Source organism: Streptomyces sp. NPDC020884, assembly GCF_044333935.1.
Lineage (GTDB): Bacteria > Actinomycetota > Actinomycetes > Streptomycetales > Streptomycetaceae > Streptomyces.
This window is the reverse complement of sequence record NZ_JBIRRY010000003.1, coordinates 57672-114009: the sequence shown is the minus strand read 5'-3', so window position 1 is coordinate 114009 and position 56338 is coordinate 57672. Positions and strand designations below refer to the sequence as shown.

The 56338-nt window shown below is 72.2% G+C and carries 51 protein-coding genes and 1 pseudogene (2 of these 52 only partly in view); 27 read left to right on the top strand and 25 right to left on the bottom strand.

Annotated features, from left to right (window positions below; translation table 11 throughout):
* The 4 genes from ACH4UK_RS11385 to ACH4UK_RS11370 all read left to right on the top strand — a co-directional run.
* A protein-coding gene (locus ACH4UK_RS11385) for a polysialyltransferase family glycosyltransferase (RefSeq protein ID WP_398355814.1) crosses the window boundary here: on the top strand, positions 1 to 529 show its final stretch. Its footprint begins 818 nt before the window's first position; the window shows 529 of its 1347 coding nt (coding positions 819-1347); its start codon lies beyond the left edge, outside the window; the stop codon is at positions 527 to 529.
* A 57-nt stretch (positions 530 to 586) separates the two neighbouring features.
* Positions 587 to 1945: a hypothetical protein gene (locus tag ACH4UK_RS11380; protein ID WP_398355813.1), complete on the top strand. Its 1359-nt coding sequence runs from the start codon at positions 587 to 589 to the stop codon at positions 1943 to 1945.
* A complete protein-coding gene (locus tag ACH4UK_RS11375; protein ID WP_398355812.1) occupies positions 1942 to 4314 on the top strand; it encodes a polysaccharide pyruvyl transferase family protein in 2373 nt (790 codons plus the stop codon). Before ACH4UK_RS11380 ends, ACH4UK_RS11375 begins: the two co-directional genes overlap by 4 nt.
* 79 nt (positions 4315 to 4393) lie before the next feature.
* Positions 4394 to 5473 carry an acyltransferase gene (locus ACH4UK_RS11370; protein WP_398355811.1) on the top strand — a complete coding sequence of 360 codons (1080 nt, stop codon included), beginning with the start codon at positions 4394 to 4396 and terminating at the stop codon, positions 5471 to 5473.
* A 24-nt stretch (positions 5474 to 5497) separates the two neighbouring features.
* Here the strand turns inward: ACH4UK_RS11370 and ACH4UK_RS11365 are convergent, their stop codons facing one another.
* Positions 5498 to 6847, bottom strand: a complete 1350-nt coding sequence (locus tag ACH4UK_RS11365) for a polysialyltransferase family glycosyltransferase (protein ID WP_398355810.1) — start codon at positions 6845 to 6847, stop codon at positions 5498 to 5500.
* A complete protein-coding gene (locus ACH4UK_RS11360) occupies positions 6844 to 7827 on the bottom strand; it encodes a glycosyltransferase family 2 protein (protein ID WP_398355809.1) in 984 nt (327 codons plus the stop codon). Before ACH4UK_RS11360 ends, ACH4UK_RS11365 begins: the two co-directional genes overlap by 4 nt.
* Positions 7828 to 8035: 208 nt before the next feature.
* Here ACH4UK_RS11360 and ACH4UK_RS11355 point away from each other — a divergent pair, with 208 nt between their 5' ends.
* From ACH4UK_RS11355 to ACH4UK_RS11340, 4 genes are read left to right on the top strand one after another with little or no spacing between them, the layout of a single operon-like run.
* The gene (locus ACH4UK_RS11355) at positions 8036 to 9418 is read left to right on the top strand and encodes a DUF6716 putative glycosyltransferase (RefSeq protein ID WP_398355808.1); all 1383 of its coding nucleotides are present in this window, start codon (positions 8036 to 8038) and stop codon (positions 9416 to 9418) included.
* Positions 9419 to 9456: 38 nt separating this feature from the next.
* Positions 9457 to 10719 carry a cytidylyltransferase domain-containing protein gene (locus ACH4UK_RS11350; RefSeq protein ID WP_398356316.1) on the top strand — a complete coding sequence of 421 codons (1263 nt, stop codon included), beginning with the start codon at positions 9457 to 9459 and terminating at the stop codon, positions 10717 to 10719.
* Positions 10720 to 10731: 12 nt separating this feature from the next.
* Positions 10732 to 11664 carry an N-acetylneuraminate synthase family protein gene (locus ACH4UK_RS11345; RefSeq protein WP_329356084.1) on the top strand — a complete coding sequence of 311 codons (933 nt, stop codon included), beginning with the start codon at positions 10732 to 10734 and terminating at the stop codon, positions 11662 to 11664.
* Between the two features lie 10 nt (positions 11665 to 11674).
* Positions 11675 to 12709 carry a hypothetical protein gene (locus ACH4UK_RS11340; RefSeq protein WP_398355807.1) on the top strand — a complete coding sequence of 345 codons (1035 nt, stop codon included), beginning with the start codon at positions 11675 to 11677 and terminating at the stop codon, positions 12707 to 12709.
* A 48-nt stretch (positions 12710 to 12757) separates the two neighbouring features.
* On the opposite strand, the pseudogene ACH4UK_RS11335 reads toward ACH4UK_RS11340, so the two are convergent.
* Positions 12758 to 13374: pseudogene (locus ACH4UK_RS11335) on the bottom strand (N,N-dimethylformamidase beta subunit family domain-containing protein).
* 338 nt (positions 13375 to 13712) lie between these two features.
* Here ACH4UK_RS11335 and ACH4UK_RS11330 point away from each other — a divergent pair.
* Both ACH4UK_RS11330 and ACH4UK_RS11325 read left to right on the top strand, forming a co-directional pair.
* A complete protein-coding gene (locus ACH4UK_RS11330) occupies positions 13713 to 14072 on the top strand; it encodes a hypothetical protein (RefSeq protein WP_398355806.1) in 360 nt (119 codons plus the stop codon).
* Between the two features lie 179 nt (positions 14073 to 14251).
* Positions 14252 to 15481: an amidohydrolase gene (locus ACH4UK_RS11325; RefSeq protein WP_398356315.1), complete on the top strand. Its 1230-nt coding sequence runs from the start codon at positions 14252 to 14254 to the stop codon at positions 15479 to 15481.
* 174 nt (positions 15482 to 15655) lie between these two features.
* Here ACH4UK_RS11325 and ACH4UK_RS11320 read toward each other — a convergent pair whose 3' ends face one another.
* Positions 15656 to 15982: a hypothetical protein gene (locus tag ACH4UK_RS11320; protein ID WP_398355805.1), complete on the bottom strand. Its 327-nt coding sequence runs from the start codon at positions 15980 to 15982 to the stop codon at positions 15656 to 15658.
* A gap of 73 nt (positions 15983 to 16055) precedes the next feature.
* Positions 16056 to 16376 carry a hypothetical protein gene (locus tag ACH4UK_RS11315; RefSeq protein WP_398355804.1) on the bottom strand — a complete coding sequence of 107 codons (321 nt, stop codon included), beginning with the start codon at positions 16374 to 16376 and terminating at the stop codon, positions 16056 to 16058.
* Between the two features lie 599 nt (positions 16377 to 16975).
* Between ACH4UK_RS11315 and ACH4UK_RS11310 the strand changes: the two genes are divergently transcribed.
* The 6 genes from ACH4UK_RS11310 to ACH4UK_RS11285 all read left to right on the top strand — a co-directional run bounded on the left by ACH4UK_RS11310 (position 16976) and on the right by ACH4UK_RS11285 (position 24108).
* The gene (locus ACH4UK_RS11310) at positions 16976 to 18013 is read left to right on the top strand and encodes a BMP family ABC transporter substrate-binding protein (protein ID WP_164616851.1); all 1038 of its coding nucleotides are present in this window, start codon (positions 16976 to 16978) and stop codon (positions 18011 to 18013) included.
* 298 nt (positions 18014 to 18311) lie between these two features.
* Positions 18312 to 19907 (top strand): ABC transporter ATP-binding protein, encoded by a 1596-nt coding sequence (locus tag ACH4UK_RS11305; RefSeq protein ID WP_398356314.1) that lies wholly within the window; start codon positions 18312 to 18314, stop codon positions 19905 to 19907.
* Entirely contained in the window at positions 19904 to 21016 is a 1113-nt protein-coding gene (locus tag ACH4UK_RS11300) for an ABC transporter permease (protein WP_398355803.1), read from the top strand. Before ACH4UK_RS11305 ends, ACH4UK_RS11300 begins: the two co-directional genes overlap by 4 nt.
* The gene (locus tag ACH4UK_RS11295) at positions 21013 to 22302 is read left to right on the top strand and encodes an ABC transporter permease (protein WP_398355802.1); all 1290 of its coding nucleotides are present in this window, start codon (positions 21013 to 21015) and stop codon (positions 22300 to 22302) included. The genes ACH4UK_RS11300 and ACH4UK_RS11295 overlap by 4 nt, the downstream gene beginning before the upstream one ends.
* On the top strand, positions 22299 to 22712 hold the full coding sequence (locus tag ACH4UK_RS11290) for a cytidine deaminase (protein ID WP_398355801.1): 414 nt from the start codon (positions 22299 to 22301) through the stop codon (positions 22710 to 22712). Before ACH4UK_RS11295 ends, ACH4UK_RS11290 begins: the two co-directional genes overlap by 4 nt.
* 118 nt (positions 22713 to 22830) lie before the next feature.
* Complete coding sequence (locus ACH4UK_RS11285; protein ID WP_398355800.1) at positions 22831 to 24108, top strand: thymidine phosphorylase; 1278 nt, start codon at positions 22831 to 22833, stop codon at positions 24106 to 24108.
* Between the two features lie 93 nt (positions 24109 to 24201).
* Here ACH4UK_RS11285 and ACH4UK_RS11280 read toward each other — a convergent pair whose 3' ends face one another.
* The gene (locus ACH4UK_RS11280; RefSeq protein ID WP_398356313.1) at positions 24202 to 27483 is read right to left on the bottom strand and encodes a S8 family peptidase; all 3282 of its coding nucleotides are present in this window, start codon (positions 27481 to 27483) and stop codon (positions 24202 to 24204) included.
* Between the two features lie 259 nt (positions 27484 to 27742).
* Here ACH4UK_RS11280 and ACH4UK_RS11275 point away from each other — a divergent pair, with 259 nt between their 5' ends.
* Positions 27743 to 28117 (top strand): STAS domain-containing protein, encoded by a 375-nt coding sequence (locus ACH4UK_RS11275; RefSeq protein WP_398355799.1) that lies wholly within the window; start codon positions 27743 to 27745, stop codon positions 28115 to 28117.
* 70 nt (positions 28118 to 28187) lie between these two features.
* Here the strand turns inward: ACH4UK_RS11275 and ACH4UK_RS11270 are convergent, their stop codons facing one another.
* The 3 genes from ACH4UK_RS11270 to ACH4UK_RS11260 form a co-directional block, all read right to left on the bottom strand.
* Positions 28188 to 29216 (bottom strand): sigma-70 family RNA polymerase sigma factor, encoded by a 1029-nt coding sequence (locus tag ACH4UK_RS11270; protein ID WP_398355798.1) that lies wholly within the window; start codon positions 29214 to 29216, stop codon positions 28188 to 28190.
* Positions 29217 to 29383: 167 nt separating this feature from the next.
* A complete protein-coding gene (locus ACH4UK_RS11265) occupies positions 29384 to 30100 on the bottom strand; it encodes a L,D-transpeptidase family protein (protein WP_398355797.1) in 717 nt (238 codons plus the stop codon).
* Between the two features lie 99 nt (positions 30101 to 30199).
* Entirely contained in the window at positions 30200 to 31507 is a 1308-nt protein-coding gene (locus ACH4UK_RS11260; protein WP_398355796.1) for an MFS transporter, read from the bottom strand.
* A 62-nt stretch (positions 31508 to 31569) separates the two neighbouring features.
* Between ACH4UK_RS11260 and ACH4UK_RS11255 the strand changes: the two genes are divergently transcribed.
* On the top strand, positions 31570 to 32523 hold the full coding sequence (locus ACH4UK_RS11255; protein ID WP_030591374.1) for a LysR family transcriptional regulator: 954 nt from the start codon (positions 31570 to 31572) through the stop codon (positions 32521 to 32523).
* 24 nt (positions 32524 to 32547) lie between these two features.
* Here the strand turns inward: ACH4UK_RS11255 and ACH4UK_RS11250 are convergent, their stop codons facing one another.
* Positions 32548 to 33225, bottom strand: coding sequence for an alpha/beta hydrolase (locus tag ACH4UK_RS11250; protein ID WP_398356312.1), 678 nt, complete (start codon positions 33223 to 33225; stop codon positions 32548 to 32550).
* Between the two features lie 187 nt (positions 33226 to 33412).
* Here ACH4UK_RS11250 and ACH4UK_RS11245 point away from each other — a divergent pair, with 187 nt between their 5' ends.
* Positions 33413 to 34567: an adenosine deaminase gene (locus ACH4UK_RS11245; RefSeq protein WP_398355795.1), complete on the top strand. Its 1155-nt coding sequence runs from the start codon at positions 33413 to 33415 to the stop codon at positions 34565 to 34567.
* 135 nt (positions 34568 to 34702) lie between these two features.
* A complete protein-coding gene (locus ACH4UK_RS11240) occupies positions 34703 to 35005 on the top strand; it encodes a hypothetical protein (protein WP_398355794.1) in 303 nt (100 codons plus the stop codon).
* Between the two features lie 108 nt (positions 35006 to 35113).
* Here ACH4UK_RS11240 and ACH4UK_RS11235 read toward each other — a convergent pair whose 3' ends face one another.
* The 5 genes from ACH4UK_RS11235 to afsQ1 all read right to left on the bottom strand — a co-directional run bounded on the left by ACH4UK_RS11235 (position 35114) and on the right by afsQ1 (position 38919).
* A complete protein-coding gene (locus ACH4UK_RS11235) occupies positions 35114 to 35320 on the bottom strand; it encodes a PspC domain-containing protein (RefSeq protein WP_398355793.1) in 207 nt (68 codons plus the stop codon).
* A 94-nt stretch (positions 35321 to 35414) separates the two neighbouring features.
* Positions 35415 to 35987 carry a VanZ family protein gene (locus tag ACH4UK_RS11230; protein WP_398355792.1) on the bottom strand — a complete coding sequence of 191 codons (573 nt, stop codon included), beginning with the start codon at positions 35985 to 35987 and terminating at the stop codon, positions 35415 to 35417.
* A 96-nt stretch (positions 35988 to 36083) separates the two neighbouring features.
* Positions 36084 to 36719 (bottom strand): hypothetical protein, encoded by a 636-nt coding sequence (locus ACH4UK_RS11225; protein ID WP_398355791.1) that lies wholly within the window; start codon positions 36717 to 36719, stop codon positions 36084 to 36086.
* Positions 36716 to 38245, bottom strand: a complete 1530-nt coding sequence (locus tag ACH4UK_RS11220) for an ATP-binding protein (protein ID WP_398355790.1) — start codon at positions 38243 to 38245, stop codon at positions 36716 to 36718. The genes ACH4UK_RS11225 and ACH4UK_RS11220 overlap by 4 nt, the downstream gene beginning before the upstream one ends.
* Positions 38242 to 38919: a two-component system response regulator AfsQ1 gene (gene afsQ1, locus ACH4UK_RS11215; RefSeq protein ID WP_078533099.1), complete on the bottom strand. Its 678-nt coding sequence runs from the start codon at positions 38917 to 38919 to the stop codon at positions 38242 to 38244. Before afsQ1 ends, ACH4UK_RS11220 begins: the two co-directional genes overlap by 4 nt.
* Positions 38920 to 39100: 181 nt before the next feature.
* Here afsQ1 and ACH4UK_RS11210 point away from each other — a divergent pair, with 181 nt between their 5' ends.
* Both ACH4UK_RS11210 and ACH4UK_RS11205 read left to right on the top strand, forming a co-directional pair.
* On the top strand, positions 39101 to 39874 hold the full coding sequence (locus tag ACH4UK_RS11210; protein ID WP_398355789.1) for a SigE family RNA polymerase sigma factor: 774 nt from the start codon (positions 39101 to 39103) through the stop codon (positions 39872 to 39874).
* 283 nt (positions 39875 to 40157) lie between these two features.
* Entirely contained in the window at positions 40158 to 41222 is a 1065-nt protein-coding gene (locus tag ACH4UK_RS11205; RefSeq protein WP_398355788.1) for a hypothetical protein, read from the top strand.
* 5 nt (positions 41223 to 41227) lie between these two features.
* Here ACH4UK_RS11205 and ACH4UK_RS11200 read toward each other — a convergent pair whose 3' ends face one another.
* The gene (locus ACH4UK_RS11200) at positions 41228 to 41938 is read right to left on the bottom strand and encodes a uridine kinase (RefSeq protein WP_398355787.1); all 711 of its coding nucleotides are present in this window, start codon (positions 41936 to 41938) and stop codon (positions 41228 to 41230) included.
* Positions 41939 to 42000: 62 nt separating this feature from the next.
* On the opposite strand from ACH4UK_RS11200, the gene ACH4UK_RS11195 reads away from it, so the two are divergent.
* On the top strand, positions 42001 to 42420 hold the full coding sequence (locus tag ACH4UK_RS11195) for a hypothetical protein (protein WP_398355786.1): 420 nt from the start codon (positions 42001 to 42003) through the stop codon (positions 42418 to 42420).
* A 70-nt stretch (positions 42421 to 42490) separates the two neighbouring features.
* Here the strand turns inward: ACH4UK_RS11195 and ACH4UK_RS11190 are convergent, their stop codons facing one another.
* From ACH4UK_RS11190 to deoC, 3 genes are read right to left on the bottom strand one after another with little or no spacing between them, the layout of a single operon-like run.
* Positions 42491 to 43450: an aldehyde dehydrogenase family protein gene (locus ACH4UK_RS11190; protein ID WP_398355785.1), complete on the bottom strand. Its 960-nt coding sequence runs from the start codon at positions 43448 to 43450 to the stop codon at positions 42491 to 42493.
* On the bottom strand, positions 43443 to 44879 hold the full coding sequence (locus tag ACH4UK_RS11185; protein ID WP_398355784.1) for an aldehyde dehydrogenase family protein: 1437 nt from the start codon (positions 44877 to 44879) through the stop codon (positions 43443 to 43445). Before ACH4UK_RS11185 ends, ACH4UK_RS11190 begins: the two co-directional genes overlap by 8 nt.
* Before the next feature lie 5 nt (positions 44880 to 44884).
* On the bottom strand, positions 44885 to 45871 hold the full coding sequence (deoC, locus tag ACH4UK_RS11180; protein ID WP_398356311.1) for a deoxyribose-phosphate aldolase: 987 nt from the start codon (positions 45869 to 45871) through the stop codon (positions 44885 to 44887).
* A 181-nt stretch (positions 45872 to 46052) separates the two neighbouring features.
* Here deoC and ACH4UK_RS11175 point away from each other — a divergent pair, with 181 nt between their 5' ends.
* Positions 46053 to 46691: a PH domain-containing protein gene (locus ACH4UK_RS11175; protein ID WP_398355783.1), complete on the top strand. Its 639-nt coding sequence runs from the start codon at positions 46053 to 46055 to the stop codon at positions 46689 to 46691.
* Between the two features lie 72 nt (positions 46692 to 46763).
* On the opposite strand, the gene ACH4UK_RS11170 is transcribed toward ACH4UK_RS11175, so the two are convergent.
* From ACH4UK_RS11170 to ACH4UK_RS11160, 3 genes are all read right to left on the bottom strand, one after another.
* Positions 46764 to 48404, bottom strand: coding sequence for a phospho-sugar mutase (locus ACH4UK_RS11170; RefSeq protein WP_398355782.1), 1641 nt, complete (start codon positions 48402 to 48404; stop codon positions 46764 to 46766).
* Positions 48405 to 48704: 300 nt separating this feature from the next.
* Entirely contained in the window at positions 48705 to 49529 is an 825-nt protein-coding gene (locus tag ACH4UK_RS11165; protein ID WP_398355781.1) for a purine-nucleoside phosphorylase, read from the bottom strand.
* A 116-nt stretch (positions 49530 to 49645) separates the two neighbouring features.
* Positions 49646 to 50083: a gamma-glutamylcyclotransferase gene (locus tag ACH4UK_RS11160; protein WP_015610940.1), complete on the bottom strand. Its 438-nt coding sequence runs from the start codon at positions 50081 to 50083 to the stop codon at positions 49646 to 49648.
* A 268-nt stretch (positions 50084 to 50351) separates the two neighbouring features.
* Here ACH4UK_RS11160 and ACH4UK_RS11155 point away from each other — a divergent pair, with 268 nt between their 5' ends.
* Both ACH4UK_RS11155 and ACH4UK_RS11150 read left to right on the top strand, forming a co-directional pair.
* The gene (locus tag ACH4UK_RS11155) at positions 50352 to 51791 is read left to right on the top strand and encodes an NAD(P)H-quinone dehydrogenase (RefSeq protein WP_398355780.1); all 1440 of its coding nucleotides are present in this window, start codon (positions 50352 to 50354) and stop codon (positions 51789 to 51791) included.
* A gap of 134 nt (positions 51792 to 51925) precedes the next feature.
* A complete protein-coding gene (locus tag ACH4UK_RS11150; protein ID WP_398355779.1) occupies positions 51926 to 52885 on the top strand; it encodes a DeoR/GlpR family DNA-binding transcription regulator in 960 nt (319 codons plus the stop codon).
* Between the two features lie 97 nt (positions 52886 to 52982).
* Here ACH4UK_RS11150 and ACH4UK_RS11145 read toward each other — a convergent pair whose 3' ends face one another.
* Positions 52983 to 53579: a TetR/AcrR family transcriptional regulator gene (locus ACH4UK_RS11145; protein WP_398355778.1), complete on the bottom strand. Its 597-nt coding sequence runs from the start codon at positions 53577 to 53579 to the stop codon at positions 52983 to 52985.
* Positions 53580 to 53734: 155 nt separating this feature from the next.
* On the bottom strand, positions 53735 to 55489 hold the full coding sequence (locus tag ACH4UK_RS11140; RefSeq protein ID WP_398355777.1) for an acetyl/propionyl/methylcrotonyl-CoA carboxylase subunit alpha: 1755 nt from the start codon (positions 55487 to 55489) through the stop codon (positions 53735 to 53737).
* A gap of 354 nt (positions 55490 to 55843) precedes the next feature.
* Between ACH4UK_RS11140 and ACH4UK_RS11135 the strand changes: the two genes are divergently transcribed.
* A complete protein-coding gene (locus tag ACH4UK_RS11135; RefSeq protein WP_398355776.1) occupies positions 55844 to 56281 on the top strand; it encodes a hypothetical protein in 438 nt (145 codons plus the stop codon).
* Between the two features lie 20 nt (positions 56282 to 56301).
* Here ACH4UK_RS11135 and ACH4UK_RS11130 read toward each other — a convergent pair whose 3' ends face one another.
* Positions 56302 to 56338 carry the final stretch of a nucleoside triphosphate pyrophosphatase gene (locus ACH4UK_RS11130; protein WP_398355775.1) on the bottom strand. Its footprint extends 581 nt past the window's final position, so 37 of the gene's 618 nt are visible here — the last part of the coding sequence; its start codon lies beyond the right edge, outside the window; its stop codon occupies positions 56302 to 56304.

Genomic DNA, 56338 nt, shown 5'->3' with positions numbered 1-56338 from the left:
GGCCGCCGCCGAGGCCGGCGTACGGCTCACCACCCTGGACGGCCCGCTGCTCGCCGAGACGCTGTACGAGCGGTGCGCGCCCACCCTGGTCGTCGGCTGCTTCTCCACCGCGATGTTCACCGCCGCCGCCTACTACGGCATCCCCGTCGCCCGCGTCGGCACCCGGCTGGTCCTCGACCGCATCACCCCGTACGAGAACAGCAACCGCATCCCGCTGACGATCACCGACCACCTCGTGCCCGACCTGGACGCGCAGGGCCCCGGCGCCGTCCCCCGCCTGCCGCGCACCGCGCCCGACACCCTCGCCCCGCTGGTGCGGACCGTCGGCTACTGCATGCAGGCCAAACTCCACCCCGGGCTGCGCCCCGACGCCGAGGCATGGCTGCGGGAACGGCTCGACAGCACCACCCAGCACTACTTCAAGCGCCGCCGCCTGCAGAGCCTCACCCTGCCCGGCGGCGGCCCCCGGGGCGCGGCGGTCCGGCTGCGCCGCACCGTACGGCGCACCCGCAGCACCCTGGGCCTCTGACCCGGGGCCGGGGGCCAACCCCGGTCGGCGTCCGACTCACAGAACGGCGGAACGAGCATGGGCCAGACCCTCACCGGGCTGCTCACGTCAGTACGGGCGATAGCGGGAAGGCCGGGCCCGCCGGCCCCGGGACGCCCCGGCGGCGGACCGGACCCGGCGCTCCTGGCCGCCCTGCGGCTCTGCGGCGACCACCTCGCCGCCCTCGCCGCCTCCGGCCCCCTCACCGACGCCCGCCGCACCCGGCTCATCGCGTCGATCGGCGCCCTGACCACCGCGTGCTCCACCCCCGGCGCCGACGCGTTCGACGCGCTGCTGCGGACCGGACAACAGGCCCTGGACAGCGGGGGCGATCCCGAGGCCCGCCTGGCCCTGGCCCTCGCCGACGAGGCGACCGCCCTGCGCACCCGCTCCAAGGGAGCCTGGCGGCTGCGCGGCAACGCCCTGGACGCGCTCGGCCGGGGCGAGGAGGCGATCACCGCGTACGAACGCCACCTCGCGCTCCAGCAGAACACCGCCGCCTCCCGTGACGTCGAGCGCCGGATCACCACCCTCCGCGCCGCCGGCGACCGCATCGACGAGGCGCTGGCGCTGTTCCGGGAAGGGGAGGAGGCGGGAGAGGGGAAGGCCTCGGCCGCGGGGGACGCCACCGCCGTCCGCCTCTCGCGCCGCTTGCCCGCCGCCGAGGCCCGCGCCGCCTTCACCGGTCTCGTCCGCCGCCGTACCGCCGAACTCGGGGCCGCGGACCCGGCCGTGCGCCGGCTCGCCGCGCTCTACACCGAGCACCGCCGGCTCTCCGAACGCGACCCGATGGCCGACCCGCTGCTCGGCGGGGCCGAGCCGATCGGCGTACCCGGTCTGCGCCGGCTCGTCGCGGGCCGGACGGTGTGCCTGGTAGCCGACGCCCCGCGCACCGCCGAGCAGGAGCAGCGGCCGGGCAGCCCGCTCGCCGCCCTGATCGAGGGCTACGACCTCGTCGTGCGCTGCGACTCCCCGCGCCACACCGCCCCCACGGCCCGTACCGATCTGCACGCCTGCACCCTGCGCGGCGACGCCCCGTGGAAGGGCCCCCGGTGGGACCGGCGGGCGGGCATCCGGCTGGTCTTCGGCGACCCCCTCCCGCACTGGCGGCTCGCCCTGCGCAGCCGGCTCGTCCCCGGCGCCCAGGACCGCATCGGCGACGCCTCGCTGCGCCGCCCGCTGCACGACCCGGCGCTGCTCGGCGAGGCGGCCGACGGCGAAGGACCGGCGAGCACCGCGTACACCGTGCTGCGCCTCCTCGACTTCCTGGGCACCCCCGCCCGGGTGGACCTCATCGGGTTCGAAGGACCGGCGGCCCTGTCCCCGCGCGAGCGGGAGTGGATCGGAACGCGGACCGGGAACACGGACGACGCCGCAGTGAGGATCACCCTGAGATGACGACGCCCGGCCCCACCTCCTCGACCGCCCCCGCCGCTCCCGCCGTCCGCTCCGACGCCGCCGACGACCGCCGTGCCGTCACCGGGAAACGCCGGATCGCCTTCGCCGTGCACCTCGCCGACGCGGACGAACTGCCCGGACTCCAGGCGCTCCTGCGCAGCCTCGCGCTGAGCAACCCGGCCCTCTGCGAGGACGTCGTCGTCCTGCACCCCGGCCTGCCGGACGCCGCCTTCGACGCCGCCCGCCGGCTGCACCCCCGGCTGATCCCGCGCACGGCCGCCGGACGCCACGAGGTGTTCCACCTCGACGGGTACGACACCGTGCTCGCCCTCGCCCCCTCCACGGTCGTCCTCGGCCGGCTCGACGCCCTGCTGGAACTCCGTACGGGCGTGGCCGCCGTGCTGCCCCCCGGCCCGGACGGCGCCCCGGACCGGCGCGGCGGCGCCCCCGCGGACGGGCTGCTGGTCATCCAGCGTCAGGACCTCGGCCCGGTGGACCGGCGGCAGGCCCCCGGCCCGGTCCCGGCGGCCGGGACGGACATTCCGGAGAGCCTCCTCGTACCCCTGGACTCCCGTTACGACTTCCCGGTGCGGCGGCTCCACGACGACCTGCCGGTCCCCGAGGGCGTCGCCGTCCTGAACTTCGCCGACGCCCCCAGGGGCCGTGCCGGACTCGCCCCCGCCCACGCCGCCCGGGAACGCCTCGACCTGGACGACGAGGCGTTCCGGGCCGCCTACCTCGCCCTCCCCGGCCCCACCCACCCCGACCTGCTGCTGCACCTCGCGCTCCCGTTCCCCGCCGGGACCCGGCCGCCGATCGACCTGGTCCGGCGGATCGCCGAGATCCACCGGGGGCACGGCCGGCACGACGAGGCCGTCGCCCTGCTGGGCGAGGCCGTCGCGGGCCGCCCCGACCTGCCGCGCTGCCACGAGACGCTCGGCGTCTGCCTGATGGCGCTGTCCCGGTACGAGGAGGCCGAGACGCACCTGCTGCTGGCGACCGCCTCGCCGGACTTCGCTCCCCGGGCCTTCGGTCAACTCGCCCGCCTGGCCTGGCTGCTGGGGCGGCGCGAGGACGCCCGCGGCTATGCGCTCGGGGGCCTGGACGCCGACCCGTCCGATGCCAACTGCCGCGCCTGGTACGCCCGTACGTCGGAGCCGGCTCTCCCGGACCGGCCCTCGGCAGGGCTCTCGTCCGGTGAACAGCTCGCCCATGTGGCCCTGTTCGCCGACGGCGAGGAGAACGCGGGCGACAAGGTGCTGCCCGAGGCGGTCCGCAGCTGCTTCACCACCGACACCGGCCCGGACCGCTGGCACCAGCAGCACGCGCACCTGCTGGTCGACGACGCCGCCCTCGAACGTCTCAACGCCCGGCGGGCGGTGATCGTGGGCGGCGGCGGACTCTTCCTCCCCGACACCGCGCCCAACGGCAACAGCGGCTGGCAGTGGAACATCCCCGACGACGTGCTCGCCCGGATCACCGCCCCGCTGGCGGTCTTCGCCGTCGGCTACAACGTCTTCGACGGCCAGCGCTACCGCCGCGAGCGGTTCGCGGCCTCGCTGCGGGCCCTGGTCGAGCGGTCCGCGTTCTTCGGCCTGCGCAACCACGGCTCCGTGGCCCGGGTCAGGGAGCTGCTGCCCGAGTCCCTGCGCGACAGGGTCCGTTACCAGCCCTGCCCCACCACGGTCGCCCGCCACCTCGACCCGCGCCTCGCCGGACCGGCGGTGCGCGAGGACACCGTGCTGATCAACTGCGCCTACGACCGGGCCGGGCTCCGCTTCGGCCACGACTACGGGCACTTCCTCGCCGAGATGGCCGCGGCGATCCGGGCCGTGTCCGCGTCGGCGGAGGTCCGCTACGCCGCGCACATGCCCGCCGACGAACGCTTCGTCGACGACCTGCGCCGGGAGCACGGCCTCACCCTTCCCGTGGAACCGCTCTACCGGCTGTCCAACGACGCCATCCGGGACCTCTACCGGCGCACCCGGCTGGTGATCGGCATGCGCGGGCACGCCGGGATGATCCCCTTCGGCTGCGGCACCCCCGTCATCAGCCTGGTCTCCCACCCCAAACTGGCCTACTTCCTGGCCGACATCGACCGGCCCGACTGGGGCGTCTCCGTCCACGAGCGGGCCCTCGGGGCCCGGCTCGCGGAGCGGGCCCGCGCGGTCCTGGAGGACCACGCGGCGGCGGTGGCCGACGTCCACGACCGGCAGCGGACGCTGTGGTCGGTGACCCGGGACAACCTCGTCGGGCTGCGTGAACTCACCGGCCTCCCCGACCCGTTCGGCGAGGCGGGCCCCGGTCTGCCGCTCCCCGCGCCCCGGGCCGCCGAGGGCGACGCCGCCCGACTCCAGGGCCGCACGTGACACCGGCCGCCGCCGCACCCCCGTTTCCCGCAGCCCGCTCCGTACCGTCCCGGAACCTCCCGCCCACCCCCTGAGGACCATGTCCACCACACCTCCCGCCGCCGCCCCGGCGCCGACGGTCCCCCAACCGCCCCGGCCGGTCCGCGAGCACCGCTACGACATCGACCTGATCCGGCTGCTCTGCTCGGTCGGCGTGATCGTCTGCCACACCGGCTCGGCGTTCGTGAACACCGTGGGCCGTACGGCGTCGCAGGGGCCCGGCACCTACTGGGCCGGGCTGGCCGCCGACTCCGCCGGGCGCTTCGCCGTGCCGCTCTTCTTCGCCATCGCCGGCTGGGTGGTCCTGGTCGGGGCCCCGCCGAAGGACGGCGCGCGGCTGCGGCAGCGCATCACGCGGATCGTGGTGCCGCTCGCCGTCTGGACGGCGCTCTACCTGGCCTGGGGCAGGCTGCGCGGAACCAACGACGCCCCGGTGGGCGAGCTGGCGCTGGACTCCGTGTTCGCCTCGGTCCGCCCCGCCTACCACCTCTGGTACCTCTACGCCTACCTCCCCGTGATCATGGTCCTGGGCCTGGTCGTGCTGGTCAGGTCGGGCAGGCGGCCGTGGGGTCTGGGCGCCGCCCTGCTGGTCCTGGCGGCCGCCCCGTCGCTCTTCGGCGACCTGGCCGAGGCCACCGGGCGCGAACTGCCGCGCTTCGGCTGGGCCTTCGGGCCGTACCAGCTGATCTACGCGGTGCTCGGCGCGCTGCTGCTCGCCGCCCCGGCGGGTGCCTTCGGCCGGCGGCGGTTGCCCTGGCTGCTGCTCGCGGCGGCCGGACTGGCCGGGGTGATCGCGTACCAGCACGAGGTGCACTACGCGATCCCGTACGCACACGTCCTGGTGGCCCTGTTCGCCTGCGGTGTCCTGATCTCCCTGCACGGCCTGCGCGTCCCGGAACGGATGCGCCCCACCCTGACCCGGCTGGCCGACGCCTCGTTCGGGGCCTACCTCGTGCACGTACTCGTCCTCGGCGTCCTGGACGACGCCTTCGTCCGGGCGGACCTGAGCGGCCCGGCCGCCGCGGCCCTCGTGATCGGGGTCACGGCGGCCACGACCGCCCTGTCGTTCGGCGCGGCCCTGCTGTGGGGCCGCGCGGGGGCGAGCAAGGTGCTGGGCTGAGCGCGAGGGCCCGCCCCCGCCGCCTCAGCTCCTGCCGCCCCGCAGCGCCTTGGCCCGCCGGGCCACCCGGCGCAGCGCCGGGTTACCGCGCAGGAACGCCAGCCGGGCCGGGATCACCCCGGGAAGCGCGAGCGAGGCCAGCCGGCGGCGCTTGAAGTAGCGCCAGGTGCGGCTGTCCAGGTGCGTGGACAGATAGCGCTCGGCGGCCGGGCGCAGATCGGGGCGGACCCTGGGCCGCATCGCGAAGGCGACGGCCGCCAGCAGACCGTCCAACTCCCCCTCGCCGCCCGGCTCCCTCCGGGTCACCGGGTCGCCGTCGGCCGACTCGGGCAGCAGGGCGTCGGCGATCGTCGCCGGTATCCGCTCGGGGTTCTCGTACGGGGTCAGGCGCTCCAGGAGCAGCCCCGTGCCCACGGTCGCCACCGGCAGGCCGTGGAAGCGGACCGCGCCGAACAGGGCGGTCGAGGTGCAGCCGACGACCAGCGCGGGCCGCAGCCGGTGCAGCAGCACATCGGCCATGACGGGCCGCGGGGTGTCCAGCACGGTCAGCTCGACACCCAGCCGGGCCGCCTCGGCGAGCAGCGCCGCCGGGCTCTCCCACGGCGCGTACGGATCCGGCGCGAACACCAGCCGGGTATGGCCGAGGGCCGCGGCCCCGCGCACCATCTCCCGCCGCAGCTCCGCCTCCTCGGCCGCCGGGAGCAGCCCGGCCCCGGCGAGATCCTGCCCGAGCAGCAGCGCGCAGGGCTCCCCGGCCGGCGGCTCGAGGGCCGCCGACTCGACGCACGCGTACGCCAGTTCACCGATGACCCTGGTGATCGCCTCGGCCGGCACGGTCTGCGGTTCCACCCCGTACTCGCCCAGCAGCAGGGGGCGCACCCCGGGGACCAGGTCCGGATGGAGCAGCCGCCGCACCCGGGTCCCGGTCTGCGGGGGGATCTTCTCCCCGGTCGGGCCGTAGCCGCCGGGCCCCTCGGCGTACACATCGAGCGGCACGCCGGCGAAGACCTGGGCGAGGGCGCGGGCGGGACCGGTGTGCGGGGAGTCCACGACGAGCTCCAGCGCCTCGTCGCCGAGACCCCAGGCGCGCCGGAAGTGGCGCTCCCACAGCGGGGCGTCGTCGGCCCGGGGATGCCAGCTCTCCGGGTGGTGGGGGAAGATCGTGTCGTTCCACGGGAGGACCTCGTCGAACCGGGCGCGCAGCCGCTCGAAGCCGGCGGCCTCCGAGACATCGGCAGCGGCCTCCGGGGCCGGTCCGGTTCGGGACAGCAGCAGGATCCGGCGGTCGGGCTCGGTGAAGCACCCCGCGTCGATCGCCGCGGCCAGCAGCACCGTCGCGGCGGGCGAGGAGGCGTGGAAGATCCGGGTGGTCATACGGCCGAGGCCCCCTTCGCGGCGGCCGGACGGCGGCGCAGCCTGCGCAGCCGGGTCGCCCGTGTCACGTCCATGGAGTCGAGGGCCTCGTTCAGCAGCGGCTGCGGCAGGCGTCCCAGGGCGGCGGCGCTCCGCGATCTCAGTTCACGGGCCACGGCCGGTTCGAATTTCTCGAGGGCGCCCAGATGGTGGGCGATGACCGCGCAGTAGGTCCGTACGGCTTTCGGCAGGAACACGTCCGCCTCGCGGTCGGCCGCCGTTTCGGCGATCACCTGGTCGAATGCGCGCAGGAAATCGAGCTGGCGTACGTCCCCGATCTGGGTCAGGGACGTGGCCACCCCCCGCCGGTAGAAATGGCTGAGCAGACCGAGGACGGCGAAGGATTGCGCCTCCCGGTGCAGCCGCCAGATCCACGGCCGGTCCTCGGCCGTGCGCAGCCCGTCGGTGAAGTGCAGCAGCCCCCGGTCCAGCAGCCTCCGGTGGTAGAGGCCCGCCCAGGCGAACGCGTAGTCCACCGACGTGGTGCGGTGGGCGGGCAGAATCGCGGCCCGGGGATCGCTCACGACGCCGTGCGGCCCGTGCGGAACCCGGCGTACGGTCCGCGAACTGCCGTGTGCCTGGACATGGTCGGTGCGCACGAAGTCGCAGCCCAGCGCCTCGGTCCTGGCCACCAGCCGCTCGTAGTGCCCGGGGGCCGCCCAGTCGTCGCCGTCCAGGAAGGCGAGGTACTCGCCGCGGGCGGCGTCCAGGCCGGTGTTGCGCGCGGTCGCCAGACCGCCGTTCACCTCGTGCCGCAGCAGCACGGCCCCGGGGATCCCCCCGGCGGCCCGGTCCAGCAGTTCCCGGGTCCCGTCGGTCGAACAGTCGTCGACGAGGAGGAACTCGAAGTCCTCGCGGGCGTTGGCCCGCAGACTTCTGAGGGTGTCGGGCGCGTAGGTCTGCACGTTGAAGAACGGCACGATGACGGAGAGCTTAACCACGCACATTACGTTAGGTGCGGCCCTGGCCCTTTCCTTATCCTCAATGCGCCCAGCAGGTGAACAAAGCCCGACGCCCAGGTGAATCACCTTTCCCGAACCGGGAATTGAGGGCGTATTCGGGGCGGCCCCCCAATCGTCGGCTCGCTGTTAACCATCTGTTGCCATCACGTTGGGCCGCGCATCGAAATGCCTTCCTAACTTCTAGGACGTGCCCCCACGTACCAGCAATGAGGCCGATCCGGCCGAAGCCCCCGCCGTGCCCCGACCGGCGCTGCGGGTCGCCGTCCTCGCCGACTCCGACACCCGGTGGAAATGGGGCGCGCTCACCGCGCGCCGCCTGACCGCCGAAGCGGACGGCCGGGAGACGCGGCCCGTGGAGGTCAGCGGGCTGCTGCTGCGCGGCCGGGCCACCCCGACGCCCCGCCAGCTCGCGGAGGTCGGCGAGGTCGGGATCGACGCCGAGCGGGTCCGCGAGGTCACCGCCGTCGAGTTCCTGCACACCGTGCGCGACGAGGGCTACGACCTCGTCGTCCTCGCCCTCGTCGGCGGCGGCGTCCAGGCCATGCTGCACGGCCTCGCCGCCCTGGACCTGCCGCGCCGGCCCGTCGTCGTCACCGGCTATGTGGGCGTCGTCTACGAGAAGCTCGCCGACGGGCTGCTGCTCCGCCACGGGGCGGACGTCGTCCTCGCCAACTCCCGGCACGACGCGGAGCGCTTCCGCGCGGTGTACGAGGGCGTGGGCGCGGACGCCTCGGCCGTCACGGAGGCCGCCCTGCCCTTCCTCGGCGGCGCCCCCTACCGCCCCGAAGAGGGCCGCGACACCGTGGTGTTCGCCGCGCAGCCCTCCGTACCGGCCTCGCGCGCCGACCGGACGTACCTGCTCCGCCGGCTCGTCGAGCACGCCCGGCTGCACCCGCGCCGCGAGGTGCTGCTGAAGCTGCGCTCCAAGCCCGGTGAGCACACCACGCACATCGAGGAGCTGCCCTACCAGAAGCTCGCCCAGAGGCTGCCCGGCGGGCTGCCGCCCAACTTCCGCCTGGTGTACGGGCACATGGGCGAGGTCCTGGACCGCACCGACCTCCTGGTCACGGTCTCCTCGACCGCCGCGCTGGAGTCCCTGCACCGGCGCATCCCGACCGCCGTCCTCACCGACCTGGGGGTCCGCGAGACGCTCGGCAACCACCACTTCGTCGGCTCCGGGCTCCTCACCTCCTGGGACCGGCTGGACGGCGGGATCCGGCCCCGGCCCGACGGCCCGTGGCTGGCCGGCCAGGGCGTCGCCGCCGACGGCTCGTACGGCACCGCCTACGACACCGCCCGCGCCCGGGTCACCGACCTCCTCGAAGAGGACCGACTCCCGCCGCTCGCCCCCTACTACACGCCCGCCACCGCCCCCGGCTACCTCCCCGGCATCCTCGGCCGCCACCACCTGGCACCCGACGGCACGCCCCTGCCCGGCGCGGCCGCACCGCAGGAGCCCGGCCGGGTCCGGGGCGCGGTGCGCGAAACCGTGCGCAACGCGGCCCGGGGCGCCTACCGCCAGGGCGTCCAGCGCGTCGCCCCCGTGATCCGCCGGATGGGCGAGCTGTGACCACCACGTCAGGAACCGCCATGACACCAGGAGCAGCGATGCAGCCGCCCCCGAGCCCGACCGTCCTCGCCGTGATCCCCGCCCGAGGCGGATCCAAGGGCGTCCCCGCCAAGAACCTCGCCGAGGTCGGCGGCGTCCCCCTGGTCGCCCGCGCGGTCCGCGCCGCGCTCGGCGCCCCCGAGGTCACCGCCGTCGTCGTCACCACCGACGACGGGGCGATCGCCGAGGCCGCCCGGAGCGCCGCCGCCCACCTCGGGGCCGCCCACCGGCTGCACTGCGTGGAGCGCCCCGCCGCCATCGCGGGCGACACCGCCACCAGCGAAGCGGCCGTGCTGCACGCCCTGGACGTCTACGAGGCCGAGCGCGCCCGGCGCGTCGACGTGGTCCTCCTCGTCCAGTGCACCAGCCCGTTCGTCTCCCGCGAGGACATCGACGGCGTCGCCAGGGCGGTGGCCCAGGAAGGCGCGGACACCGCCGTCACCGTCGCCCCGTTCCACGGCTTCGTCTGGCGCGACGGCCACGCGGTGGAGGAGGGAACGTACGGCGTCAACCACGACAAGTCCGTACGCCCCCGCCGGCAGGACCGCCCCCAGGACTACCTGGAGACCGGCGCGGCCTACGCGATGGACGCGGCGGGCTTCCGTACCCACCGCCACCGCTTCTTCGGCCACACCGCCCTGGTGCCCACCGACCCGGCCCGGGTGCTGGAGATCGACGACCCGCACGACCTGGCCCGCGCCCGTGCGCTCGCCCCGCTCCTGGACCCGGAGCCGCTGCCCTCCCTCGCGGACGTGGACGCGGTTGTCCTGGACTTCGACGGCACCCAGACCGACGACCGGGTCATGATCGACTCCGAGGGCCGCGAGACCGTCGCCGTCCACCGGGGCGACGGGCTCGGCATCGCCGCCCTGCGCAAGGCCGGTGTGCCCCTCCTGATCCTCTCCACCGAGCAGAACCCGGTCGTCGCCGCCCGCGCCCGCAAGCTCAAGATCCCCGTCCTGCACGGCATCGACCGCAAGGACGAGGCGCTCAAGCGGTGGTGCGACGAACAGTCCATCGCACCCGACCGGGTCCTCTACGTCGGCAACGACGTCAACGACCTCCCGTGCTTCTCGCTCGCCGGCTGGCCCGTCGCCGTCGCGAGCGCCCACGACTCGGTACGCGCCGCGGCGCGCGCCGTCACGACCACCCCCGGGGGCTACGGAGCCATCCGCGAGATCGCGGCCTGGCTGCTGGGCCCCACCCTCACCACCACCACGACCACCCCTGACCCCACCGTCCCCACCGTTCCCACCAAGTAAGGAAGCACCACCATGAGCACCTCCCGCCTGCGCACCTTCGGCACCCGTACCGCCGGCCCCGGCAACCCCGTCTACATCACGGGCGAGATCGGCATCAACCACAACGGCGACCTCGACAACGCCATCGCGCTGATCGACGCGGCGGCCGAAGCCGGCTGCGACGCCGTCAAGTTCCAGAAGCGCACCCCGGAGATCTGCACCCCGCGCGACCAGTGGGACATCGAGCGCGACACCCCCTGGGGCCGGATGACGTACATCGACTACCGCCACCGCGTCGAGTTCGGCGAGGCCGAGTACACCGCCATCGCCGAGCACTGCGCGAAGCGCGGCATCGACTGGTTCGCCTCCCCGTGGGACACCGAGGCCGTCGCCTTCCTGGAGAAGTTCGACGTCCCCGCCCACAAGGTGGCCTCCGCCTCGCTCACCGACGACGAGCTGCTGCGCGCCCTGCGCGCCACCGGCCGCACGGTCATCCTCTCCACCGGCATGTCGACCCCGAAGCAGATCCGCCACGCGGTCGAGGTCCTCGGGTCGGACAACATCCTTCTCTGCCACGCCACTTCCACCTACCCGGCGAAGGCCGAGGAGCTGAACCTGCGGGTCATCAACACCCTCCAGCAGGAGTTCCCGAACGTCCCGATCGGCTACTCCGGCCACGAGACCGGCCTGCAGACCACCCTCGCGGCCGTCGCGCTCGGCGCCACGTTCGTCGAGCGCCACATCACCCTGGACCGCGCCATGTGGGGCTCCGACCAGGCCGCCTCCGTCGAGCCGCAGGGCCTGACCCGCCTGGTCCGCGACATCCGCACCATCGAGCAGTCCCTCGGTGACGGCGTCAAGAAGGTGTACGAGTCCGAGCTCGGCCCGATGAAGAAGCTCCGCCGGGTCGCGGGCGTGGTCGCCGAGACCGAGAACGCGCCGGCCCCCGAGCCGGTCGCGGTCTGAGCGCCGACCGGTGAACCTCGCCTTCGTCGAGAGCCCGGTCCAGCTCCTGAACGTCCTGGAGTGGGTTCACACCCAGGGGGGAGACGATCCGACCGCCACCACGGTCGTCGTCCTCCCCCCGGTCGACCCGATGTCGCGCGGCCAGCTGCGCCGGATGGCGGAGCTGGCCCGCGACGAGGGCATCGCCGTCCGCTGGCAGGAGGCGCGCGGCGAGTCCGGCGCGCCCCTGAAGGCCCTGCGCGCCCTGGCGGGCCTGGTCCGGCGCGCGGACCACATCGTGATCGGCGACCCGTTCTCCCGCTATGTGCAGCTCCTGCTCACGCTGGTCCGCGCCGACCGCCTCACGGTCGTCGACGACGGCACGGCCACCATGGAGTTCGTCGCCCAGCTGGCCCGGGGCGAGCGGCTGACCCGCTGGCACCGCCGGGGCCGCACGGGACCGCGCGAACTGGTCCTGGCCCCGGTCACCGCCACCGCCCGCCGCCGCTTCACCCCGACGGCGAACCACACGGTCGAGGTGTTCACCGCGATGCCGGTCGAGGCTCCGCCCGGCATCGCGGTCACCCCGAACACCTTCGCCTGGACCCGCGCCCGCTTCGGCCCGCCGAGCATCGGCAAGGGCGCGGACCTGGTCGGCACCTCCCTGGTCGAGACGGGCGTCGTCGACCCCGTCCCGTACCAGGAGGCGGTCATGGCCCTGGCCCGCACCCACGGCGCCACCCGCTACTTCGCCCACCGCCGCGAGTCCGCCGAGAAGCTCCACGCCCTGGAAGCCGCCACCGGCCTGGAGATCGTCCGCCCGGACCTCCCCCTGGAACTCATCGCCCGCCGCGGCCCCATCGGCCGCACGATCGTCAGCTTCCCCTCCACTGTCGTCCACACCCTCCCGCTGGCCCTGGCCGGCACGGGCGTCCAGGTGGCGGTCTGCGACATCGCCCCGGAATGGCTCCGCGCCACGGCCTCACCCCGCGCCCAGGGCTTCCTGAGCGGGGTCACGGAGACGGCACGGGGGGTGCAGCGGCTGTCGTCGACGGCCCACGCGTAGGGCTCCCGCCGCGGCCGGGCCCTACGGGCGGGTGAGCACGCAGAGCGCCTACGGACGTGGCTCCAGCATCTTCTCCACCAGGTTCCGGGTGGCCCGCTGGACCAGCGGGTTGAGGTGGTCGGGTTCGTTCAGCGCGAGCGGCCAGTGGAACGTCCCTGCGACGAAGACCAACGTTCCCTCGGTGTCCTCGCACAGACTGGCGTTGTGCTCACGGCGGCCCCGACCCCAGCTGTCGGTGTACGGAGAAGCGGCCAGGAGCGTCTGCTTGCTGTCCGCGGGGCGGGGCATCGAGGGGTCGAAACCGTCGGCCTCCACCGCCACCAGATCCGGAATGCCGTCGCCGTCCCGCAGCCCTGTTCCCTTCCAGAACCAGTGGCCGCTCTCCCGGACCACGAGCGGTACGGGCTCCGCGAGGATGCCGTTGTACTGCACGCCCAGCAGCCCCTGCTCGGCCTTGCGCCGCTTCTTGGCCAGCTTGCGCCGGCGGACGGTGGGGCCCGCCGCACCCGGTTCGGGGTCCGGGGCTTCCTTGTAGGACGTCACCACCCGGCCGCCACCGCGTCCTCGACGCAGTCGCGCATCTCCTTGGACCAGTACCCGTCGTGTCCGGAGAAGATGACCGCGGTGTACGCGCCAGGGTCGATCCGCCCCTCGTGCAGGTCCACGCTGCTCGCGTACTGTCCGGTGGACCGAGAGCATTCGTATGCCCCGGCCCGCCGATTAGCACGGTAAGTGCATCGCGGTACACAACCGGGCGGCCGAGGTCACACTCTTGGCCGCCAGGCCGACGGTGTGAAAGAGGTTGTTCATGTCTGTCCGAGCCGGACGATTCCTGGCTCCTGTGTTGATTGCTTCGGTAGTGCTCGCGGGAACCGCGGCCTGTGCCGACAACCGGACCGCTCCGCTACCTCCTCCTGTCACGGCGAAGCCGGCCGATCTCCATGGAACCTGGAAGGGTTGGTCCGGCAGTTCGCTGACTCTGCGGGCAGGGGGTGTTGCCGAGGTGGTTGATCTCGACGGCCAAGAGTTCCGTTTCGATGACGGCTGGCGGATGACAGGTTCCGGAACCTGGTCACTCTCCGAGCCGGGAAGCCATCAGGGTGGGAACACGGTGGGTGATGGTTCCGTGGTGCATGTGGTGGTCAAGCCTTCTGTGGACGGCATCGGCAACGATGCGGAAGAGACCGAGTCCCCTTCGTCGGTGCCCTCGGATCCGGCGAGTGCGGCGACTCGTACGGCTCCGCCGCCGGAAGAGGCGGCCTGGGACCTCAGTGTCATCAAGAACAAGTCGGGCAAGCTTGAATTCTTCTTCCTGACATCTGACCCGGATGTACGGGATAAGTACTATCTGTCGCGTCGCTGAGGGTGCACGCGCCAGTAGTCAGCTCGCCTGCACGCGAGTCCGGAAGGGGAACCGGTATACCCGCAACCACCCAGCGTCACACGTCCTCACCCGAAATTTGTTCGCCTGAGCGGCTGAAGTTTTGTTGATCTGTGGCCAGTTGAGGGGTCAAGGGGCCTACGCTTCCTCAGGTGAACCAGTTGAAGTCCCGCGCCTCCCACCCCCACAACCCGGCCGGCCGGCCCGGGGCAGGTGCGCTGCCCGGCCGGCTCTCCGACGAGCTCCGTGCCGAGCTGATCGCCTTCCGCCGTGATCTGCACATGCACCCCGAGCTCGGCAACCAGGAGTTCCGCACCACCGCGGCCATCAAGGACCGGCTGGAGAAGGCCGGGCTGAAGCCGCAGGTCCTCGCGGTGGGGACCGGGCTCATGTGCGACGTGGGGGAGTGGGACGGGGTGACGCCCATGCTGGCGTTGCGGGCGGACATCGACGCGCTGCCGATCCCGGACACCAAGGCGGGCGTGCCCTACCGGTCCACCGTGCCCGACCGGGCACACGCCTGCGGGCACGACGTGCACACCACCACCGTGCTCGGCGCGGGGCTCGTGCTCGCCGGGCTCGACCGGCAGGGGCTGCTGCCCCACGCGGTGCGGCTGATCTTCCAGCCCGCCGAGGAGGTCCTGCCCGGCGGAGCGGTCGACGCGATCGAGTCCGGGGTGCTGGAGGGCGTCGGGCGGATCATCGGCGTGCACTGCGACCCCAAGGTGGATGTGGGGCGGATCGGGCTGCGGATCGGGGCCATCACCTCGGCCTGCGACCGGCTGGAGATCACCCTCGACGGGCCCGGCGGGCACACCGCCCGGCCGCACCTGACCACCGACCTGGTGACCGCCGCCGCCCGGGTCGCCGTCGACGTGCCCGCGCTCCTGGCCCGCCGGGTCGACGCCCGCTCCGGGCTCGCGCTGACCTGGGGGCGGCTGGAGACCGGGCACGCCCCCAACGTCATCCCGCAACACGCCGAGCTGTCCGGCACCGTCCGCTGCCTGGACCTGGACGCCTGGCGGGACGCCCCCGACCTGGTGCACGCCGCCGTGGACGAGGTGGCCGGAATGCACCGGGCCAAGACCGTCGTCAACTACGTGCGCGGTGTGCCGCCCGTGGTGAACGACGCCGAGTCCATCGGCCTGCTGGACGCCGCGATGACCGAGCGCCGCGGATCGTATGCGATCGAGGACACCGAGCAGAGCCTGGGGGGCGAGGACTTCTCCTGGTACCTGGAGCAGGTGCCCGGAGCGATGGCCCGGCTCGGCGTCCGGACCCCGGGCGACACGCGCGGGCTCGACCTGCACCGGGGCAACTTCGACGTGGACGAAGAGGCCATCACCGTAGGAGTCGAGCTGTTCACCGCCTCGGCGCTGCTGAACACCTGACGCGGCGGGCCCTGTGCCGTTCGGCTCGGGGGCAGGCGTCGGGGTGCGCGCTTTTCGTACACCGGGCGCACATTCCCGAGCGCCTTTCCCGCCGTGCGTGAACGGCGAACCCGAGCTGCCCCGTCAGTGTGGTGCGACGGCGCAGCTCGGGCCCGTAACGGCCTCACCGTTCTTTCACATACGGCTCCGCGTCAGGCCCACCTTGTAGATTCCGACGCTCGGATTGTCGGAGCACTTGGCGGTGGACGTCTTCCCGTTGCCCACACGGCTTCCGTTGACGTGCCACTGGCTTCCGCGGGCGTCGATACAGGTCACCCTCACCTGCACGCCTTCCAGCGGATACGGGAGCATTCCCGTGCACTTGGCGTAGCCCTTGTACGGTGCGGTGCTCGACTTCCACGTGTCGCAGTCGACGCTTGCCGCGCTCGCGGTGGGTGCGCTGACGGCGACAGAGCCGGCGGCGAGGAGCAGCCCCGCGGCCATGCTCATGATCTTCTTCATGGTTCTCCAGTGAGGTGGTGCGGTCGTGATGTCCGGGGCACGCGGTCGGTCAGTGCCCCGCGTTCGTCGCTGGTCAGGCGTTGAACGAAACGCCGGGGTTGAGGACGCCCACGTTGGGGTTATCGGAGCACTTCACGGTGGACGTCTGGGTGTTCTTCTTCCACGGCCCGTACGCGAACCACTTGCTGCCCCGCGGGTCGACGCAGGTGACCTTCACGCGGAACTTGTCGAAAGCCGCGACATTGCTGCAGTACGCCGAGCCGGTGTACGGGGCCTTGTTGGAGACCCATGTCTTGCAGTTGCCCACCGGGACGGCTGAAGCCGTCGGTGCGACGACGCCGACGCCCACGAACGCCAGAGCGGCGACAGAGAAGACGGAAAGCGCGCGCTTCATTGATTCCCCCATGTTTTGGGCAGCGGTCTGCTCAAAAGGGAAAGGTGTCGCGGCGAAAGGGCGCGGCAGAGCGCGCTACCCCGTGCGATGAAATGCTTGATTCCGCTGGTCGGCGGATTCCCCGTTTTGTGCAGTCGGCAGGACCGCTGCCGGTCAAATGCCTGATGGCTTTCTATCAGCCGCCAAGTCGGCATGGCAAGCATCGGACAGGCGGGGTGACCAGCGAAGGAAAGGCAATTTGACTGCTTGTGATGATTTCGGGTGTGGCTGCAACGGTTTGGCCGGAACGGCCGCCGCAGTCGACGCGCGCCCGCCGACCCGACCGACCCGAACCGACCGACCCGAGCCGACCCCGGCGGGTCCGTCCGACGCGCCCCGCGGATACTCGGCGGGGTGGGCCGGGCCGTCGTAGGCTGACGGCGTGCGCGATCGTGCACGCGTCGCCTCCCGAAGGCCCGCCGATGCCCCTGGGTCGATCCCGCGCTTCGATCTGGTAACGACTCATGAACTGGGGCTAAACAGATATCTACGCGCGTTACGATCGCCGCGAAACCAGCGCCGGAAGAGGCGCTTTCGGCCAGTCTGAAGGGACCCTCCTCGTGCGCCGGGTATCCAAGATCACCGCCGCGTGTGCTGTCGCCGCGGCCCTCGCGCTCACCGCCACGTCGTGCGGCGAGTCGTCCACCGAGTCCAGTGACTCCGAAGGCAAGCTCAAGGTCGGCATGGCCTACGACGTCGGCGGTCGGGGGGACAACTCCTTCAATGACTCCGCGGCCCGTGGCCTCGACAAGGCCAAGGCCGATCTCGGCGCCGAGACCAAGGAGCTCACCGCCAAGAGCGGCGAGACCCCGGCCGACCGCGAGCAGCGCCTCAGCTCGCTCGCCGAGGGCGGCTACAACCCGGTCATCGGGGTCGGCTTCGCCTACTCGGACGCGATCGCGAAGGTCGCCAAGTCGCACCCGGACACCACGTTCGGTCTGATCGACTCGGTCTCCGACGCCAAGAACGTGGCCTCCATCGTCTTCACCGAGGAGCAGGGTTCCTACCTCGCCGGCGTCGCGGCGGCGTTGAAGTCCAAGGACGGTCAGGTCGGCTTCATCGGCGGCGTCGACCTGCCGCTGATCAAGAAGTTCGCCGCCGGCTTCCAGCAGGGTGTCACGGACACGGACCCGAAGGCCAAGGTGCAGATCCAGTACCTGTCCACGGGCTCGGACCTGTCCGGCTTCGGCAGCCCCGACAAGGGCAAGGCCGCCGCCAAGGGCATGCTCGACAAGGGTGCCGACGTGATCTTCGCCGCCGCGGGCGGTTCCGGCGCCGGTGCGATCGAGGCCGTGGCCGGCAAGAAGGGCGCCTGGTCCATCGGTGTCGACTCCGACCAGGCCAAGGACCCGGCTCTGTCGAAGTACTCCGAGACGATCATGACCTCCGTCGTCAAGAACGTCGACAGCGGTGTCTTCGACCTCATCAAGTCGGTCGACGAGGGCAAGCCGCTGTCCGGCACCCAGTCGTACTCGCTGGCCGAGGACGGTGTCAGCCTGACCACCACGGGTGACCACCTCAGCGACATCCAGGCCAAGATCGACGAGGCGAAGAAGAAGATCGTCGACGGCACCATCAAGGTCAAGACCACGACCTGACCGGTTCGTTGGCATCGGGGTCCGGGAGCGCGGCTTCGGCAGCGTCTCCGGGCCCCGATTCACGTACACGCCTCCACCGGAGTGCCCGGTTTGCGGGTACGTGTCCGTGGTCCGCTCGCCGACCGGGCAGCCGATCAGTGGCGCTACGCGCGTAGCTTCCGTCGGGCGCGGTATTTTCGCCACCCCACCCGCCACGCTCACCCGCCACCGTCACGTTCCTGCCCGCCCCGTCCTCCGACCGCGGCAACGCCGCCCTCCTCGTCCCTCCGCCCTCCGCTCCTGTCAAGGAGAGTGCGTCATCAAAGCGTCCAGCAGTCCTCATGCCGTAGAGCTCCGCGGCATCACCAAACGATTCCCCGGGGTCGTGGCCAACCACGACATCGACATCACCGTGAGCCGCGGTACCGTGCACGCCCTCGTCGGGGAGAACGGCGCGGGGAAGTCCACTCTGATGAAGATCCTCTACGGCATGCAGAAGCCGGACGAGGGCACCATCACGATCGACGGCGAGCAGGCCTCGTTCAACAACCCCGGCGACGCCATCGACCGCGGGATCGGCATGGTGCACCAGCACTTCATGCTCGCCGACTACCTCACGGTCCTGGAAAACGTCGTCCTCGGATCCGAGAAGCTGTACGGGATCGGCGCCCGCGCCCGCGCCCGGATCAAGGAGATCTCGGAGGCGTACGGCCTCGGGGTCCGCCCGGACGCCATGGTCGAGGACCTCGGTGTCGCCGACCGGCAGCGGGTGGAGATCCTCAAGGTTCTCTACCGGGGCGCCCGCACCCTGATTCTCGACGAGCCGACCGCCGTGCTCGTGCCGCAGGAGGTCGACGCGCTCTTCGACAACCTGCGCGAGCTCAAGGCCGAAGGCCTCACCGTCATCTTCATCTCGCACAAGCTGGGCGAAGTGCTCTCCGTCGCGGACGAGATCACGGTGATCCGGCGCGGTACGACGGTGGGGACCGCGGACCCCGCCAACACCACGACCAAGCAGCTCGCGGAGCTGATGGTGGGCAGCGAGCTGCCCTCGCCGGAGACCCGCGAGTCGACCGTCACCGACATTCCGATGCTGACCGTCGAGGACCTCAGGCTCACCGTCACCGACCCGGACGGCGTCGTGCGCGGCGTGCTGGACGGCATCACCTTCACCATCCGCAAGGGCGAGGTGCTCGGTATCGCGGGGGTCGAGGGCAACGGGCAGTCCGAACTGGTCGACTCCATCATGGGCATGCGCCACCTCGACCGCGGCGTCCTCACTCTGGACGGCGCGGACATCTCGCGTACCGTCACCCGCAAGCGGCGTGAGGACGGCATGGCCGTCATCCCCGAGGACCGCCACCGTCACGGCCTGTTGCTGAACGCGCCCCTCTGGGAGAACCGCATCCTCGGGCACGTCACCGAGAAGCCCAACAGCCGCGGTTGGCTGCTGGACAACAGCGCGGCCCGCGCCGACACCGAGCGGATCGTGCGCGAGTACGACGTCCGCACCCCCGGCATCGAGGTCACCGCGGCGTCCCTCTCCGGCGGCAACCAGCAGAAGCTGATCGTCGGCCGGGAGATGAGCCACGCGCCCAAGCTCCTGATCGCCGCCCACCCCACCCGGGGTGTGGACGTCGGCGCGCAGGCGCAGATCTGGGACCAGATCCGCGAGGCCCGCCGCGAAGGACTGGCCGTCCTGCTGATCTCGGCCGACCTGGACGAGCTGATCGGCCTGTCCGACACCCTGCGCGTCATGTACCGCGGCCGCCTGGTCGCGGACGCCGACCCGGCGACGATCACCCCGGAAGAGCTCGGCTCGGCGATGACCGGCGCGGCCTCGGGGCATCTCGAAGCACCGGACACCGGCGGCGACGCCGCAACCGACCCCCGGGACGGGGGAGAGGACCGATGAAGAAGTTCGACAAGGAGCGGCTGCTCCTGGGCATCGCGGCCCCGGTACTCGCGATCGTGGTCGCGTTCCTCGTGACCGCCCTCGTGCTGGCGGCCACCGGCAAGGAACCGTTCAGCGCCTTCGGCATCATGTTCGAGTACGGCATGAAGTCGGACAGCCAGGTCTACATCCTCAACAAGGGGACGACCTACTACCTCGCGGGTCTCGCGGTGGCCGTCGGCTTCCGGATGAACCTGTTCAACATCGGCGTCGACGGCCAGTACCGCCTGGCGGCCTTCTTCGCCGCCGCCGTCGGCGGCGCGCTGACGCTGCCCGGCGTTCTCCAGATCCCGTTGATCATCCTCACGGCGATGATCGTCGGCGCCATGTGGGCCGGTATCGCCGGTGTCCTCAAGGTCACCAGGGGCGTCAGCGAGGTCGTCTCGACGATCATGCTGAACGCCATCGCGACGGCCATCATCGGCTACCTGCTCCAGGAGGGCCGCCTCGGCCACCTGGACCAGGCCGGAACGAAGATCTCCACCAAGCCGATCCCGGAGTCCTCGCACTTCTTCGAGATCCCGACCACGCCGACCCCGATCTGGGGCTTCATCGTGATCGCGGTCCTCGCGGGCATCGCCTACTGGTTCGTGCTCTCGCGCACCCGGTTCGGCTTCGATCTGCGCACGGTCGGCCAGTCCGGCTCCGCGGCGCAGGCCAGCGGCGTCGACGTCAAGAAGATGGTCGTCACCTCGATGCTCATCTCCGGCGGGATGGCCGGCCTGATCGGCATGCCGACGCTGCTCAACGACAGTTACGAGTACAGCGGCGACTTCCCGGTCGGCATCGGCTTCACCGGTATCGCCATCGCTCTCCTGGGCCGCAACCACCCCGTGGGCATCGCGCTCGGCGCGCTGCTGTGGGGCTTCCTGGAGCGCGGTACCGGAAAGCTGGAGTTCGAGGGGTACGACAAGGAGATCGTCGGCGTCATCCAGGGCGTCATCGTCCTGTGCGTCGTCATCGCCTACGAGGTCGTCCGCCGCTACGGCATCAAGCGTCAGCAGAGCAAGGTCGGCGAGGAGCTCGCCGCTCAGGCCCGTAACTCCGACCAGCAGGAGGTGTCGGCGTGACCGCCACGGCGACTTCCACTCCGCCGCCCGCGGCCCGCAAGGTCTCCGGCGGCAAGGGCGGCCGTTCTCGGTTCTCCCTCCCCGTCATCCTGCTGATCGTCGCGGGCGTGCTCCTCGCGCTCTCCGCGGTACGTGCCATCACCGGCGCGCAGGATGTCACCTCGGCGGGCCAGATCAGCGCCGCGCTGGCCATGGCCGTGCCGATCGGCCTTGCCGGTCTCGGTGGCCTCTGGTCCGAGCGGGCCGGTGTGGTCAACATCGGCCTCGAAGGAATGATGATCCTGGGCACCTTCTTCGGTGCCTGGGCGGGCTGGCAGACCAACCCCTGGATCGGTGTGCTCGCCGGCGTCATCGGCGGCATGCTCGGCGGACTGCTGCACGCCGTCGCCACCGTCACCTTCGGTGTCGACCACATCATCTCCGGTATCGCCATCAACATCCTGGCGCTCGGCTTCACCACCTACTTCGCCAAGCTCTGGTTCAACACCGGTGAGGCGGCGGCGAAGGGCGGAAGCCCCAAACAGTCACCACCCGCCGAGGACATCACCACCGTGACGCTCCCCGGAGTCTCGGACTGGCTGCACTCGGTGGAACAGCACCACTGGTTCTTCGTCTCCGACGTGGCCGGCGTCGTCGGTGGCCTGATCACCAACGTCTCCGTGCTGACGCTGGTGGCCCTGGGGCTCTTCGTGGCGACCTTCTTCATCCTGTGGAAGACCGCCTTCGGTCTGCGGCTGCGCTCGGCCGGCGAGAACCCGGTGGCCGCCGAGTCGCTGGGGGTGAACGTCTACCGCTACAAGTACATCGCGGTGATCGCCTCCGGCGGCCTCGCCGGACTCGGCGGAGCCTTCCTCTCCCTGGTCACCTCGCACATCTACAACGAGGGTCAGACCGGTGGCCGCGGCTACATCGGCCTCGCGGCGATGATCTTCGGTAACTGGCGGCCCGGCGGTCTCGCCATGGGCGCGGGCCTGTTCGGCTTCGCCGACGCGCTCCAGCTCCGTAACGGCGGTGACTCCGTCCACGCGCTGCTGCTGCTCCTCGTGGTGGTGCTGGCCGTACTCGCGGCCTGGAAGCTCTACCGCAAGAAGTTCGTGCCCGGCGCGATCAGCGGTGCCATCGCCGCTGTGGTCCTGGTCTGGTACCTCGCCACGGACACCGTGCCGACCGAGTTCGTCAGCGCCACGCCGTACATCGTCACGCTGCTCGTGCTCTCGCTCTCCGCGCAGCGGCTGCGCATGCCGAAGGCGGACGGTATGCGCTACCGCAAGGGCGAGGGCAAGTGACCCCGCCCGCCGCCACCGCCTTCGGCGAGGACGACTGGGAGGCCCTGCGGGAGGCCGCACGGGACGCCATGTCCCGTGCGTACGCCCCCTACTCGGGCTTCCCGGTCGGTGTCGCCGCCCGGGTGGACGACGGCCGCACGATCACCGGCTGCAACGTGGAGAACGCCAGCTACGGCCTCTCGCTCTGCGCCGAGTGCGGTCTGGTCTCCACGCTCCAGGCCACCGGCGGCGGCCGGCTGACCCACTTCACCTGTGTGGACGGCACCGGGGCGCCCCTGGTGCCGTGCGGCCGGTGCCGGCAGCTGCTGTACGAGTTCGGCGGCCCGGAACTCCTCCTGGAGACGCCCGACGGGCAGCGCAGGCTGGACGAGATGCTGCCCCAGTCGTTCGGCCCGCAGCACCTCGGCTGAACTCCGTATCTCCCGGCGGTGGCCCTTCCTTCCGTGGAAGGGCCACCGCTCTTCCCCCTCTCTATGCGCGTAGAGTCCGTTGGGACTCGCACGCACGCACCCGGCCGGAAGGATTCCCATGGACGCCATCGCCGTCATCCGCACCAAGCGGGACCGAGGCGAGCTGACCCCCGAGCAGATCGACTGGGTCATCGACGCGTACACCCGCGGCGAGGTCGCCGATGAGCAGATGTCCGCTCTGGCCATGGCGATCCTGCTCAACGGCATGAACCGCACCGAGATCGCCCGCTGGACCGCGGCGATGATCGCCTCCGGCGAGCGGATGAACTTCGACGGGCTCGCGCGGCCCACCACCGACAAGCACTCCACCGGCGGCGTCGGCGACAAGATCACCCTGCCGCTCGCCCCGCTGGTCGCCGCCTGCGGCGCGGCCGTGCCGCAGCTCAGCGGGCGCGGCCTCGGCCACACCGGCGGCACCCTGGACAAGCTGGAGTCCATCCCCGGCTGGCGGGCCCACCTCTCCAACGCGGAGATGCGACACGTCCTCGACTCCACCGGCGCGGTCATCTGCGCCGCCGGTGACGGCCTCGCCCCCGCCGACAAGAAGCTGTACGCGCTGCGCGACGTCACCGGCACCGTCGAGGCGATCCCGCTGATCGCCAGCTCGATCATGTCCAAGAAGATCGCCGAGGGCACCGGGGCGCTCGTCCTGGACGTCAAGGTCGGCTCCGGCGCCTTCATGAAGACCATCGAGGACGCCCGCGAACTGGCCTCCACCATGGTGGCGCTCGGCACCGACAGCGGTGTGCGGACGGTCGCGCTGCTCACCGACATGTCGACCCCGCTCGGCCTCACCGCGGGCAACGCGCTGGAGGTCCGCGAGTCGGTCGAGGTGCTGGCCGGCGGCGGCCCGCAGGACGTCATCGACCTCACGCTCGCCCTCGCCCGCGAGATGCTGGACGCGGCGGGCCTCAAGGACGCCGACCCCGAGAAGGCGCTCGCCGACGGCTCCGCGATGGACGTCTGGCGCCGCATGATCTCCGCCCAGGGCGGCGACCCGGACGCCACGCTCCCGGTGGCCCGCGAGCACCACGTGGTGACCGCGCGCTCCTCCGGCGTCCTGACCCGCCTGGACGCCTACGACGTCGGCGTCGCCGCCTGGCGCCTCGGCGCGGGCCGCGCCCGCAAGGAGGACCCGGTGCAGGCGGGCGCGGGCGTCGAGCTGCACGCCAAGCCCGGCGACACCGTCACCGAGGGCCAGCCGCTGATGACCCTGCACACGGACACTCCCGAGAAGTTCGACTACGCCCTCGAGGCGCTGCCCGAGGCGTACGACATCGCCCCGGCCGGCACCTCGTTCGCACCGCTGCCGGTGGTGCGGGAACGTATCGCGTAACCGCGAGGGGAACGCACGAGCGGCCCGCCGCACGGAGAGGATCCGTGCGGCGGGCCGCCGTCATGTGCGGGGTGAACTACCCGCGAGCGCCCGTCACTTGCCCAGGTACGCGCGGTAGATCCTCACCGACGAGGCGTTGCCCTTCTTGTCGGTGACCTTGGCGGCGAAGGAGATCGCCTTGCCCTTCGCCGGGTTCTTGACGGCGATCTTCCCCTTCTTGACGGTGACCTTCTTCCAGGTCTTGCCGTCGTTGTAACTGACGTACGCCTTCAGCGACTTCAGGTTCTTGCCCGCGGCCGCTCCCAGCACCTTCACCGGCACCGGGACGGTCTTGCCGGCCTTGGCCCGGCCGTCGACGCCCACGGCCGGGGTGAACCGGACGGTGGAGACGGGCAGCAGCGTGAACGCGGTCTTCTTGGAGCGGAACGTCCAGGCCGCGTCCACCCGGGTGGAGAGCGGGCTGACCTTCGCGCTGCGCTTGACCGTGGTCGTCAGCTTGTAGTCGGCCGCTCCCGCCGGGACCCGGAAGGACTCGCCGCCGGACACCGGATCGCCGTTCTGGCCGAGCTTCTTGCCGTTGCGGTAGAGGACGGTCTTGGCCGACGTGAACAGCGTCCCGCCCGGGTTGCCCCGGCCGTCCGCCAGCAGCGGGAGGGAGCCGGTGATCTCGTTGCCCTCACGGACGACGCCGTTGTCCTCGTCCACCAGCGGGCCGAAGACCGCGGTGTTCACGGTCTTGGCGTACGTCTTGCCCGCCTTGTACTTCGCCTCCCGGCCGACCCGGTAATCAGCCTCGTACGTCGGCCAGCCGTCCGCGTCGACCGGGCCCAGCTGGCTGAAGTCGAAGCTCCACGCCGCCTTGTCCGCGGTGGAGACGTACAGCGTGCGGGTACCGGGCAGCTTCTGCTCGATCGACGTGGCCCAGCTGCCGCCCTGCGTCGGCAGGAAGGGGAACGCGGTGATCGAGCCCTTCTTCTTCGGTGCGGCCGAGCCCATGGCGATCTTCACCTTGGCCAGCTGTCCGGTGGTGAACTTCCGGCTGTAGCCGGTCGCGAGCTGCCTGACCTTGCCGCCGACGGCGATGTCGTACTCGGTCGAGGAGCCCTTGCTCCAGGTGCCCGACCAGTGCTGGGCGAGCGAACCGTCGGTGATCGCCGGACCGGCGTGCAGCGTGCGCATGCCGGTCTGCGCCTCCATCAGCCAGCCGAAGGAGACCTGATCGTCCGTGGACTCCACCGAGAAGTCCGGCGAGAACAGCTCCGGCTTCGCCCGGGAGTCCGGCACCGCGATCTTCACCGGCTTCGCCTTGCGGGCGTCGAACGTCAGCGAGGTGTTCTTGGTGATCGAGATCTTGGGCTGGGCGATCCAGTCGGCGCCCTTGGTGACGTCGTCCGGGTCGCTGTACACCGTGGAGTTGACCACGTACGTGCCCTTGGGCACCCGGATCTTCGCCGTGCCGTCGACGACCTGCGGGTTCAGGAACGGGAAGCCCTCGGCGCCGAAGCGGTAGAGCGTGTTGTCCGCGTAGGCGGCCGGACGGCCGTCCCGCCCGAGGTGCTTGACGGTGAGGTCGTAGCTCTCCACCTCACGCTCGACCGCGGCCGCCGTGCGCACGGTCTGCCCGCCGCCGGTGGCCACCAGGTACGCCGAGTACGTGCCGTCGGCGGTGCCGCCGAGCCGGGTGTCGGCGGTCAGTGCCACCTGCGCCGTGCCGCCCGCCGGGACGGTCACCCGGTCCGCGCCGAGGGTGAAGAAGCCGGCCGGAGCGGGCTTGCCCTGCGGTCCGGTGCCCGTCGCCGTCAGATCGAGGGTGACGTCGCTCGTGCCGAGGTTGCGGTACGTGACCTTCTCGGTGGCCGGCTCGTCGTCGGTGTGCGGCCACTGCTGCACCCCGAAGCTCACCGAGACCGGCTCGGCGACGACGCTCTGGGCGATCGCCCGGTCCACCGCGATCCGGCCGGAGCCCTGCTGGAACGGGTTGTACGCGCCGGGCTTCGTGGACGCGGTCAGCGCGCCCTTCAGCTCGGTGTACGTCCAGTCCGGGTGCTGCTGCTTGAGCAGGGCGGCCGCGCCCGCGACATGCGGAGTGGCCATCGAGGTGCCCGAGATCGTCGCGTAGCCGGCGGGGTTCTCGCCCACATCCTGCGCGATCAGCGAACCGGGCGCGATGGCCGCCGTGGTGTCCACGCCGGGAGCCGTCACATCGGGCTTGATCGCCCCGTCCCCGATCCGCGGACCCCGGCTGGAGAAGTCCGCCAGCAGGTCCTTGTCATCGACCGCGCCCACGGTCAGCGCGGCGTCCGCACTGCCCGGAGAGCCGACGGTGCCCGCGCCGTCGCCCTCGTTGCCCGCGGCGATGGCGAACAGGACGCCCTTCTCGGCCGACAGCTTGTCGACCGCCGCCTCCAGCGGGTCCACCTCCGGGGTGTCGGTCCCGCCGAGGCTCAGGTTGACGATGTCGGCGCCCTGGGCGACCGCCCACTCCATTCCGGCCAGGATGCCGGAGTCCTCGCCGTAGCCCTCGTCGTCGAGCACCTTGCCCGCGAGCAGCTTGGCGTCCGGGGCCACGCCCCTGAACTTCCCGCCCGACTTCGCGCCGGTGCCCGCCGCGATCGAGGCGACGTGCGTGCCGTGGCCGACCCGGTCCTTGGTGTCCTTGGCGGAGCTGAAGTTCTTCTCCGCGAGGATCTGGCCCCGGAGATCGGGATGGGTGACGTCCGTCCCGGTGTCCAGGACCGCGATCTTGACGCCCTTGCCGGTGAACCCGGCCTTCCACGCCGCCGGGGCGCCGATCTGCGGGACGCTCTTGTCGAGGCTCGCCCGGCGCACTCCGTCCAGCCAGACCCGGTCGATGCCGGCCGCGGTCGTGACCCGCTCGCCTCCGGCCCGCCGGTCGGTGAGCGCCTTCCAGATGGCCGGTGCGTCGGCGGTCGGCGTGGTCACCGACTCGGCGTTCAGCGACGTCAGGCTCCGGCCGACCTCGGTGGCGCCCGCGTCGCGGACCTGCGCCTTCGCGGCGGCGGCCTGCTTGCCCCGGTAGCCGACGATCAGCTTCAGGCCGTCGCGCTGGGCCCGGAGGTTCTCCGGGCGGCTCAGCTCGGTGACGTCGAACAGCCGCCGGTCGAGCTTGCCGGAGACGATCAGCCGGTGGGCGTCGGCCGGGACGACGAGGGTGTGCCCCTGGGCGCTCATCCGCTGGACCGGGATCTGCTCCCGGCCCTTCGCGGGCCGGAAGGCGACCGGCCCGCCCTGGGCGTCGACGGTGACCCGGTCGCCGGTGACGAGGGTCAGATGACGCAACTCGCGGTCCGGGGACCGGTCCTGGGTGCCGGATGCCGCCCGCGGGTCCGGCTGGGCGACGGCCGACTGGGTCATGCCCGCGGCGAGTGCCACGGCCACGGCCGTGGCGACCGCCGGTATGCACGCGTTTCTCACGTGTCTGCGCAACTCTCCCCCTGGAGAACTCGATGGCTTCTCGACCCGCCGGTCCGCAGAGACGCTGAAGAGACGGCTGCGGCCGTCGGTTCATCGAACTAGAGGGAATCCCGGGGGGATTGGTTCACAGAATCGGCACCGGGAGCCCGCACTTGACGCAAAACGGCCCCTCCGCGGCGGGGTCGCGCCGAGGGGGCCGATGATTTTCGTCCGCCGGTCCGGTCTGCCTGGTGTGGATGCCGAATATCCGATCGCCCTGACCGTGACCGGCCGGGTCAGCCGTGCCGTCGTACCCGATCTCTGCGCCGAGCTGGAGCGCACGCTCGCCGGTCCCCGCGGAGCCGCGCTCGCCCCGGGCACGGCGGTGGACTGCGATGTGGGCGGGGTGATCCGGCCCGATCTGACCCTCGTCGAGGCGGTGGCCCGGCTGGGGCTCGTCGCCCGCCGGTCCGGGCGCACCCTGAGGCTGCGCCGCGTACCCCCCGAACTCCGGGCGCTGCTGGACCTGGTGGGGCTGGCCGACGTGGTGGGAGTGGAGGGGGGCCCGGAGGAACGGGTGCCGGACCCGCGCTGACGGTGTACGGACGCCGGCCGGGCCCGGCGCCCCGGGTGTGGCCGCGGAGCGCGGGCCCGGCCGGTGACTCCTACGCGTCCGCCGGCAGCCGGTCCGGCAGGCCGAACAGCGGGAACCAGCGCGGGACGTCCAGGAAGCAGTGCATCCCGGTGATCGCCCCGTCCTGGATGTCGATGACCTGGACCGCCCACGGCACGAACCCGGACCCGTCCTCGGCGGGCTTGTAGTGCGCGAAGGCGGGGGACCCGTTGGCCGAGACGGGCACCAGCTTGGAGCCCGCGCACGCCGCGCCGATGGAGGTCATGAAGCCCGTGATGTCCCCGGTGCCCCGGAGCCACAGGTCGAACGGCGGCATCGTCATCACCGCGTCCTCGTGGAGCAGCGCGGTCAGGGCGGCCATGTCATAGCCCTCGAACGCCTTCACATAGCGCTCCAGGAGCTTCTGCTGCTCCTCGTCGAGCGGGTCGGCCGGATCGCCGGCCCGGCCCTCCGTCTCGGTCAGCGTGGCGCGGGCCCGCTGCAGGGCGCTGTTGACCGAGGCGACGGAGGTCTCCAGCAGCTCGGCGACCTCCGCGGCCTTCCAGGCGAGGACCTCGCGCAGGATCAGCACGGCGCGCTGCTTGGGCGGCAGATGCTGGAGGGCGGCGACGAACGCCAGGCGCACCGACTCGCGCGCCACGGCCGCCTCCGCCGGGTCCTGCAGCGACGGCAGGATCCGGCCGTCGGGCATCGGCTCCAGCCAGACGTTCTCCGGGCGGGGGCTCAGCGCGGCCTGGGCGAGCGGGGTCGGGCCCGTCAGGTCGACCGGGCGGGCCCGCTTGTTGCCCGCGTTCAGCATGTCCAGGCAGACGTTGGTGGCGATCCGGTAGAGCCAGGAGCGCAGCGAGGAGCGGCCCTCGAACTTGTCGAAGTTGCGCCAGGCGCGGACCAGGGTGTCCTGCACCGCGTCCTCGGCCTCGAAGGCGGACCCGAGCATCCGGTAGCAGTAGCCGGTCAGCTCGATCCGGTGCCCTTCGAGGCGGCTGTCGATCCCGGCGGTATCGGCGCCCTCGGCGCCCGCCGCCGCTCCTGTGGCCGTCGTCGTGGTCAGATCGCTCATCGCTCCACCCCTGTCGCGCGCAGCCGCGCTGTGGCATCCGTCACCCGGTACGTCGGAAGCTACCGCAGGCCACTGACAGCCGGGGCGGAAAGCGGACAAGGGGTGCCGGACGCCGCGGCTCCGGCCACGGTGTCCGGCACCCCTCGGGGATGCTCCCAGCGCCTCGCTCAGGTCCCGGGCTTGCGCCCGTACACGTACACGTCGTCGCCGTTCTTCAGCAGTTTCCAGTATGCCTTCGCGTCGGCGGGCCGCATGTTGACGCAGCCGCCGGAGCCCGGCGGGTTGTACATGGACTTGGTGACCGAGTGGAACGCCTGGCCGCCGTCGAAGAACTGGGAGTGCGGCATCCAGACCTTGTAGATGGTCGACCAGTGCTTGATGTTGCGCCAGTAGATCTTCTTCGCGCCGGTCCGGGTCTCCACACCGTTGCGGCCGGTCCGCACCGGCACCGGCCCGTACTTCAGCTTCTTGCCGTCCTGGATCCAGCTCAGCTGCCGGGTCAGGTCGACGCAGGCGATGCGGCCCTTGTTGGTCGGGCACTTCTTGGCCTTGTTGGGGTTCTTCCCGGCCGCCTTCTGGGCGAGCATCGTGTTCATCGTGCGCCAGGTCAGCGGCCCGGCGTAGCCGATGGTGGGGGTGATCCCGTGCTTCTTCTGGAACTTCTGGGTCGCCTTGCAGTCGGCCGTCGACTGCTTGCCGTCCACGGGCCGCTTCAGGAACTTCTCGACCTGCTTCTGGTGCGGTCCCACCGACTTGGTGCAGGACGCCGCGTGGGCGGCGGTGCCGGTGCCCAGGACCAGGGCCGGAGCGGCCACCAGCCCGGCGACGGACAGCGCCACCCCACGCCGCAGTCGTCTTCCGGATATCTTCGCGGTGACTCCCATGCGCGCCAACTCCCCTTCGCCCACAGTGCGTTCTTGGTTACGCCTGGTAGACGTGCGAAGGGGGGCGGTGGTTGCGCGCCGGTATGTCTCGGTTGCGCTTCAGTGGGTGGCGGGGACCAGCGCCCGCCGCTCCGCACGCGCCACCCGGGTCCCGTACAGGGTGATCGAGACGACCCCGAGCACCGCGAGCAGGCCGAGCGCCACCGTCGCCGCCCAGCCTCCGGCGTGGAAGGCGACCGCGCCCAGCGTGCCGCCCGCGCTGGAGCCCAGGTAGTACGCCGACTGGTAGAGCGCCGAGGCCTGCGCCCGGCCCGTCGTCGCGGTCCGGCTCACCGAGGACGAGGCGACCGCGTGTCCGGCGAAGAAGCCGGCCGTGATCAGCACCAGCCCCAGCAGCACGGCGGCCAGCTGGTCGGCCAGCGAGAGCAGCAGCCCGGCGGCCGTGGTGGAGACCGCCAGGTAGAGCGAGCCCCGGCGGCCCAGCCGGGCCACCAGACGGCCGGCCGCGGCGGAGGAGACCGTACCGACCAGGTAGACGAGGAAGATCGAGCCGATGACGCCCTGCGGCAGGCTGAACGGCTCCTCGATCAGCCGGTAGCCGATCACCGTGTAGACCGCGCCGAACACCGTCATGAACAGCGCGCCGATCGCGTACAGCCGGACCAGCAGCGGGTCGGCCAGATGGCCGGCGACGGTCTTCGCCAGGGCCTTCGGGTTCAGCGAGCCGGGGTGGAAGTTGCGGGCCCTGGGGATCAGGAAGTGGAAGGCGACGGCGCACGCCAGCGCGAGCAGGCCGACCGCCCCGAGCGCGGCGCGCCAGCCCCAGGCCTGGGCGACCCAGCCGGTGAGGATGCGCCCGCTCATGCCGCCGATGCTGTTGCCCGCGACGAACAGTCCGATCGCGGCGATCAGCGCCTTGGGCCGCACCTCCTCCGCCAGATACGCCATCGCGGAGGCCGGAAGCCCGGCGAGCGCCGCGCCCTGGACGGCGCGCAGCGCGATCAGCGCGCCCATCGACGGGGCGAACGGCACCAGCAGTCCGACCAGCACCGCGATCGCCAGCGACGCCGTCATCATCTGCCGCCGCCCGAACCGCTCCGAGAGCGCGCTCAGCGGCAGGACGAACAGGGCCAGCGCCCCGGTCGCCGCCGAGACCGTCCAGCTCGCCTGCCCGGCGCTCGCGTCGAACGACGCGGACACGGCGGGCAGCAGGGCCTGGGTGGAGTAGAGGAGGGCGAAGGCCGCGACACCGGCGGCGAAGAGGGCGAAGCTCATCCGGCGGTAGCCGGGGCGGCCGGGCTCCAGGCGCTCATGGGCGACGGCGGGCGCGGCGGTGGTGGTGACGGGGGACGACGGGGCAGCGGCATCCACGGCGATGGTGGATGCCCCGGTACTGGCGGGAGGCATACATCGAAAGTAGAGCGAGACGTTTCATGCGTCCAATGCACGAAACTGCCATAATCAATCCCATGGTGCATGAACGCAGCTCAGGGCCTCGGCTGTCACCGAGTAGTTACGAAGAAGACATCCGGGCCGTGCTCGCACCCCGCCTCGCGTACTTCGAGGCGGTCGCCCGCCACGAGCATGTGACCCGCGCCGCACACGAGCTCGGCGTCCCGCAGTCCACGCTCTCGCGGGCCATGGTCCGGCTCGAAGCGGACCTGGGCGTCGCCCTGTTCGCCCGCAAGGGCCGCACCGTCTCGCTCACCCCGGCGGGCCGCACCTTCCTCGGCTCGGCGGAACGGGCCCTGGCCGAGGTGGAGAAGGCCGCCGACTCGGTCCGGGCGGACGCCGATCCGACGGCGGGCCGGGTCTCCTTCGGCTTCCTGCACACCATGGGCTCCGAGACCGTGCCCGCCCTGATCCGCGCCTTCCGGGTCGACCACCCCAAGGTCCGCTTCCAGCTCGTGCAGAACTACGGCGAGGCGATGATCGAGCGGCTGCGCGCGGGCGGCCTCGACCTCTGCCTCACCTCTCCCGTGCCCGACGCCCCCGACCTGGTCGCCCGCCGCCTCGACGAACAGCGGCTGCGGCTGGTGGTCCCCGACGACCACCGGCTGGCGTCCCGCCGCCGTATCCGCCTCGCGGAGGCCGCCGACGAGACGTTCGTGACCCTGGAGCCCGGCTACGGGCTGCGCCGGATCACCGACGACCTCTGTGCGGAGGCGGGCTTCACGCCCCGGGTCGCCTTCGAGGGCGAGGAGGCGGAGACCCTGCGCGGACTGGTCGCCGCCGGGCTCGGGGTGGCCCTGCTGCCGCCGCCCGCGGTCGCCCGCCCCGGGGTCGTCGAACTGACGGTCACCGCACCGCGCGCGGCCCGCGAGATCGGGGTCGCCTGGCTGGACGGACACCCCGACACTCCGCCGGTCGCCGCCTTCAAGCGGTTCCTGCTCTCGCGCCGGGGCAACCTGCTGCCGGACTGAGCGGCCCCGCCCCCGCGGGGGCCTTCAGTGCCGCAGCGACCGCCCGAACCCGGCGGCCAGCGGCATCCGCAGTCCCAGCGGCGGTGGTGCGGCGAGCGCGTCCGCGACCGGGCGGGCGTAGGACCGGGCGAAGAGCGAGCCGCGTACGAAGTCGGCGGCCAGCGCCACCACTTCGGAGCGGTGCTGACGCAACGCGTGCCCGTCGGAGTGCACCTCGAAGCGGCAGGTGTCCCGGTTGGACTTCTTCGCCCGTTCGGCCAGCCGGTACGACAGCTCCGGGTCGGTGCGCTCGTCGTTGGTGCCGTGCACGATCAGCACCCGCCGCCCCGCCAGCTGCTTCACCGGCTCCGGCCCGTCCGTGGCCCGCTCGGGCAGCCAGGGGGCCATCGCCAGGACGGAGTTGACCGCGCCGTGGCCGGCGGCCCGCAGCGCCGCCCGCCCGCCCATCCCGTGGCCGACCAGGCAGACCGGCACATCGCCGTACCGGCGCTGGACCTCGTCGGCCGCCCACGCGGCGTCCTCGGCGGGGTGCGCGTCGTCCGCGTTCCAGCCGCGGCAGCGGTAGCGCAGGACGTGCACCGCGAGCCCGTCACCCTCCCCGGCACGGGCGAGGGAGCGGGCGAACGGCAGTTGGGCCGCGTACGAAAGAGTGGAGGGGCGGCGCCGTGAATCGGCCTCGCCGTCCGGGAGCAGCAGAACCACGCCGCTGACCTCGTCGGTTGCTCCGGCCGTCTGAACGGCCCGTCCCAGCCTGGCTTCGGGCAGGGGGAGTGCGCGCTGTCCCATGACAGAACAGTCTCAGAAGAGCAGGTGTACTCCACCCGACTTTCCGGTCACTGTTACGCATCGGCAACCGGCGCTCTACGCGCGTAGGCGCTAGAGTGCCAAGATGACGAGCCAGACCCTGAATGTCCCCGATTCCGACCAGATCCGGCGCGCCCCCAAGGTGCTGCTCCACGACCACCTCGACGGCGGCCTGCGGCCGGGCACGATCGTCGAGCTGGCCCGCGCGCAGGGTTACGACTCCCTTCCCGAGACCGAGGCGGACAAGCTCGGCATCTGGTTCCGGGAGGCCGCCGACTCCGGTTCCCTGGAGCGCTACCTGGAGACGTTCGCCCACACCTGCGCCGTCATGCAGACCCGTGACGCGCTGTTCCGGGTGGCCGCCGAGTGCGCCGAGGACCTCGCCGAGGACGGCGTCGTCTACGCCGAGATCCGCTACGCCCCCGAGCAGCACCTGGAGGGCGGCCTGACCCTCGAAGAGGTCGTCGAGGCCGTCAACGAGGGCTTCCGCGCGGGCGAGCGCATCGCCCGCGCCAACGGTCACCGCATCCGCGTCGGAGCCCTGCTCACCGCGATGCGGCACGCCGCCCGCGCGCTGGAGATCGCCGAACTCGCCAACAGCTACCGCGACCAGGGCGTCGTCGGCTTCGACATCGCGGGCGCCGAGGCCGGGTTCCCGCCCACCCGCCACCTCGACGCGTTCGAGTACCTCAAGCGGGAGAACAACCACTTCACGATCCACGCGGGCGAGGCCTTCGGCCTGCCGTCGATCTGGCAGGCCCTCCAGTGGTGCGGCGCCGACCGGCTCGGCCACGGCGTGCGGATCATCGACGACATCGAGGTCGCCGAGGACGGCTCGGTCTCCCTCGGCCGCCTCGCCTCCTACGTACGGGACAAGCGCATCCCGCTGGAGATGTGCCCGACCTCCAACCTCCAGACCGGCGCGGCCACCTCGTACGCCGAGCACCCGATCGGGCTGCTGCGCAAGCTGCACTTCCGGATCACGGTGAACACGGACAACCGGCTGATGAGCGGGACGAGCATGACCGGCGAATTCGAGCGGCTGACCGAGGCTTTCGGATACACGCTCGACGACATGCAGTGGTTCACAGTCAATGCGATGAAATCAGCTTTCATTCCTTTCGATGAACGTCTCGCGATGATCAATGACGTCGTCAAGCCCGGATACGCGGAGCTGAAGTCGGAGTGGCTTTTCCGTCAGACCGCTGTGACCAGCGCTTCTGCGGTCTCCGGAGGCTGAGGGTCGCGACGGGTGAAAGGGTCGGGAAGCGGTTTCCCGGCCCTTTTTCCGCGTGTCGGGATGTTTGCGGAGGGGGCTGCGTAATGGCTAGCTTGCAGAGCCGCTCACATCCCCTTCCCCAAGGATGAAATCTCCATGAAGAAGTCTGCTGCCAAGACTCTCGGTGTCGCCGCTCTCGGCGCCGCTTTCGCCGCTGCCGCCGCCGGCAGCGCCTCCGCCGCCCCCTCGCTGCCGCTGGACACCGCGGCCGGGGCGCTCCCCGTCTCGACGATGGCGCTCGACACCGTCGCCAAGTCGGCCCAGAACGCACCGGTCCAGGAGACCGTCGGCAAGGTCCTCGGCGGCGACGCCACCGACGCGGCCGCCCCGGTCACCGGCCTGCTCGGCGGACTGCCCACCCAGGGCCTCTCCGCCAACGGGATCCCGCTCGGCGGCTGATCCCCACCGGCGCCGGGCTCCGGCGCCACCCGCACATGCCAGTGGGGCGCACACCCTGACCAGGGTGTGCGCCCCACTGCGCGTCATCGCTCCCCGTGACGCGGCGCGTCACCAGGCCGTCGCGGAGGAAGCGGACTTCTCCGAGGGCAGCAGCGCCCACAGCGCCAGGTAGAGCAGGAACTGCGGGCCGGGCAGCAGACAGGAGACGACGAAGATGACGCGCATCGTGCCGGCGGAGATGCCGAAGCGCCGGGCGAGGCCCGCGCACACTCCGCCGATCATGCGGCCTTCGCGGGGGCGGACAAGTGCGGCCATGGTGGGCTCCTTCGCGAACCGTTGCGGGGGGGAGCAGCTCGTCGTGCTCCCCGATGTATCCATGGTGCCGCCGCGAAGGGAACAAAACCTCGCTCTACGGTGCCAGGCCGACCCCGGTAATCGTCGGGGTCGACCCCCCAGGGGCCTCGTCCCTGAGACGGGTCTCCCGGCGGTAGTGGGGCAGGTCCCGCACCCCCGGCAGCCCCCGGCGGCGCAGCCGCGCCCGCCAGGCCGGCACGACCAGCAGATGGGCCAGCACCACCCCGGTGGTGTTCAGCAGCAGCGAGTCGATGTCGACGACCTGTCCCGGCACCCCGGTCTGGCCCAGCTCGATGGCCAGCGAGATCAGCGCCCCGGCGGTGACCGTGCGCAGCAGCGAGACCCAGGGGGAGACGAAGATCCGGCCCCCGGCCATCGGCAGCAGCACCCCGAGCGGGGCGAGCAGCGACAGCGCCCCGCCGATCCGGCGGGCCGCCTCGGCCGGTCCCCGTGCGAGGTCCGCCCTGATGCCGGCCAACGGATCGAAATTCGCCGCCGTGATCCAGGGGACGTCCAGCGGGCGCAGCGTCAGCCACCCGACGAACAGCAGATGCGCGACAAGGAGAGTGACCCCCACCGCGCGGAAGTGGATGACGGTCTGGCCGTCCGAACTGTGACGCACGTCCACCAAGACGCCACGACCGGCAGGATCGGTTCCGTGCCGTCGCGGCCCGCTGCGCGCGACCGGCTTTCCCGGGGCCCCACGGGCCGCGCCGGGGCCGCGTCAGTCCAGCCGGACCGCGTCCGGGACGGCCAGGTCCCCCGGCCGCGCCTTCGTCTGCGAGGTGCAGAGATAGCCGCGCGGCGGGTAGTCCCCGGGCCCGCCCAGGACCACCGAGCCACCCGTGACCAGCGTCTCGCTCTCCGCGTACGTGCACACCAGCTGGGCCAGCGCCTCCGATGACAGGTCCTCCGGCTGGCTGCTCAGACGCAGGGCGCCCGCCGGATCGCCGTCCCGGGGCGGGTCCACCCGCAGCCCCGCCGGCACCGCGGTGGTGAACCCGGCCCGCCGCTCGCTCTCGGGCGGCGCCTGCTGGACCTCCTTCAGTAGCGCGCGGGCGACCGCCACCCGGTCGGCACCGGCCGCGTCCTCCGCCACCGGACGGTCCACCGTGACCAGCTGCGAGGCGCACACCAGATACACCTCGGCGCTCACGCTGTCCGGTGACCGGGTGGTGACGTCGGAGGAGGACAGCCGGCACGGCACCCGGGAGGGTGCGGCCCCCGCTTCCACCGGCACCGTGGTCGTACGGATCCCGCACCCGGAGGCCAGCGCCGCGACCGCCAGAGCGGCCGTCAGCGAGAGGGCCGCACGCCGCCGGAGCGGGCCGCGCCGGTACGTGACCTCGCCGCGCCTCACGTCGCCCCCTCCTCGTCCGGGGCCTGCGCGCCCGGTTCGCCGTGGTGCGCGAGCTTCTCGGCGTCGCGCGGCAGCCGCAGTTCGAAGACGGCACCGCCCTCGGGGGAGTTCGCCGCCGTGATGTCGCCGCCGTGGATGTGCGCGTTCTCCCTGGCGATGGAGAGACCGAGTCCGCTGCCCTCCGACCGCGGCCGGGAGGCGCTCGCCTTGTAGAACCGGTCGAAGACGTGCGGCAGCACATCCTCGGGGATGCCCGGACCGTGGTCCCGTACCTCGATGACCAGCTCCTCGCCCTCGGTCCGCACCCGGACGCCCACCGGCGAACCCCCGTGCTTGAGGGCGTTGCCGATCAGATTGGCCAGGATCACATCCAGCCGGCGCGGGTCGAGCCGGACCATCATGCCGCGCTCCGCGTCCAGGTCCACCGCGTCCAGCCAGGCCCGCACGTCGATGCACGCGGTCACCTGGTCGGCGACGTCGACCGTGTCCAGCACCAGGCGGGCGGTGCCCGCGTCGAAGCGGGTCACCTCCATCAGGTTCTCCACCAGGTCGTTCAGCCGCCGGGTCTCGCTGACCACCAGATGCACGGCGGGCGCGATCATCGGGTCGAGGTTGTCCGCCTCGTCCTCCAGCACCTCGGCGACCGCGGTGATCGCGGTGAGCGGGGTGCGCAGCTCGTGCGACATGTCGGCGACGAACCGGCGGCTCGACTCCTCCCGCGCGCTCATGTCCGCGACCCTCTTCTCCAGCGAGCTCGCCGTTCTGTTGAACGTACGGGAGAGATCGGCGAGTTCGTCCGTGCCGGAGACCACGAGCCGGGTGTCGAGCTTGCCCTCGCCGAGCTTGCGGGCCGCGTCGCCGAGCCGCTGCACCGGGCGCAGCACCGTCGTCGCGGCGGCCTGCGCGAGCAGCGCCGAGCCGACCAGCGCGAGGGCGGTGGCGATCCCCAACGACCAGGCCAGCGAGTTGAGGTCCTGCCGCTCCTGGTCGAGGGACTTGAGCATGTACCCGGTCGGGCCGCCGCCGATGATCCGGGTACCGGCGACGAGATAGGGCGTGCCCGCGATGCTCGTCCGCTGCCAGAACAGGTGGTACTCGTGGTCGTTGCTCGACGTCAGCGGCCGCTTGCGGGACACCTGCTCCTGCAGTGAGTCCGGCACGTCGGCCTTGGTGAAGGTGTCCAGGTCGGAGGAGCCCACGATCGGCTTGCCGCGCTCGCGCTCGGCCTCCAGCAGCACGCTGTACCCCGGGCTGCTGGACGCCATCTCCCCGGCGGCCCGCTGGAGATCGTCCTTGGTGGGACGCTCCGGCAGCCCGGCCGCCGTGTCCTGCATCTGCCGCCGGAAGTCGTCGAGCGCGGCGTCCTGCGTACGGGTCAGGACGGCCTCGCGGTTGAGCCAGTACGCGATCCCCGAGGCGGACACCGCGGCCGTCAGCGCCACCAGCGCGAACACCACGACGAGCCGCAGCCGCAGACTGGTCCAGCGCAGACCCGCGCGCAGGGACCGCTTGGCGGATTCGGTCACTGAGGCGAGTCCAGCCGGTAGCCCACGCCCCGCACCGTACGGATCAGGGTCGGCGAGGACGGCACGTCCTCCACCTTCGCCCGCAGCCGCTGCACACAGGCGTCCACCAGACGGGAGTCGCCCAGATAGTCGTGCTCCCACACCAGACGCAGCAACTGCTGCCGGGACAGGGCCTGGCCCGGCCGGCGGCTCAGCTCCAGCAGGAGCCGCAGCTCGGTCGGCGTGAGCTGCAGGTCCTCACCGCCCTTGGTGACGGTCATGGCGGAGCGGTCGATCACCACGTTGCCGAAGGTCGCCGAGTCGGTCGACTCGCGCTCCCCCCGACGCAGCACCGCCCGGATCCGGGCGTCCAGCACCCGGCCCTGGACGGGTTTGACCACATAGTCGTCCGCGCCGGACTCCAGTCCCACCACGACGTCGATGTCGTCGCTGCGCGCGGTCAGCAGAATGATCGGCAGTTGGTCGGTGCGGCGGATACGCCGGCACACCTCGAAACCGTCGATCCCGGGCAGCATCACATCCAGCACGACCAGGTCGGGCCGCTGCTCGCGCAGCAGCTCCAGGCCGTCCTCTCCCGTCGCCGCGGTGGCCACACGGTGGCCCTGGCGTGACAACGAGAGTTCGAGGGCCGTGCGGATGGCGTCGTCGTCCTCGATCAGCAACAGGAAAGGCACGAACGTCATTCTGGCCCATGGTGGCGCTTCAGTTCGACCTGCGGTCGGTCCGAATGTTCGGGCACGGCCGCGAAGGGCCCTGTGACAGGCCTGTGACAGTCGGGGGACAGCGCCATGAAACTGCCCCGGCAAGCTCTTCGACATCAGGGAACGAACGGACTCCACCGATAGGGGGCGCGAGATGAACGCACTGCACAGCACCAGCTCAAGCGCAGTTGTCACGCGTCTCCACGACGTCGGCCGGAGCCCGGAGAAGTCCGGCGTGACGATGGTACGGGGGTGTGTTCGTAACGCCGGGCGTCAGCACCAGGCGGCTGCGGAGCAGGTGCGCATGCCGTACATGACGGTGGTTGACGCGCCCACGGGGGGCAACGGGGGAAGCGCGTACGGGGAGGTCACGGGGGATCGCGGAGCCCGGACGGAGGACGCGGACGCCGAAGCGGCGTTCACGGCCTACGTCCAGGAGCGACGGGCCTCCCTGTACGCAACCGCCTATCACCTGACCGGTGACCGGTTCGAGGCCGAGGACCTGCTGCAGAGCGCCCTCTTCTCGACGTACCGGGCATGGGACCGGATCAGCGACAAGGCGGCGGTCGGTGGCTATCTGCGCCGCACCATGACCAATCTGCACATCAGCGCCTGGCGCCGGCGCAAGCTGAACGAATACCCGACCGAGGAGCTGCCGGAGACGGTGGGCGACACGGACGCGATGCGCGGCACGGAGCTGCGGGCGGTGCTGTGGCAGGCACTCGCCCGGCTGCCCGAACTCCAGCGCACGATGCTGGTCCTGCGGTACTACGAGGGCCGCACCGACCCGGAGATCGCGTCGATCCTCGACATCAGTGTCGGCACGGTGAAGTCGAGCATCTGGCGCTCCCTGCGCCGGCTGCGCGAGGACGAGGTCCTCAGCTTCGGACGTGACGAGCAGGAGTCCTTCGGCGAGCTGGTGGCCTGAGGCAGCGGGGGGAACGGGGGAACGGCCACTGCTTCGGGGGAGGCAGGGGCTACGGGGGAGTACGGGGGGAGTACGGGGGAGCAGGAAAAACGGGGACCGAGGGGACCCGGGGGAAACACGGGGGAAGGGCCCATCGCTTCGGGGGAGGCGCGGGCCACGGGGGAAACACAGCGGGGTCGTACGGGCCGGGGGGTCCTGTACGGCCCCGCTGCCCGTGCGCCGTGACCGTTACGGTGTGGTCGGCGCCGGTGTCCGCGCCCCGGTGAACCAGGGAAGTGAGCCAGTGAGCACAGCACGGGACCGTACGAGGACGGCGTGGAAGGTCTGGGCCGTGGTGACCGTCGTCCCGGTCCTGGTGATCGTGGGGCTGCACGCCTGTCGCAACACCAACGTGCTGACGGAGGACCGGCTCTGCGGAGGACTGGTCTCCGCGGAGCGGGCGGACGCGGTCCTTCCGGGGTCCGGTCGTCTCGACGCCGAGGGCGAGGGTCTTCGGGACGAACTGACGCGGACGGTCTGCCGGGTCGAGAAGTCGTCCGTCGTGCTCGGGTCGGGCGAGGGCGAACTGACCGTCCGCGTCTGGGCGGAGCAGGGTGACGAGCTCCTCGGGGTCGACCGGTCCCCGGAACGGTCGGAGACGTCGTTCTTCGCCGGAAGGGCGACCGGCGGGGTCGACGGGTACACCGGGTGGGCCCTGCTGCCCGAGAAGTGCTGGGACGACCGGCCCGTGATCGTCAGAGTCAGCTCCAGCGAGCAGGTCTCCGACCGCACGGCGTTCGCCGCGCTGACCACCGACACCGCACGCGCCGTCGCGGCCGGGGCGAAGTGCGGTGATCTCCCCGAGCGGCCCGGAACGCTCCTGCCGCCGGTCTCCGAGGAGGCAGGCCCGGCCGCCGAAGGGCAGGTGTGCGGACTGGACGGCTTCTCCCTCCGGGGCCAGGTGCCGGAGGGCGTGAAGGTGCTCGAAGCCGGTCAGCGGGCGCCCGCCGACCTGTGGACCTGCAAGGTGTCCCTGGACGACGAAACGCGCGGGTACGTCCGTGCGGACGGGTTCATGCGGTACACGGCCTCCCGGGACCCGCTGCTCATCGCCGCCGTGCGGAAGGCCCCGGGCACGACCGAGGGCAAGGCGCCGGACGGCCGGGAAGCCGATGTCGTCGATGGCGGATCCGCGATGATCCTGCCCTGTGCCGGGGGCGGCGCCCTCTACTGGGCGGTCGAGTCCGGGCAGCAGTATCTGGAGGCGAGCAAACGCCACCCCGGCCTTCCCCGGAGGGACGCCTACGTCGCGCCCTTCGTGAAGGCCGCGGCCAGGACCTTCGGCTGCGACGCCCCCGCCGCCGGCTGAACGCCCTACTCCGGGACCGGCGCCCCCACGCTCGCCCGGCGGCACCGCCCGGCCGCCGCCGCGGCGAACCGCCCCAGCGCTTCCTCCTTGCCGCAGGGATGCGCCCCCAGGGCCGTCTGGCGGGCCACGATGCGCCGCTCGGCCCGCATCAGCCGCCAGCCGCGCCGCAGCAGGAACGGCACCGACTTGCGGCCCTCGCGCAGATCCCGCACCAGTCGCCGCCGGAAGGTCGTGGACGGGCGGCCGCGCAGGCACAGCGCGTCCGCCAGCAGTCCCAGCTCCTGGCAGCGTCCGACGATGTCCGCCGCGAAGATGCCCTCCGCCACGAACAGCGGCGAGCGCTCGATGTGGAAGGTCTCGTGGTCCGTACGGGAGCTGGTGGCGATGTCGTACACCGGCACGTCCGTCCGGCCGGTGCGGCACAGCTCGGCGACGGCGGACACCGCCGCGTCCGCGTCCCAGGACCCGGCGGAGTCCCAGTCGATGTCCGTGGAGCCGGGGACCTGGGGCAGCGTCGGGTCGCCGGCCTCCTTGTAGAAGTCGTCGAGGCGCAGCACCGGAAGACCGGTGCGCGCGGCGAGGGACGACTTGCCGGAGCCGGAGGGGCCCGCGAGCAGGACGACGCGGGTCGGGATCGGTTGGGAACTCACAGAACAGAAGTGTGAGGCATTGACCCGCGCAGGGGATCCCCCGGGCCTCCTGTTGGTATCCAGCATCACACCTCAACTACTCTGCGCGCACAGACGATTACCCGACCAGGCTCGATCAGGTGGAAAACATGGCACTTCATGCACGTAAGCCCGAACGTCGCGTCCTGCTGCGCGCCGGTCTGACCGTCACCGCGCTGGGGGCCGCGCTGGGGGCCGGTGCGGGCTCCGCCCAGGCCGTCCAGCTGCCCGCCGCCGCGGAGGTCCCGGAGCAGGGCGTCTCCGCCCTCCAGGCGGTCGGCGAGACGGCCGGACCCGCGGTGACCAGCGCGCTCGGCACCTCGCTGGCCAGCAGCGTCGCCCCCATCACCGACCTCCAGCTCGACCCGCTGGCCAATACCGGGGTGGACCCGCTGGACAACGCCGTGGGCACGCAGATCGCCGACTTCAAGCCGCTGACCACGGCCGTCCTCACCGATCCGATCACCAGCGGCGGCGCGCTGAGCGATCTGCCCGTGGTGGGGACCGCCACCGAACTCATCACCGGCTGACGCGCGGGAGAACGGCGGACGGGGCCGCCCCGGGGTGGGAGGGCGGCCCCGTCCGGGCACCTGGTGGGCGTCAGTACGAGGAGCCCGCGGCTCCCAGTGCTCCGGTCGGGTGCCACACCGTCTTGGTCTCCAGGAAGGCCGTCAGACGGTGCGTGCCGGGCGGGGCCGACCAGTCGGCGGAGCCGTCCGCGTCCGCAGGAGACGCGGGGGTGGCGCTCTGCGCCTCGCTCGAGGGGCGGTGGCGGGCCACGGGCGGGCGCAGGACCCGCTTCAGGTTGTCCGCCGCCGCGATCTCCAGCTCCTTCGCCAGAGCGGTGTCCGCGCCGGTGAGGTCGATCGCGTTGACGTCCTGGTGGGCGGCGAGCGGAGCCGCCAGTTCGGCCGTGGCGCCCGACAGGATGTTGACCACGCCGCCGGGGACGTCGGAGGTGGCCAGCACCTCGCCCAGCGAGAGCGCGGGCAGCGGGGCGTCCGCCGAGGCGATGACGACCGCCGTGTTGCCGGTCGCGATCACCGGGGCGATCACCGAGACCAGCCCGAGCAACGACGACTTCTGCGGCGCGAGGACCACGACGACGCCGGTCGGCTCGGGGGTGGAGAGGTTGAAGAAGGGCCCCGCGACCGGGTTCGCCCCGCCGGAGATCTGCCCGATCTTGTCGGTCCAGCCCGCGTACCAGACCCAGCGATCGATCGCCGCGTCCACGACGGCCGCCGCCTTGGACTTCGACAGCCCCTCGGATGCGGCGACCTCACGGACGAACTGCTCCTTGCGGCCCTCCAGCATCTCCGCGACGCGGTAGAGGACCTGGCCCCGGTTGTACGCGGTCGCGCCCGACCAGCCGCCGAAGGCCTTGCGCGCGGCCACGACCGCGTCACGCGCGTCCTTGCGGGAGGACTGCGGCGCGTTCGCCAGCCACTGGCCCTTGGAGTCGCTCACCTCGTACACCCGGCCGCTCTCGGAGCGGGGGAACTTGCCCCCGACGTACAGCTTGTAGGTCTTGAAGACGCTCAGACGGTTCTGATCAGACATCGAGGTACGCCTCCAGGCCGTGGCGGCCGCCCTCGCGGCCGTAGCCCGACTCCTTGTAGCCGCCGAAGGGCGACGTGGGGTCGAACTTGTTGAACGTGTTGGCCCAGACGACGCCCGCGCGGAGCTTGTTGGCCACCGCGAGGATGCGGGAGCCCTTCTCCGTCCAGATGCCGGCCGACAGGCCGTACTGACTGTTGTTGGCCTTGGCGACCGCCTCGTCCGGGGTGCGGAACGAGAGGACGGAGAGCACCGGGCCGAAGATCTCGTCCCGGGCCACCGTGTGCGCCTGCGTGACGTTGGTGAACAGCGTCGGCGCGAACCAGTACCCGGAGGACGGCAGTTCGCAGGGGGCGCTCCAGCGCTCCGCGCCCTCCGCCTCGCCGGTCTCCACCAGGGCGGTGATCCGGGAGAGTTGCTCGGCGGAGTTGATCGCGCCGATGTCGGTGTTCTTGTCCAGCGGGTCGCCCAGGCGCAGCGTGGACAGCCGGCGCTTCAGCGCGTCCAGCACCTCGTCCTGGACCGACTCCTGGACCAGCAGCCGGGAGCCCGCGCAGCAGACCTGGCCCTGGTTGAAGAAGATCCCGGTGACGATGCCCTCGACGGCCTGGTCGATCGGGGCGTCGTCGAAGACGATGTTCGCGCCCTTCCCGCCCAGCTCCAGGGTGACCTTCTTGTCGGTGCCCGCGACGGAGCGCGCGATGGCCTTGCCGACAGCGGTCGAACCGGTGAAGGCGACCTTGTTCACGTCCGGGTGCGTGACCAGCGCCTCGCCCGCGTCCCCGTACCCGGTCAGGATGTTGACGACGCCCTTGGGGAGCCCGGCCTGACGGCAGATGTCCGCGAAGAACAGCGCGCTGAGCGGGGTCGTCTCGGCGGGCTTCAGGACCACCGTGTTGCCCGTGGCGAGCGCCGGGGCGATCTTCCACGCGAGCATCAGCAGCGGGAAGTTCCACGGGATGACCTGGCCGGCCACGCCCAGCGGACGGGGATTCGCCCCGTACCCCGCGTGGTCCAGCTTGTCGGCCCAGCCCGCGTAGTAGAAGAAGTGCGCGGCGACCAGCGGGAGGTCCGCGTCGCGGGTCTCCTTGATCGGCTTGCCGTTGTCGAGCGTCTCCAGGACGGCCAGCTCACGGCTGCGCTCCTGGATGATCCGGGCGATCCGGAACAGGTACTTGGCGCGCTCGGAGCCGGGCAGCGCCGACCACTTCTCGAACGCCTTGCGGGCCGCCTTCACGGCCCGGTCCACGTCCGCCGCGCCTGCCTGCGCGACCTCGGAGAGGACTTCCTCGCTGCTCGGCGAGACGGTCTTGAAGACCTTGCCGTCGGCGGCCTCGGTGAACTCGCCGTCGATGAACAGCCCGTAGGAGGGCGCGATGTCGACGACGGCGCGGGACTCCGGCGCCGGTGCGTACTCGAATGCGGATGCCATGGCTATCAGTCCACCGTCACGTAATCGGGGCCGGAGTAACGGCCGGTACTGAGCTTCTGGCGCTGCATCAGCAGGTCGTTGAGCAGGCTGGACGCGCCGAACCGGAACCAGTGCGGGTCCAGCCAGTCCTCGCCCGCGGTCTCGTTCACCAGCACCAGGAACTTGACCGCGTCCTTGGTGGTGCGGATGCCGCCGGCCGGCTTCACGCCGATCTGCACACCGGTCTGCGCCCGGAAGTCGCGGACCGCCTCCAGCATGAGGAGGGTGTTGGCGGGGGTGGCGTTGGTGGCCACCTTGCCGGTCGAGGTCTTGATGAAGTCCGCGCCGGCGAGCATCCCGATCCAGGAGGCCCGGCGGATGTTGTCGTACGTGGACAGCTCGCCGGTCTCGAAGATCACCTTGAGGCGGGCGGTGCCGCACTCCGCCTTCACGGCGAGGATCTCCTCGTACACCTTCAGGAACCGGCCGGAGAGGAACGCCCCCCGGTCGATCACCATGTCGATCTCGTCGGCCCCGGCCGCCACCGCGTCGCGGACGTCCGCGAGCTTGACGTCCAGCGCGGCACGCCCCGCCGGGAAGGCGGTCGCCACGGACGCCACCTTCACGCCGGAACCGGCCACCGCGGCGGCCGCGGTGGCCGCCATGTCGGGATAGACGCAGACCGCGGCGGTACGCGGGGTCGTGCGGTCGGTCGGGTCGGGGTTGACGGCCTTGGCGGCGAGAGCCCGGACCTTGCCCGGGGTGTCCGCGCCTTCCAGCGTCGTCAGGTCGATCATCGAGATGGCGAGATCGATGGCGTACGCCTTGGCCGTCGTCTTGATCGAACGGGTTCCGAGGGAGGCGGCGCGCGCTTCGAGGCCGACGGCGTCGACGCCGGGCAGCCCGGACAGGAAGCGGCGCAACGCACTGTCGGACGCCGTCGCGTCGGAGAGGGGGGCACCTCCCTGCTCGAACGCGGTGGAGAGCCTGGGGGAGGGAGCAGTGGTGGGCATGGTCACCAGAGGAGCATATCTACGCGCGTAGCGACCTGTACAGGGGGCCGGGCCGTCCGTGCGTCCCGCACCCGGCCGTCCACGCGGTCCGCTGCCGGGGCCCGCGCGCGGGGGCGACCCGCCCGACGGGCGCGGGCGGCCGCTCCGCCGCCCTCCGCGCCCGTCAGGCAGAATCGGCCCCATGACGAGCCCCACACCTCCCGCAGAGCCGCTCCCCGCGACACGGACCTACCGTTCCGTCGCCGCGCTGGTCTGCGGGTCGCTGCTGCTCCTGCTGATCGCCTGGATGGCCGGGGACGCCATGATCCGGGGCGAGGGCCGGGTGCCCTGGCTCGCGGCGGCCGCGCTGCTCCTGGTGGTGCCGCTGGTCGCCGCGTTCACCCTGCGGCCCGCCGTCTTCGCCGGCGACGAGCGCATCCGGATCCGCAACCCGTTCCGGACGATCGAGCTCCCCTGGACCGAGGTCGCCGACGTACGGGCCTCGTACTCCTCCGAGCTGCTCGCCCAGGACGGCACCAAGTACCAGCTGTGGGCGATCCCCGTCTCCCTGCGCGCCCGCAAGCGCGCGGCGCGCACCGCGGCCCGCGCGGCGCACGACGACCCCTACGGCCGCACCTCGGTCAGCGCCGACGTCCGCGACTCCGCCGGGCGCACCGCCTCCGCCGACCAGACCGTCCGCGATCTGCGGGACATCGCCGAGCAGGCGGGCGACACGACCGCCGAGGGCGCGGACCGGGGCTCCGTGCGCTGGGCGTACGAGGTGATCGCCCCGGCCGTCGCGGGCGCCGTCCTGCTCGTGGTGGTGGGGGCGGTCGGCTGAGGCCGGGCGGCACGCAACGCCGAAGGGCCGGTACCCCGGGTGGGGGCGTCGGCCCTTCGGCGTTCCGTGGCGTCAGATCCCGGCGGCCGCCGCCAGGTCCCGCTTGATCCCGGCGAGCAGCTCGGCGCCCCGCGCCCGCGCGGCGGGCAGCCCGGCCGCGTCCGCGACCGGGACGACGACCTCCAGGTAGCACTTCAGCTTCGGCTCGGTGCCGCTCGGGCGGACGATCACCCGGGCGCCCTCCAGGTGGTAGCGCAGGCCGTCGGTGGGCGGCAGTCGGTCCGTGCCCCGCGACAGGTCCTCGGCCGAGGTGACGGCGAGTCCGGCCAGCGCGGTCGGCGGCTGTTCCCGGAGCCGGGCCATGGCGTCCGCGATGACCGAGAGGTCCTCCACCCGCACCGAGAGCTGGTCGGTGGCGTGCAGGCCGTGGGCCAGGGCCAGATCGTCCAGCAGGTCCAGCAGCGTACGGCCCTGCTCCTTGAGTACGGAGGCGAGCTCGGCGACGAGCAGCGCCGCGGTGATGCCGTCCTTGTCGCGGACGCCCTCGGGGTCGACGCAGTAGCCGAGCGCCTCCTCGTAGCCGTACCGCAGGCCGTCCACCCGGGCGATCCACTTGAAACCGGTGAGCGTCTCCTCGTACCCGAGGCCCGCCTTCTCCGCGATCCGGCCGAGCAGCGAGGACGACACGATCGACTCGGCGAACACGCCGACGACGCCCCGCTCCACCAGGTGCGCGGCGAGCAGCGCGCCCACCTCGTCGCCGCGCAGCATCCGCCAGCCGCCCTCCGTGGCGGTGTCGGGCACGGCGACGGCGCAGCGGTCGGCGTCCGGGTCGTTGGCGATGATCAGGTCCGGCGCGGCCCGGCGGGCCGTGGCGAAGGCGAGATCCATCGCGCCGGGCTCCTCCGGGTTGGGGAAGGCCACGGTGGGGAACGCCGGGTCCGGCTCGGCCTGCTCGGTGACGAGGACCGGCGCCGGGAACCCGGCCCGCTCGAACGCGGCGGTCAGCACGGAGGTGCCGACGCCGTGCAGCGCGGTGTGGACGGTGCGTGCCGTACGGGGGCTGCCGGGGGCCAGGACCGCGTCCGTACGGGCGAGGTAGGCGGCCAGGACCTCCTCGCCGAGGATCTCCCAGCCGTCCTCGGGGCGCTCCACGCCCGCCAGCGGGCCGACCGCGTCGATGGCGGCGGCGATCTCGCCGTCGGCCGGGGGCACGATCTGCGAGCCGTCGCCGAGGTAGACCTTGTAGCCGTTGTCGCGCGGCGGGTTGTGGCTGGCGGTGACCTCGACGCCGGCGACGGCTCCCAGATGCCGTATGGCGTACGCCAGTACGGGGGTGGGGAGCGGGCGGGGCAGCACGGCGGCGCGCAGTCCGGCGCCGGTCATCACGGCCGCCGTGTCGCGTGCGAAGTCGGCGGACTTGTACCGGGCGTCGTAGCCGATGACGACGAGCCCGCCCTCCTCGCCCTGGGCCTTCAGATACGCGGCGAGGCCCGCCGCCGCCCGGATCACCACGGACCGGTTCATCCGCATCGGCCCGGCCCCGAGCTCCCCGCGCAGCCCGGCGGTGCCGAACTGGAGCGTGCCCGCGAAACGGGCGGCGAGCTCGGCGGTGTCGCCCGCCTCGACGATCGCGCCCAGCTCCGCGCGTGTCTCGGGGTCGGGGTCCTCGGCCAGCCAGGTCCTGGCCTGCGCGATGAGGTCGTGCTGCACGGGGTCCGCCTTTCGGGGGTGCGGAGGTGTGGGGGCGGGGGTGGGTGCGGGTGGGGCGGTGCGGGGGTGGGGCGCTGCGCGGGCTGTTCCCCTACCCGCCCCTTCCCGAAACCGGGGCGGAGCCCCGGACCCCGGTCCTCAAACGCCGGACGGGCTGGACAGGGGCCGGGCGGGCTGGGAGCAAGCCGGAAGGAAGCCGCACAGGTCGGAAGGGAGTCGGACGGGCCACGGCAGGAACCGGACAGGGCGGAGTCGCAGCCGGGCAGGCCGATGGACAGGGGTCGTCCCGGCCTGCCCTGCCTAGATGCGCTCGAGCACCCGGGCCAGCAGTGCGCCCATCCGGGTCGCCGAGTCGCGGCCGGCCTGGAGGACCTCCTCGTGGTTGAGGGGTTCGCCGGACAGGCCCGCCGCCAGGTTGGTGACGAGGGAGAGGCCGAGCACCTCGGCGCCCGCCTCCCGGGCCGCGATGGCCTCCAGGACCGTGGACATGCCCACCAGGTCGCCGCCGAGCGTCCGGACCATGTTGATCTCGGCCGGGGTCTCGTAGTGCGGGCCGGGGAACTGGACGTACACGCCCTCTTCGAGGGAGTCGTCGATCTCCTTGCACAGCGCGCGCAGCCGCGGGGAGTACAGGTCGGTCAGGTCGACGAAGTTGGCGCCGATGATCGGGGAGGCGGCCGTCAGGTTGATGTGGTCGCTGATCAGGACCGGCTGCCCCGGGCGCATGCCCTCGCGCAGGCCGCCGCAGCCGTTCGTCAGGACGATGGTCTTGCAGCCCGCGGCCACCGCCGTACGGACCCCGTGGGCGACGGCGGCGACGCCCCGGCCCTCGTAGTAGTGCGTGCGGCCGAGGAAGACCAGCGTGCGCTTCTCGCCGATCCTGTACGAGCGGACCGTGCCGCCGTGGCCCTCGACGGCGGGCGCCGGGAAGCCGGGCAGCTCGGTGACGGGGAACTCGGCCTCCGGGGCGCCGAGTGCTTCGCCGGCGGGCGCCCAGCCGGAGCCCATGACCAGGGCGACGTCATGGGTCTCGGCGCCGGTCAGCTCGCGCAGGCGGGCGGCGGCCCCGGCGGCGGCTGCCTGCGGGTCGCCCTGGATGTTGTCCGGAATAACAGATGCGTTCACGCGGACGAGCGTAACCGCTGAATCCCTACGCGCGTAGATGTACGGGCGCAAAGACGCGCCGCGGGTCTTTGTGCTTTCGCACGAACGCGGCGCGGCCGGGCCCCGGTCGGCCCTGGTCAGCAGGGGCGCTTGCGCAGCCCCATCACATAGTCGTGAGGTGCGCCGGCGGATTCCGCGGCGTCCGCGATCTCGCCCAGATAGCGCGCCGACGGCAGCCCGCCCTCGTACCCGTTCAGCACGTACATCCAGGCCGGCTCCTCGCCGTCCAGGGTGTGCACGCGTACGCGCATCCGCCGGTAGATGTCGAGTCCGACGCCCTCCCAGCGGTCCATGGAGTCCTCGTCCATCGGCGCCAGGTCGTACAGCGCGACGAAGACCTGGGAGCGCGGCGCCTCCACCACGGTGGCCAGCGCTCCCTCCCAGCCCATCTGCTCCCCGCCGAAGGTCAGCCGCCAGCCGTTGAGCCAGCCGGTGCTGCGCATCGGGGAATGCGGGGCGCGGCGGGTCATCAGCCGCGCGTCGAGGTTGCCGGCGTACGCGGCGTAGAGCGACATGGGACCGAGGGTACGGGAGGTGGGCGCGGGAGCGGCGGTTCCTGTGACGAAGGCCCCGGTCGGGAGGTGCGGGGCGGTCGCGGCTCCGGTTCCGGCGGCTCGTTCCCGGGCGGCGGAGGCGTTCTTTCCCGTATGGAGGGCCCCGGGGCGAAGCACCTTGGCGCGTGCGGGACAATGGAGTACGTACTGCATCCCCCGGGGCGATCCCCCGGACCCCCGGCCGGGGCGGCAGACGGCCGCGGGTTACACAACGCGAGGCGGACTTTTCGTGACCCGGATCGTGATCATCGGCGGCGGCCCCGGCGGCTACGAGGCGGCCCTGGTGGGCGCCCAGCTCGGCGCGGAGGTGACCGTCGTCGACTGCGACGGTCTGGGCGGGGCCTCGGTCCTCACCGACTGCGTGCCCTCGAAGACCCTGATCGCGACGGCCGAGGTGATGACCACCTTCGACTCCTCGTACGAGGAACTGGGCATCATCGTCGCCGACGACACCCCGCACCACGAGCAGGCCGCCCGGGTCGTCGGCGTGGACCTCGGCAAGGTCAACCGCCGGGTCAAGCGCCTCGCGCTCGCCCAGTCCCACGACATCACCGCGTCCGTCACCCGGGCCGGCGCCCGCGTGATGCGCGGCCGGGGCCGGCTCGACGGGCTCCAGGCCGCCGACGGCTCCCGCCAGGTCGTCGTCACCGCAGCGGACGGCACCGAGGAGCGGCTCACCGCCGACGCCGTGCTGGTGGCGACCGGCGGTCACCCCCGGGAGATCCCGGACGCGCAGCCCGACGGCGAGCGCATCCTGAACTGGACCCAGGTCTACGACCTCGACGAGCTGCCCGAGGAGCTCATCGTCGTCGGATCCGGTGTCACCGGCGCCGAGTTCGCCGGGGCCTACCAGGCGCTCGGCTCGCGCGTCACCCTCGTCTCTTCCCGCGACCGGGTGCTGCCCGGCGAGGACCCGGACGCCGCGGCCGTCCTGGAGGACGTCTTCCGCCGCCGCGGGATGAACGTCATGGCCCGCTCCCGCGCCCAGTCCGCCAAGCGGGTCGGCGACCGGGTCGAGGTGACGCTCGCCGACGGCCGGGTCATCTCCGGTTCGCACTGCCTGATGGCGGTCGGCGCGATCCCCAACACCGCGGGCATGGGCCTGGAGGAGTCCGGCGTCCGGCTCAAGGACTCCGGGCACATCCTCACCGACCGGGTCTCGCGGACCAGCGCCCCCGGCGTCTACGCGGCCGGAGACGTCACCGGGATCTTCGCGCTGGCCTCGGTCGCCGCGATGCAGGGGCGGATCGCGATGTACCACTTCCTGGGCGACGCGGTCGCCCCGCTGAACCTCAAGGCCGTCTCCGCCAACGTCTTCACCGACCCGGAGATCGCCACCGTCGGCTACAGCCAGGCCGAGGTCGACGCGGGCAAGATCGAGGCCCGGGTCGTGAAGCTGCCGCTGCTGCGCAACCCGCGCGCCAAGATGCAGGGCATCCGCGACGGCTTCGTCAAGATCTTCTGCCGCCCCGGTACGGGGATCGTGGTCGGCGGCTGCGTGGTCGCACCGCGCGCCAGCGAGCTGATCCACCCCATCTCGCTCGCGGTCGACAACAACCTGACGGTGGAACAGATCGCCAACGCCTTCACGGTGTACCCGTCCCTGTCGGGATCGATCGCCGAAGTGGCCCGGCAGCTGCACACCCGCAAGCTCACGGGCGAGGGCTGAGCCTCCCGCCCGGCCGTCACCCCCGAACAACAAAGGGGCCTCCTATACCACTTGGAGGCCCCTTTGAAGTACAACTTCTGTTATTCGGCGCAAACTGCTGAAAACTCACCGACGGTCAGGTTACTGTCAGTTTCGTGTTCGCTGCAGAACGTCGTCAGTTGATCCTCGAAATGGTGCGTGCCAACGGGGCGGTATCGCTCCGTGAGCTCGCCCGCGTCGTCCAGACCTCCGAAGTGACCGTACGGCGGGACGTGCGGGCACTGGAGGCAGAAGGACTCCTCGACCGCCGGCACGGCGGTGCGGTTTTGCCGGGCGGTTTTACGCGGGAGTCCGGCTTTCCGCAGAAATCCCATCTCTCCACCGCGGAGAAGACTGCCATCGCCGACCTGGCCGCAGGCCTCGTCGGCGAGGGCGAGGCCATTGTGGTCGGCGCCGGCACGACCACGCAGGAGCTGGCCCGCCGGCTCGCGCGGGTCCCCGGCCTGACCGTCGTCACCAACTCCCTTCTGGTGGCCCAGGCGTTGGCCCATGCCAACCGGGTCGAAGTCGTCATGACCGGCGGCACCCTGCGCGGGAGCAACTACGCGCTGGTGGGCAGCGGGGCCGAGCAGTCCCTCCAGGGGCTGCGGGTCTCCCGGGCCTTCCTGTCCGGGAGCGGTCTCACGGCGGAGCGTGGTCTGTCCACCTCCAACATGCTCTCGGCCAGCGTCGACCGGGCTCTCGTGCAGGCCGCCGCGGAGGTGGTCGTCCTGGCGGACCACACCAAGCTCGGCTCGGACACCATGTTCCAGACGGTGCCCACGGAGCTGATCACCCGTCTGGTGACGGACGAGCCACCGCTCCACGACGAGCGGGCCGCCGCCGAGCTCCAGTCCCTGGCGGACCAGGGCGTCGAGATCACGGTGGCCGGTCCCGGGGCGGACGCGTCCGGCGGGGACGGCCCCCCTCCGGGGCGTCAGCCCCGCCGGGACATGCCGCTGCCCGGCCAGCGGCGCACGCAGAACGGCGGCCTCGGGCCGCAGCTCCGCAGCGCCTCCGCGCTGGCGGATGTCCCGGGCGAGCGGGCGCGCGTCGCGGACCTGCGGCGGCGGTAGGGCTCACGTCGGGGGCGCTGCCCCCGAACCCCCGCTTCTCGAACGCCGGAGGGGCTGGATGTGCGGGTCCGGGAAGTGGCGGGGCGCGGAGCCGCCGCTACTTCAACCCCCGCAAGGTCAGCCGCAGCAGCCGCTCCGCCAACTCCGGGTCGTCGGGCGACTGCTCGGCCGCCAGCGCGATCGCGTTGGTGAGCTGGAGCAGATCGTCGATCGAGACGTCCGTGCGCACCGACCCGCTCTCCTGGGCCCGGCGCAGCAGCGCCGCGCCCGCCTCCCGGAGCGGCAGATGGCACTGCACGAGGGCCGAGGTCCGGTCGCGCGAGGCGGACATCAGGGCGTGCGCCAGGCCGCGGTACTCACCCGCATGAGTGATGATCGCGCCCAGCCACTCCACCAGCGCCCGGCACGGAGCCTCCGCCGCCGCCAGCTCCCGGGAGCGGTCCAGGAGTGAGCACAGGGCGTCCTGGAAGACCGCGTTCATCAGGGCGTCCCGGTTCGGGAAGTGCCGGTAGAGGGTGCCGATGCCCACGCCCGCCCGCCGGGCGATGTCCTCCAGCGAGGCGTCCGTGCCGTGCTCGGCGAAGGACCTGCGCGCCTCGCCCACCAGCCGGTCGTGGTTCCGGCGCGCGTCCGCGCGCATCGGCCGGGCCGGCGGCTGCGCCGGGCTCGTCTCCATCGGGATCGCCCCTGCCATGGCTTCCGCCCCTTCGTCGGTCCTCGGCCCGTCGGACACCTCTGTCCTCCGGGACCTCGCGGACCCCTCGTCGGTTCCAGGATGCCACTGTGCCGAAGGGGCCCGGCCCCCGTCATCATGACGCGGGCCGGGCCCCTTCGGAGCGTGCCGGGTCCTCAGTCCTTGATCTCGCAGATCAGGGCGCCGGAGGAGACGGAACCGCCGACCTCGGCGGTGAGGCCCTTGACGGTGCCGGAGCGGTGCGCGTTGAGCGGCTGCTCCATCTTCATGGCCTCCAGGACGACGACGAGGTCGCCCTCCTTGACCTCCTGGCCCTCCTCGACCGCGACCTTGACGATCGTGCCCTGCATGGGCGAGGCCAGGCTGTCGCCCGAGGCGGCGGAGCCGGCCTTCTTCGCGGCGCGGCGCTTGGGCTTCGCACCGGCGGCGAGGCCGGTCCTGGCCAGCGACATGCCGAGCGAGGACGGCAGCGAGACCTCCAGGCGCTTGCCCCCGACCTCGACGACGACCGTCTCCCGTCCGGCCTCGTCCTCCGCGTCCGCGTCGGCGGGCACGGCGAAGGGCTTGATGTCGTTGACGAACTCGGTCTCGATCCACCGGGTGTGCACGGTGAACGGGTCCGCGGTGAAGGCGGGGTCGGTGACGACGGCCCGGTGGAAGGGGAGGGCGGTGGCCATGCCCTCGACCTGGAACTCCGCCAGCGCGCGGGCGGCCCGCTGGAGCGCCTGCTCACGCGTCGCGCCGGTCACGATGAGCTTGGCGAGCAGCGAGTCCCAGGCGGGGCCGATCACGCTGCCGGACTCGACGCCCGCGTCCAGGCGGACGCCGGGGCCGGTCGGCGGCGCGAAGGTGGTGACGGTGCCGGGGGCGGGCAGGAAGCCGCGGCCCGGGTCCTCGCCGTTGATGCGGAACTCGAAGGAGTGACCGCGCACCGCGGGGTCGCCGTAGCCGAGCTCCTCGCCGTCGGCGATGCGGAACATCTCGCGTACGAGGTCGATGCCCGTGACCTCTTCGGTGACGGGGTGCTCGACCTGGAGGCGGGTGTTGACCTCCAGGAAGGAGATCGTGCCGTCGACGCCGACGAGGAACTCGACCGTCCCGGCGCCGACATAGCCGGCTTCCCGCAGGATCGCCTTGGACGCCGCGTACAGCTCGTCGTTCTGCGCCTGCGTCAGGAAGGGGGCCGGGGCCTCCTCCACCAGCTTCTGGTGGCGGCGCTGGAGCGAGCAGTCACGGGTGGAGACGACGACCACGTTGCCGTGCTGGTCGGCCAGGCACTGGGTCTCCACGTGGCGCGGCTTGTCGAGGTAGCGCTCGACGAAGCACTCGCCCCGGCCGAACGCCGCGACCGCCTCGCGGACCGCGGAGTCGTACAGCTCCGGGATCTCCTCCAGCGTGCGGGCCACCTTCAGGCCGCGCCCGCCGCCGCCGAAGGCGGCCTTGATCGCGATCGGCAGCCCGTTCTGCTCGGCGAACGTGACGACCTCGTCGGAGCCGTTGACCGGGTCCGGGGTGCCCGCCACGAGGGGGGCGCCCGCGCGCTGGGCGATGTGCCGGGCGGCGACCTTGTCGCCGAGGTCGCGGATGGCCTGCGGCGGCGGGCCGATCCAGGTCAGCCCGGCGTCCAGTACGGCCTGGGCGAACTCCGCGTTCTCCGACAGGAATCCGTAACCGGGGTGGATCGCGTCCGCCCCGGAATCCGCGGCGGCCTGCAGCACCTTGACCATGTCCAGATAGCTGGCGGCCGGGGTGTCACCGCCCAGGGCGAACGCCTCGTCTGCGGCCCGGACATGCAGCGCGTCCCGGTCCGGCTCGGCGTAGACCGCGACACTCGCGATCCCCGCGTCCCGGCACGCCCGAGCAACGCGGACAGCGATTTCGCCACGGTTGGCGATGAGCACCTTGCGCACGATGACTCCCTCTTCGAAACAAGCTGAGTTTAGGGACTACCGACACGGCCGTACGACCCGTCCCCAATGGTGAGCTTGCCCACACGGAGTGTGATCCGAGGCTTGCCCCAGTAGTGAAATCCCTTGTGGCACCACGGTACGCCGCGATCCTCAGCCGCACAGTAACCATCCGGTGTGGTGCAGGTCTCTGTTCTTAGGGTCAACGCCGCACGGCATTTCTTTGTGGACTTCCTACGAACGGCCGATGGATTCTTTGCCCGGCGTCCGGACCGGCCCACCCCCTTGCCCGGAGGAATACCCATGAGTAGGGTCCGCGCTACGCACGTACTGCAGGTAACAGGGGGTGGCTCCGTCATGCGCAGACCGGTGGCGATCGTGACCGCGCTCGTGCTGTTCGGGGAGGCGGTGGGCATCGTGCTCATCAACGCCGTCCTGGCCACGGTCGCCGAGAACCAGAACATGTCGCTCGCCGGCCTGGACCCGGACGCCATGTCCGCGGGGACCTGGGTGATGGGCGGCGTCTCCGGGCTGCTGCTGGTCGGGTGCGGGCTGACAGCGCTGCTCGCCGGGGTCCGCGACCGCGCCCCGGGACGCTTCGGACGGATCGCCCTGATCGGCTGCGCCGTCGTGCACGGCGTCCTCGGCGCGGTCACCGTCGGCCTGGTGGGCTGGAGCGCTTTCGTGTTCATGATGATCGTGCTGGCCCTGCTGGTGCTCACCCTGCTGGCGTACGGGCCCGAGACCCGGGCCGATGACGGGGTGGGCGAGGAGGCGGCCCCGGCGGCCGCCTGAGCGCCGCCCCGGAGCCGGTCTCAGACCCACAGCTCGGTGACGGAGACGTCCAGCTCG

Excerpts from the sequence above, each read along its gene's own strand:
- ACH4UK_RS11260 (WP_398355796.1), bottom strand. The coding sequence starts at position 31,507 with ATGCCTCCCGCCAGTACCGGGGCATCCACCATCGCCGTGGATGCCGCT.
- ACH4UK_RS11320 (WP_398355805.1), bottom strand. The coding sequence starts at position 15,982 with ATGAAGAAGATCATGAGCATGGCCGCGGGGCTGCTCCTCGCCGCCGGC.
- ACH4UK_RS11270 (WP_398355798.1), bottom strand. The coding sequence starts at position 29,216 with ATGAGCGATCTGACCACGACGACGGCCACAGGAGCGGCGGCGGGCGCC.
- ACH4UK_RS11210 (WP_398355789.1), top strand. The coding sequence starts at position 39,101 with ATGAACGCACTGCACAGCACCAGCTCAAGCGCAGTTGTCACGCGTCTC.
- ACH4UK_RS11255 (WP_030591374.1), top strand. The coding sequence starts at position 31,570 with ATGGTGCATGAACGCAGCTCAGGGCCTCGGCTGTCACCGAGTAGTTAC.
- ACH4UK_RS11285 (WP_398355800.1), top strand. The coding sequence starts at position 22,831 with ATGGACGCCATCGCCGTCATCCGCACCAAGCGGGACCGAGGCGAGCTG.
- ACH4UK_RS11135 (WP_398355776.1), top strand. The coding sequence starts at position 55,844 with ATGCGCAGACCGGTGGCGATCGTGACCGCGCTCGTGCTGTTCGGGGAG.
- ACH4UK_RS11365 (WP_398355810.1), bottom strand. The coding sequence starts at position 6,847 with ATGACCACCCGGATCTTCCACGCCTCCTCGCCCGCCGCGACGGTGCTG.
- ACH4UK_RS11350 (WP_398356316.1), top strand. The coding sequence starts at position 9,457 with ATGCAGCCGCCCCCGAGCCCGACCGTCCTCGCCGTGATCCCCGCCCGA.
- ACH4UK_RS11265 (WP_398355797.1), bottom strand. The coding sequence starts at position 30,100 with ATGGGAGTCACCGCGAAGATATCCGGAAGACGACTGCGGCGTGGGGTG.
- ACH4UK_RS11300 (WP_398355803.1), top strand. The coding sequence starts at position 19,904 with ATGAAGAAGTTCGACAAGGAGCGGCTGCTCCTGGGCATCGCGGCCCCG.
- ACH4UK_RS11245 (WP_398355795.1), top strand. The coding sequence starts at position 33,413 with ATGACGAGCCAGACCCTGAATGTCCCCGATTCCGACCAGATCCGGCGC.
- ACH4UK_RS11185 (WP_398355784.1), bottom strand. The coding sequence starts at position 44,879 with ATGGCATCCGCATTCGAGTACGCACCGGCGCCGGAGTCCCGCGCCGTC.
- ACH4UK_RS11275 (WP_398355799.1), top strand. The coding sequence starts at position 27,743 with ATGATTTTCGTCCGCCGGTCCGGTCTGCCTGGTGTGGATGCCGAATAT.
- ACH4UK_RS11195 (WP_398355786.1), top strand. The coding sequence starts at position 42,001 with ATGGCACTTCATGCACGTAAGCCCGAACGTCGCGTCCTGCTGCGCGCC.
- ACH4UK_RS11370 (WP_398355811.1), top strand. The coding sequence starts at position 4,394 with ATGTCCACCACACCTCCCGCCGCCGCCCCGGCGCCGACGGTCCCCCAA.
- ACH4UK_RS11380 (WP_398355813.1), top strand. The coding sequence starts at position 587 with ATGGGCCAGACCCTCACCGGGCTGCTCACGTCAGTACGGGCGATAGCG.
- ACH4UK_RS11240 (WP_398355794.1), top strand. The coding sequence starts at position 34,703 with ATGAAGAAGTCTGCTGCCAAGACTCTCGGTGTCGCCGCTCTCGGCGCC.
- ACH4UK_RS11235 (WP_398355793.1), bottom strand. The coding sequence starts at position 35,320 with ATGGCCGCACTTGTCCGCCCCCGCGAAGGCCGCATGATCGGCGGAGTG.
- ACH4UK_RS11280 (WP_398356313.1), bottom strand. The coding sequence starts at position 27,483 with ATGACCCAGTCGGCCGTCGCCCAGCCGGACCCGCGGGCGGCATCCGGC.
- ACH4UK_RS11315 (WP_398355804.1), bottom strand. The coding sequence starts at position 16,376 with ATGAAGCGCGCGCTTTCCGTCTTCTCTGTCGCCGCTCTGGCGTTCGTG.
- deoC (WP_398356311.1), bottom strand. The coding sequence starts at position 45,871 with ATGCCCACCACTGCTCCCTCCCCCAGGCTCTCCACCGCGTTCGAGCAG.
- ACH4UK_RS11200 (WP_398355787.1), bottom strand. The coding sequence starts at position 41,938 with ATGCTGGATACCAACAGGAGGCCCGGGGGATCCCCTGCGCGGGTCAAT.
- ACH4UK_RS11345 (WP_329356084.1), top strand. The coding sequence starts at position 10,732 with ATGAGCACCTCCCGCCTGCGCACCTTCGGCACCCGTACCGCCGGCCCC.
- ACH4UK_RS11160 (WP_015610940.1), bottom strand. The coding sequence starts at position 50,083 with ATGTCGCTCTACGCCGCGTACGCCGGCAACCTCGACGCGCGGCTGATG.
- ACH4UK_RS11190 (WP_398355785.1), bottom strand. The coding sequence starts at position 43,450 with ATGTCTGATCAGAACCGTCTGAGCGTCTTCAAGACCTACAAGCTGTAC.
- ACH4UK_RS11375 (WP_398355812.1), top strand. The coding sequence starts at position 1,942 with ATGACGACGCCCGGCCCCACCTCCTCGACCGCCCCCGCCGCTCCCGCC.
- ACH4UK_RS11175 (WP_398355783.1), top strand. The coding sequence starts at position 46,053 with ATGACGAGCCCCACACCTCCCGCAGAGCCGCTCCCCGCGACACGGACC.
- ACH4UK_RS11145 (WP_398355778.1), bottom strand. The coding sequence starts at position 53,579 with ATGGCAGGGGCGATCCCGATGGAGACGAGCCCGGCGCAGCCGCCGGCC.